Annotated in this window: 49 protein-coding genes and 2 pseudogenes (1 of these 51 only partly in view); 41 read left to right on the forward strand and 10 right to left on the reverse strand. The window is 68.2% G+C overall.

The annotated features are described in order from the left end of the window. Window positions 1–215: 215 nt before the first annotated feature. Window positions 216–719: a DUF4913 domain-containing protein gene (locus EV643_RS24280; protein ID WP_166665559.1), complete on the forward strand. Its 504-nt coding sequence runs from the start codon at window positions 216–218 to the stop codon at window positions 717–719. Beyond that, window positions 716–1,435: a hypothetical protein gene (locus EV643_RS24285; protein WP_133802432.1), complete on the forward strand. Its 720-nt coding sequence runs from the start codon at window positions 716–718 to the stop codon at window positions 1,433–1,435. The genes EV643_RS24280 and EV643_RS24285 overlap by 4 nt, the downstream gene beginning before the upstream one ends. A gap of 37 nt (window positions 1,436–1,472) precedes the next feature. On the opposite strand, the gene EV643_RS24290 is transcribed toward EV643_RS24285, so the two are convergent. Further along, window positions 1,473–2,270 carry an endonuclease/exonuclease/phosphatase family protein gene (locus EV643_RS24290; protein WP_133802433.1) on the reverse strand — a complete coding sequence of 266 codons (798 nt, stop codon included), beginning with the start codon at window positions 2,268–2,270 and terminating at the stop codon, window positions 1,473–1,475. Between the two features lie 105 nt (window positions 2,271–2,375). Here EV643_RS24290 and EV643_RS24295 point away from each other — a divergent pair, with 105 nt between their 5' ends. Beyond that, window positions 2,376–2,807, forward strand: a complete 432-nt coding sequence (locus EV643_RS24295) for a Fur family transcriptional regulator (protein WP_133802434.1) — start codon at window positions 2,376–2,378, stop codon at window positions 2,805–2,807. Window positions 2,808–2,843: 36 nt separating this feature from the next. Beyond that, the gene (gene katG, locus EV643_RS24300) at window positions 2,844–5,057 is read left to right on the forward strand and encodes a catalase/peroxidase HPI (RefSeq protein WP_133802435.1); all 2,214 of its coding nucleotides are present in this window, start codon (window positions 2,844–2,846) and stop codon (window positions 5,055–5,057) included. A gap of 54 nt (window positions 5,058–5,111) precedes the next feature. Here katG and EV643_RS24305 read toward each other — a convergent pair whose 3' ends face one another. After that, complete coding sequence (locus EV643_RS24305) at window positions 5,112–5,786, reverse strand: DUF4386 family protein (RefSeq protein WP_133802436.1); 675 nt, start codon at window positions 5,784–5,786, stop codon at window positions 5,112–5,114. A gap of 230 nt (window positions 5,787–6,016) precedes the next feature. Between EV643_RS24305 and EV643_RS24310 the strand changes: the two genes are divergently transcribed. The 4 genes from EV643_RS24310 to EV643_RS24325 all read left to right on the forward strand — a co-directional run bounded on the left by EV643_RS24310 (window position 6,017) and on the right by EV643_RS24325 (window position 12,221). After that, window positions 6,017–7,861, forward strand: coding sequence for a galactose oxidase early set domain-containing protein (locus EV643_RS24310; protein WP_133802437.1), 1,845 nt, complete (start codon window positions 6,017–6,019; stop codon window positions 7,859–7,861). An 85-nt stretch (window positions 7,862–7,946) separates the two neighbouring features. Beyond that, window positions 7,947–9,383 carry a GuaB1 family IMP dehydrogenase-related protein gene (locus EV643_RS24315; protein ID WP_133802438.1) on the forward strand — a complete coding sequence of 479 codons (1,437 nt, stop codon included), beginning with the start codon at window positions 7,947–7,949 and terminating at the stop codon, window positions 9,381–9,383. A 103-nt stretch (window positions 9,384–9,486) separates the two neighbouring features. Further along, complete coding sequence (locus tag EV643_RS45820; protein WP_133802439.1) at window positions 9,487–11,346, forward strand: DNA/RNA non-specific endonuclease; 1,860 nt, start codon at window positions 9,487–9,489, stop codon at window positions 11,344–11,346. A gap of 134 nt (window positions 11,347–11,480) precedes the next feature. Beyond that, window positions 11,481–12,221, forward strand: coding sequence for a hypothetical protein (locus EV643_RS24325; RefSeq protein WP_133802440.1), 741 nt, complete (start codon window positions 11,481–11,483; stop codon window positions 12,219–12,221). 22 nt (window positions 12,222–12,243) lie between these two features. On the opposite strand, the gene EV643_RS24330 is transcribed toward EV643_RS24325, so the two are convergent. Further along, window positions 12,244–12,936, reverse strand: coding sequence for a pentapeptide repeat-containing protein (locus EV643_RS24330; protein ID WP_133802441.1), 693 nt, complete (start codon window positions 12,934–12,936; stop codon window positions 12,244–12,246). 30 nt (window positions 12,937–12,966) lie between these two features. Continuing rightward, entirely contained in the window at window positions 12,967–13,830 is an 864-nt protein-coding gene (locus EV643_RS24335; protein WP_133802442.1) for an ROK family protein, read from the reverse strand. Window positions 13,831–13,958: 128 nt separating this feature from the next. Between EV643_RS24335 and EV643_RS45825 the strand changes: the two are divergent. From EV643_RS45825 to EV643_RS24410, 16 genes and pseudogenes are all read left to right on the forward strand, one after another. Next, window positions 13,959–14,177: pseudogene (locus EV643_RS45825) on the forward strand (zinc ribbon domain-containing protein); the annotation flags it as partial. A gap of 96 nt (window positions 14,178–14,273) precedes the next feature. Further along, the gene (locus tag EV643_RS44270; protein WP_238165779.1) at window positions 14,274–15,089 is read left to right on the forward strand and encodes a YcnI family copper-binding membrane protein; all 816 of its coding nucleotides are present in this window, start codon (window positions 14,274–14,276) and stop codon (window positions 15,087–15,089) included. A 2-nt stretch (window positions 15,090–15,091) separates the two neighbouring features. Continuing rightward, entirely contained in the window at window positions 15,092–15,601 is a 510-nt protein-coding gene (locus EV643_RS24345) for a copper resistance CopC family protein (protein ID WP_238165761.1), read from the forward strand. Further along, complete coding sequence (locus EV643_RS24350) at window positions 15,598–16,581, forward strand: CopD family protein (protein ID WP_133802444.1); 984 nt, start codon at window positions 15,598–15,600, stop codon at window positions 16,579–16,581. Before EV643_RS24345 ends, EV643_RS24350 begins: the two co-directional genes overlap by 4 nt. A 70-nt stretch (window positions 16,582–16,651) precedes the next feature. Then, entirely contained in the window at window positions 16,652–17,149 is a 498-nt protein-coding gene (locus tag EV643_RS24355; RefSeq protein WP_133802445.1) for a MarR family winged helix-turn-helix transcriptional regulator, read from the forward strand. A 31-nt stretch (window positions 17,150–17,180) separates the two neighbouring features. Next, entirely contained in the window at window positions 17,181–18,041 is an 861-nt protein-coding gene (locus EV643_RS24360; RefSeq protein ID WP_133802446.1) for a fructosamine kinase family protein, read from the forward strand. Window positions 18,042–18,206: 165 nt separating this feature from the next. After that, window positions 18,207–19,745 carry an ABC transporter substrate-binding protein gene (locus EV643_RS24365; protein ID WP_133802447.1) on the forward strand — a complete coding sequence of 513 codons (1,539 nt, stop codon included), beginning with the start codon at window positions 18,207–18,209 and terminating at the stop codon, window positions 19,743–19,745. After that, window positions 19,746–20,684, forward strand: coding sequence for an ABC transporter permease (locus EV643_RS24370; RefSeq protein WP_133802448.1), 939 nt, complete (start codon window positions 19,746–19,748; stop codon window positions 20,682–20,684). It begins immediately after the preceding gene. Then, window positions 20,681–21,484, forward strand: coding sequence for an ABC transporter permease (locus tag EV643_RS24375; protein WP_133802449.1), 804 nt, complete (start codon window positions 20,681–20,683; stop codon window positions 21,482–21,484). Before EV643_RS24370 ends, EV643_RS24375 begins: the two co-directional genes overlap by 4 nt. Then, a complete protein-coding gene (locus EV643_RS24380) occupies window positions 21,481–23,022 on the forward strand; it encodes an ABC transporter ATP-binding protein (protein ID WP_133802450.1) in 1,542 nt (513 codons plus the stop codon). The genes EV643_RS24375 and EV643_RS24380 overlap by 4 nt, the downstream gene beginning before the upstream one ends. After that, the gene (locus EV643_RS24385) at window positions 23,019–24,071 is read left to right on the forward strand and encodes a pyridoxal-phosphate dependent enzyme (RefSeq protein WP_238165762.1); all 1,053 of its coding nucleotides are present in this window, start codon (window positions 23,019–23,021) and stop codon (window positions 24,069–24,071) included. Before EV643_RS24380 ends, EV643_RS24385 begins: the two co-directional genes overlap by 4 nt. Window positions 24,072–24,119: 48 nt before the next feature. Beyond that, complete coding sequence (locus tag EV643_RS24390; protein ID WP_133802451.1) at window positions 24,120–24,944, forward strand: Rossmann-like domain-containing protein; 825 nt, start codon at window positions 24,120–24,122, stop codon at window positions 24,942–24,944. Next, the gene (locus EV643_RS24395) at window positions 24,941–26,170 is read left to right on the forward strand and encodes an MFS transporter (protein ID WP_238165763.1); all 1,230 of its coding nucleotides are present in this window, start codon (window positions 24,941–24,943) and stop codon (window positions 26,168–26,170) included. Before EV643_RS24390 ends, EV643_RS24395 begins: the two co-directional genes overlap by 4 nt. A 269-nt stretch (window positions 26,171–26,439) precedes the next feature. Continuing rightward, a pseudogene (locus EV643_RS24400) lies at window positions 26,440–26,598 on the forward strand (IS607 family transposase); the annotation flags it as partial. Continuing rightward, complete coding sequence (locus tag EV643_RS24405; protein WP_133802453.1) at window positions 26,595–27,806, forward strand: RNA-guided endonuclease InsQ/TnpB family protein; 1,212 nt, start codon at window positions 26,595–26,597, stop codon at window positions 27,804–27,806. The pseudogene EV643_RS24400 and the gene EV643_RS24405, both read left to right, overlap by 4 nt. A 154-nt stretch (window positions 27,807–27,960) precedes the next feature. Next, a complete protein-coding gene (locus EV643_RS24410) occupies window positions 27,961–28,644 on the forward strand; it encodes a DUF1707 SHOCT-like domain-containing protein (protein ID WP_133802454.1) in 684 nt (227 codons plus the stop codon). A gap of 9 nt (window positions 28,645–28,653) precedes the next feature. Here EV643_RS24410 and EV643_RS24415 read toward each other — a convergent pair whose 3' ends face one another. Beyond that, entirely contained in the window at window positions 28,654–30,330 is a 1,677-nt protein-coding gene (locus EV643_RS24415; RefSeq protein ID WP_133802455.1) for a dolichyl-phosphate-mannose--protein mannosyltransferase, read from the reverse strand. 96 nt (window positions 30,331–30,426) lie between these two features. Between EV643_RS24415 and EV643_RS24420 the strand changes: the two genes are divergently transcribed. The 5 genes from EV643_RS24420 to EV643_RS24440 all read left to right on the forward strand — a co-directional run bounded on the left by EV643_RS24420 (window position 30,427) and on the right by EV643_RS24440 (window position 35,021). Continuing rightward, entirely contained in the window at window positions 30,427–30,666 is a 240-nt protein-coding gene (locus tag EV643_RS24420; protein ID WP_133802456.1) for a hypothetical protein, read from the forward strand. Further along, a complete protein-coding gene (locus EV643_RS24425; RefSeq protein ID WP_133802457.1) occupies window positions 30,663–31,079 on the forward strand; it encodes a type II toxin-antitoxin system VapC family toxin in 417 nt (138 codons plus the stop codon). The genes EV643_RS24420 and EV643_RS24425 overlap by 4 nt, the downstream gene beginning before the upstream one ends. Further along, a complete protein-coding gene (gene rsmI / locus EV643_RS24430; protein ID WP_133802458.1) occupies window positions 31,076–31,918 on the forward strand; it encodes a 16S rRNA (cytidine(1402)-2'-O)-methyltransferase in 843 nt (280 codons plus the stop codon). The genes EV643_RS24425 and rsmI overlap by 4 nt, the downstream gene beginning before the upstream one ends. Before the next feature lie 56 nt (window positions 31,919–31,974). Next, complete coding sequence (gene metG, locus EV643_RS24435; RefSeq protein WP_133802459.1) at window positions 31,975–33,540, forward strand: methionine--tRNA ligase; 1,566 nt, start codon at window positions 31,975–31,977, stop codon at window positions 33,538–33,540. 62 nt (window positions 33,541–33,602) lie between these two features. Then, entirely contained in the window at window positions 33,603–35,021 is a 1,419-nt protein-coding gene (locus EV643_RS24440) for an ATP-binding protein (protein ID WP_133802460.1), read from the forward strand. On the opposite strand, the gene EV643_RS45830 is transcribed toward EV643_RS24440, so the two are convergent. Further along, window positions 35,018–36,313, reverse strand: a complete 1,296-nt coding sequence (locus tag EV643_RS45830; protein WP_238165764.1) for a LuxR C-terminal-related transcriptional regulator — start codon at window positions 36,311–36,313, stop codon at window positions 35,018–35,020. The two genes, EV643_RS24440 and EV643_RS45830, sit on opposite strands and share 4 nt — an antisense overlap. Window positions 36,314–36,464: 151 nt before the next feature. On the opposite strand from EV643_RS45830, the gene EV643_RS24450 reads away from it, so the two are divergent. From EV643_RS24450 to EV643_RS24490, 9 genes are all read left to right on the forward strand, one after another. After that, window positions 36,465–37,361 (forward strand): NADP-dependent oxidoreductase, encoded by an 897-nt coding sequence (locus tag EV643_RS24450; RefSeq protein WP_238165765.1) that lies wholly within the window; start codon window positions 36,465–36,467, stop codon window positions 37,359–37,361. Window positions 37,362–37,438: 77 nt separating this feature from the next. After that, window positions 37,439–39,211, forward strand: coding sequence for a methionine--tRNA ligase (metG, locus tag EV643_RS24455; protein WP_133802462.1), 1,773 nt, complete (start codon window positions 37,439–37,441; stop codon window positions 39,209–39,211). A 72-nt stretch (window positions 39,212–39,283) separates the two neighbouring features. Next, window positions 39,284–39,712, forward strand: a complete 429-nt coding sequence (locus EV643_RS24460) for an SRPBCC domain-containing protein (RefSeq protein WP_133802463.1) — start codon at window positions 39,284–39,286, stop codon at window positions 39,710–39,712. A gap of 29 nt (window positions 39,713–39,741) precedes the next feature. Continuing rightward, on the forward strand, window positions 39,742–41,985 hold the full coding sequence (locus EV643_RS24465) for a hypothetical protein (protein WP_238165766.1): 2,244 nt from the start codon (window positions 39,742–39,744) through the stop codon (window positions 41,983–41,985). A gap of 49 nt (window positions 41,986–42,034) precedes the next feature. Further along, window positions 42,035–42,949, forward strand: a complete 915-nt coding sequence (locus EV643_RS24470) for a TatD family hydrolase (RefSeq protein WP_133802464.1) — start codon at window positions 42,035–42,037, stop codon at window positions 42,947–42,949. After that, window positions 42,949–43,542, forward strand: a complete 594-nt coding sequence (locus tag EV643_RS24475; protein ID WP_133802465.1) for a nitroreductase family protein — start codon at window positions 42,949–42,951, stop codon at window positions 43,540–43,542. Before EV643_RS24470 ends, EV643_RS24475 begins: the two co-directional genes overlap by 1 nt. 217 nt (window positions 43,543–43,759) lie before the next feature. After that, window positions 43,760–44,872 (forward strand): resuscitation-promoting factor, encoded by a 1,113-nt coding sequence (locus EV643_RS45835; RefSeq protein ID WP_133802466.1) that lies wholly within the window; start codon window positions 43,760–43,762, stop codon window positions 44,870–44,872. 13 nt (window positions 44,873–44,885) lie between these two features. Further along, window positions 44,886–45,758, forward strand: a complete 873-nt coding sequence (gene rsmA / locus EV643_RS24485; RefSeq protein WP_133802467.1) for a 16S rRNA (adenine(1518)-N(6)/adenine(1519)-N(6))-dimethyltransferase RsmA — start codon at window positions 44,886–44,888, stop codon at window positions 45,756–45,758. A 3-nt stretch (window positions 45,759–45,761) separates the two neighbouring features. Continuing rightward, the gene (locus tag EV643_RS24490; RefSeq protein ID WP_133802468.1) at window positions 45,762–46,697 is read left to right on the forward strand and encodes a 4-(cytidine 5'-diphospho)-2-C-methyl-D-erythritol kinase; all 936 of its coding nucleotides are present in this window, start codon (window positions 45,762–45,764) and stop codon (window positions 46,695–46,697) included. 379 nt (window positions 46,698–47,076) lie between these two features. On the opposite strand, the gene EV643_RS24495 is transcribed toward EV643_RS24490, so the two are convergent. After that, window positions 47,077–48,978 (reverse strand): DUF222 domain-containing protein, encoded by a 1,902-nt coding sequence (locus tag EV643_RS24495; RefSeq protein WP_133802469.1) that lies wholly within the window; start codon window positions 48,976–48,978, stop codon window positions 47,077–47,079. A gap of 237 nt (window positions 48,979–49,215) precedes the next feature. Here EV643_RS24495 and EV643_RS24500 point away from each other — a divergent pair, with 237 nt between their 5' ends. After that, entirely contained in the window at window positions 49,216–50,040 is an 825-nt protein-coding gene (locus EV643_RS24500) for an NAD(P)H-binding protein (protein ID WP_133802470.1), read from the forward strand. 69 nt (window positions 50,041–50,109) lie between these two features. Here EV643_RS24500 and EV643_RS24505 read toward each other — a convergent pair whose 3' ends face one another. The 3 genes from EV643_RS24505 to EV643_RS24515 all read right to left on the reverse strand — a co-directional run bounded on the left by EV643_RS24505 (window position 50,110) and on the right by EV643_RS24515 (window position 55,207). Continuing rightward, window positions 50,110–50,514, reverse strand: a complete 405-nt coding sequence (locus tag EV643_RS24505; protein WP_133802471.1) for a (R)-mandelonitrile lyase — start codon at window positions 50,512–50,514, stop codon at window positions 50,110–50,112. Window positions 50,515–50,610: 96 nt separating this feature from the next. After that, complete coding sequence (locus EV643_RS24510; protein WP_166665560.1) at window positions 50,611–53,724, reverse strand: AfsR/SARP family transcriptional regulator; 3,114 nt, start codon at window positions 53,722–53,724, stop codon at window positions 50,611–50,613. Between the two features lie 160 nt (window positions 53,725–53,884). Further along, on the reverse strand, window positions 53,885–55,207 hold the full coding sequence (locus EV643_RS24515) for a hypothetical protein (protein ID WP_133802473.1): 1,323 nt from the start codon (window positions 55,205–55,207) through the stop codon (window positions 53,885–53,887). Window positions 55,208–55,480: 273 nt separating this feature from the next. On the opposite strand from EV643_RS24515, the gene EV643_RS24520 reads away from it, so the two are divergent. Both EV643_RS24520 and EV643_RS45845 read left to right on the forward strand, forming a co-directional pair. Next, window positions 55,481–57,487: a GTP-binding protein gene (locus EV643_RS24520; protein WP_370452351.1), complete on the forward strand. Its 2,007-nt coding sequence runs from the start codon at window positions 55,481–55,483 to the stop codon at window positions 57,485–57,487. 15 nt (window positions 57,488–57,502) lie between these two features. Further along, window positions 57,503–57,671, forward strand: partial view of a transporter substrate-binding domain-containing protein gene (locus EV643_RS45845; protein ID WP_238165767.1) — the 5' portion only. Its footprint extends 206 nt past the window's final position; the window shows 169 of its 375 coding nt (coding positions 1–169); its start codon is at window positions 57,503–57,505; its stop codon lies off the right edge, out of view.

Raw genomic sequence — 57,671 nt, forward strand, 5'->3', positions numbered from 1 at the left:
CGGTTCGCTCACCTGGGGGCCTTCGCTTCGCTCGGTTCTGTGGCTGGTCGCCGCGGTTGGGCTGATAGCCCGAGACGTGCTAGCTGCCTGGACAGGCTCCTCCACCCTGCAGCACCGGTAGTCGGCGGGGTTATCCACAGGAAGGCTGATGGTCAGCCCCCAGAGGCATCCGGGTCAGTAGTCTCGAGAGGCGCGGATGGGGGAGATGAATGTTGATGCGATCAGGAGACGGCATGAACGGTGGTGGCGAGCAGCCGGATCTCGATGAGGCGGATTTGGCAGCGCTGCGGAAAGCGATGGACGGGCTGCGGGACAAAGGGCGACGGGAGAGTGCGACGCCGGCATCGGGATTTCGGCCGCGGTTTCCTGATCTGGAGTCCTGGGTGCACGAGTTCTTTGTGCTCACCTTCGGGCGGCACACCGAGCAGGGGCGCTGGTGTGCGCAGTGGTGGGATCACCCAGAGGCAGTCCTCCGGCTGGACGCGTTGTGGCGTACCTGGGAGGTGGCGTCGCTGGAGCCGGTTCACGGTGTGGCCGACTGGATCCATAGTCACCTGGATCCCAACCTAACGCAGCTTTTCAGCGCTGGCGGCCCGTTCGCTCTGTGCGCAGAAGGGCGGCACGTACCGACTCCAGTGCTGCCCGTGAGCCCACCGCCGGATGACTTCGGGACGCCGCCTCGGCGTTGGTGGGAGGTTCTGGGTGAGGGCGACAGGTGAACGCGGACGAGCAGCGGCGGCAGGAGTTCCTGGACGCGCTGGCTCGGATGGATGCGTGGATGGACTCCGAAGGTATCGCCTACCGGGTGATCGGCAGCCTGGCCGTCACGGCGTACGTCGACGAGGGCCGATCTCTCGACTTCGACCGTGTTGGCGCGGCCGATCCGACCCAGCGGATGCCGGACGTGGACCTGCTGGTCCCGCGCGATCGGCTGGCTCTGGTCAAGTCGTACGCCGCATCAGCGAGGAACGCCGAACTGCCGATCAAGCTCGACACGGTCGCGGCCGAGGTCTACATCGACTTCCGACCGGGCAACGAGAAGTCCTACCTGACTCACCGCAAGTTGATGTTCCCGGTGCCGAGCACGCTCTTCCGACCGCGCGCCGCGCGTCTGCTCGGACGGCAGATCAAGACCATCGACCCGCGCACGTTGCTGCACACGTTCGGCACCATCGGCGGCGTCGTCCGGCCGAAGGACGTGCCGAAGATGATCAGGCTGGCCGAAGCGATCGGCAGCGGCCGGGCGGTCAGTCGGCACTCCGAGCAGGACTGCGAGGTATTCGACCGTTTCATGGTCGCGCGCAAGCGGCAGTCACCGATGTTCATCGCGGCGAAGACCAGCTGGGAAGGCGTTCTGGACGTCCTGCCTCCGAAGGCCGCGGGGACTCTCAAGCAGCGCCTCTCACCCACCGCGCAGCGGGTGATGGACAGATGAACAGAACCGGCGGTCGCGATGGCCGGGAGCTTGAGGGCTAGCTGGACGCGCCGGGGATCCGGAGCCGGGCCAGCAGCCCGATGTGGTCTGACAGGTAGGCCGGACCGGTGGGCAGGGGCCGCTTGTCGGTGAGCAATAGATCTGTGTCGTCCACCTCGATCGCCTCGGTGACGAGGATGAAGTCGATGCAGTGCGGTTTGGTGCCTGGTGCTAGGTACTCGGTGTGGAAGGTGGGTGGGCAGTTGCCGTTGAAGGCATCGCGCAGACCTGACCGCTGCTGGAGGTCGCGGTGCAGCGTACTCGCCTGGGCGACATTGAAGTCGCCGCACACCACCGCCGGTGAGCTATCGGCTGTGACCGCCTGCGCGAGCGCAATGAACTGGTCGCGCTGCAACTGACGGAAACGGTTGTGTTCCGACCAGTCGCCGTCGGTGTTGGCCGTCGGGTGGATGTTGAGCACGCGGACTCGGCTGTCGCCCAGCCGGACGGTGAGTATTCCGCTGTGGAGGGCGTTGAGCCGGGCTCGGGCGGGTATCTCGCGCGACGATCGCGGAAGGCGTGTGTACGCCGTCCCGGCCAATGGCAGCCGCGACAGAGTGACCAGGCCGCCCGCGGGGCCGGCCACTGACAGCCGATAGGCCACATACGGGAAGGACGGCATCCCTTTCCGGAGGCGTGCCAGGTGATGGTAGGCGAAGACTTCCTGCAGGCAGACCAGATCGATGTCGCCGGCGTCGAACTCGGCCGCAATCGCGGCGAATCGCTCGGCGATGCGGGTGTCCTTCAGAGGAAGCCCACGGGTGTTCAGGGTGGCGATGGCCAGCCGCGTGCTCATGGTGGGCACATCGTACCCATCGAGGGAGCCAGTACCCCGGTGGACCAGGCCACTTACCCGGAAGCTAATCTTGACTGATTCCAGAAAAGGGGGAAGACTCTGGGTGTGCCTACGGTTGACGAGCTCCAGGAGTTGTTGCGGGGGGCTGCTCTGCGGGTGACGCGCCCGCGGTTGGCGGTGCTGGGTGCTGTGCATGCTCATCCCCACGCGGATACGGACTCGCTAATTGGGGCCGTGCGCAACGAACTTCCTGAGGTGTCGCATCAGGCTGTGTACGACTCGCTGCACACGTTGACGGCGGCGGGTCTGGTGCGGCGGATTCAGCCGATCGGGTTGGTGGCGCGGTACGAGTCGCGGGTAGGGGACAACCATCACCACGTCGTCTGCCGGTCCTGCGGTGTGATCGCCGATGTCGACTGTGCGGTCGGGCATGCGCCTTGCCTGACCGCGTCCGACGACCATGGCTTCGTGATCGACGAGGCCGAGGTCATCTACTGGGGCCTGTGCTCCGACTGCTCCACAACTCGCAGTTCCTGACTTCCTCCGAATACGTCCAGTCCTGGAAGGAATCCGATGTCCGAGAACCAGCCACTCCCCGGCGAAGGCAGCGCGGAAAGCGAAGGTAAGTGCCCCGTCGCGCACGACACCCGCGCGCCGCACCCAACCGCAGGAGGCGGAAACCGAGGCTGGTGGCCGAACCAGCTCAACCTGAAGATCCTCGCCAAGAACCCCGCGGTCTCGAACCCGCTGGGTGAGGAGTTCGACTACGCCGAGGAGTTCAAGACCCTCGACCTGGCCGCCGTGAAGAAGGACATCGCGGAGGTGCTGACCAGCTCGCAGGACTGGTGGCCGGCCGACTTCGGCAACTACGGCCCGTTCATGATCCGGATGGCGTGGCACAGCGCCGGCACGTACCGGATCAGCGACGGCCGCGGTGGCGCCGGGGCCGGGCAGCAGCGGTTCGCGCCGCTGAACAGCTGGCCGGACAACGGGAACCTGGACAAGGCCCGGCGGCTGCTGTGGCCGGTCAAGAAGAAGTACGGGCAGAAGATCTCCTGGGCCGACCTGATGATCCTCACCGGCAACGTCGCGCTGGAGTCGATGGGCTTCAAGACCTTCGGGTTCGCCGGCGGCCGTCCGGACGTCTGGGAGCCGGACGAGGACGTCTACTGGGGTCCCGAGACGACCTGGCTCGCCGACGAGCGGTACACCGGTGACCGCGAGCTCGAGAACCCGTTGGGCGCAGTACAGATGGGCCTCATCTACGTCAACCCGGAAGGTCCGAACGGCAACCCGGACCCGATCGCCGCGGCCCGCGACATCCGCGAGACGTTCGGCCGGATGGCGATGAACGACGAGGAGACCGTCGCGCTGATCGCCGGCGGGCACACGTTCGGCAAGACCCACGGTGCCGGCCCGGCCGACCACGTCGGGGTGGAGCCCGAGGGCGCGCCGATCGAGGCGCAGGGCCTGGGCTGGAAGAGCACGTACGGCACCGGCAAGGGTAAGGACGCGATCACCAGTGGCCTCGAGGTCACCTGGACCACGTCGCCGACCCAGTGGAGCAACAGCTTCTTCGAGATCCTCTTCGGGTACGAGTGGGAGCTGACGAAGAGCCCGGCCGGCGCGCACCAGTGGGTGGCCAAGGACTCCGACGACATCATCCCGGACGCCTACGACTCGGCGAAGAAGCAGAAGCCGACGATGCTGACGACCGACCTGTCGCTGCGCGTCGACCCGATCTACGAGCCGATCTCGCGGCGCTTCAAGGACAACCCGGACGAGTTCGCGGACGCGTTCGCCCGGGCCTGGTTCAAGCTGACGCACCGTGACATGGGTCCGCTCGTTCGCTACCTCGGACCGGAGGTTCCGAGCGAGGTGCTGATCTGGCAGGACCCGCTCCCCGCCATCACCCACGAGCTCATCGGCGCCGACGACATCGCCGCACTGAAGGCGAAGGTCCTCGAGTCCGGGCTGTCCGTCTCGCAGCTGGTCTCCGCCGCGTGGGCGTCGGCCTCGTCGTTCCGCGGCAGTGACAAGCGTGGTGGCGCGAACGGTGCCCGTATCCGCCTCGAGCCGCAGAACGGCTGGGAGGTCAACAACCCGGACGAGCTGGCGACGGTACTACGGACGCTCGAGGGCATCCAGGAATCGTTCAATGCCGGGGGCAAGCAGATCTCCCTGGCCGACCTGATCGTGCTCGCGGGTTCGGCGGCTGTGGAGTCGGCCGCCAAGACCGCCGGGTACGACGTCGAGGTCCCGTTCACCCCGGGTCGGGTGGACGCGTCGCAGGAGCAGACGGACGTCGAGTCGTTCGCCGCACTCGAGCCGACCGCGGACGGGTTCCGCAACTACCTCGGGAAGGGCAACCGGCTGCCGGGCGAGTACCTGCTCCTCGACAAGGCGAACCTGCTGACCCTGAGCGCGCCCGAGCTGACCGTCTTGATCGGCGGTCTGCGCGTGCTGGGCGCCAACTACGACGGCTCGTCGTACGGCGTCCTCACCGACAACCCTGGCACGCTGACCAACGACTTCTTCGTGAACCTGCTCGATCTGGGCACGGAGTGGAAGTCGGTCGACGAGAGCCAGGAGACCTTCGAGGCTCACGACGCCGCCGGTGCGGTGAAGTGGACCGGCACTCGCGCCGACCTGGTCTTCGGCTCGAACTCCGAGCTCCGCGCGCTTGCCGAGGTCTACGCGAGCGACGACGCCAAGGAGAAGTTCGTCAAGGACTTCGCAGCCGCGTGGGTCAAGGTCATGGAACTCGACCGCTTCGACCTCGCCTGATCCGTACCTGACAGAAGGCCGGCTCCCCCTCCGGGAGCCGGCCTTTCCCATTAATCAGACCGCCCTGGCCTGTATCCGAGCCATCGCGGGCCGGCGAACCAGTACCACACAGGTCGTCAGGAGCCACAGCCAGAACGGGACGTACGGCAACAACCAGAACTCCCCGGCCCGCCAGACGAACTGCGCGAACGACAGGGCGATGCCGGCGATCACGCCCCACCACCCGAGCCAACGCGGCATGGCGTTCGTCGCGACTACGATCCAGCCGCACGCGAACGCGAAGCAGCCCATCGGCAGCCAGACGTTGGTGAACCCGACGGCCGTGAGGTCGTAGGCGTACGCCAGTTGCCCCTGATCAAGGTCGGCGCTCCGGTGGGCGCCCGCTTCCTGGGCGGAGTCGAGAACAACGAACGCCGCGACCAACGCTCCGGACACGATCGCCACGGTCGAGCGCACCGGAGTCGCACCCTCGTAGCGGCGCAGCAGCAGGGGCAGGCCGACCATGAACCAGAGCAGCACCATCATCCCGATGTCGGCGACGGCCTCCACGGGCGGCAGCCACGACCTGTCCAGACCCTTCACGAACTCCGCCGCCGCGGCGGTGCTCGCGTCGGTCGGGGGTTCACCCGGCGAGCCGATGATGAGCGCGGTGAAGAGCAGTACCGTGCCGGCGATCCCGGTCAGCCCGATGGTTCGCTCGAGCGGCATGCTGCGGGTGGTGGCTGACATCGTGAACCTCCTGATGCTGTAGCGGATACTCACGACGCTAGGAATCAAGGGCTCTCTCCACAACGGGGCACACGCCGGACGACTACTGGCTGCGGGCCACCCGCTGAGGTTCAAGCGTTTGGTCTCGGTTCGGTAAACGATGTAACGCAGGGGTGGGTTGCGGCGATAGCCGGGTGAGGTAGGCGCGTGGGGGAACTCGCGCCACCGCTTGGGGCCTGGGGGAAAGACCGATGGTTGCTGCGCGCAAAAAGGCGTGGGCGGTTGTGCTTGTCGTTGTCGTCGCGGTGGTGGTTTCGCTGCTCAATGCGTCGACGGCCAATTCGATTGCCGGTCCTGGGAAGTCGCCGGGGGCGGTGACGCAGAAGGGCGTTACCTGCAACACGGTGCCGGCTGAGGAGCTCGGTGCGTGTGTGAGCCGGATGCTGACCGATCCGAACGGGGCGTATTCGCCGGATCACGTGTACACCGAGGCGGAGAAGCAGCCGGTGCGCGCGGGGCGGCAGGCCGTGGGGGTGAACGCCGGCTCGTGGTCGGTGGTCGCCGACTGTACGGTCAACGACTTCAAGCTCAACCCGGTGCACGCCAGTGTGATGAAGTCCGGCAAGGTGCTGCTGACGGCCGGGTCGGGGAACTTCAAGTCGCTCAACGAGCAGAAGGTCTTCAAGACCTGGATCTGGGATCCGGCCACACCACAGGCCTGTCCCCGGGAGATCCCGATGCCCGCGGACGTCGATCTGTTCTGCTCCGGGCACTCGCACCTCACCGACGGACGCATCCTCTTCTTCGGCGGTACGGGTCACTACGCGTCGGCGGAGCTGTACTACACCGGCGTACGGGAGACCTACGCGTTCGACGAGGTCACGGAGAAGTTCACCTTCACCGGGCTGATGAGCGTGGCCCGCTGGTATCCGAACGGACCGGTCAACGCCGCGGGCAACCCGGTCGTCACCAGTGGACTGGATGCCACCGGCAAGGTGACGAACATCAACGAGACCTACAACCCCTACACGGGCAAGTGGACGACGCTTCCCGGTACCCGGATCTTCCCGATGTACGCCGGCCTCGTGCTCAGGAAGAACGGCACGTTCTGCTACTCCGGCGCCAACATGGGCGGCAAGGCCGGTGCGAAACCCGGCTGCTGGAACTGGACGAACAACGCCTTCTATCCGATTCCCGGGCTGCCGTACCCCGACTGCCGGGACCAGGCGAGCACGTTGCTCTTGTACCCGGCCCAGGCCCAGAAGTTCATGATCATCGGCGGTGGATGCCCGACCGGCGTCACCGGGACGACGGCGACGGTGGACATGAACGCGGCGGCGCACAAGTTCACCGCAGGTCCGTCGCTGGGCTTCTCGGCGATGCACAGCTGCGCGACCGTGTTGCCGGACAAGTCCGCTTTCGTTGCCGGCGGCGCCGATCACAACACCAATCCGCGGCTGCAGGCGGTTCGCTTGCCCGCCGGCGCCAACGCCTGGGAACAGGTGGCCAGTCCGACGGTGGGACGCATGTATCACAGCACGTGTGTGCTGTTGTCCAACGGCTCCGTCGTCACGATGGGCACGACTGCTCCCGGGAACGTGGTGGAGTCGCGATTCGAGGTCTACCAGCCCTGGTACATGCAGGCGGGGGTCACTCGGCCGACTTTCACAGGTGTGTCCCCGACGCTGAAGCTCGGTGGTACGCATCAGGCGACCTTCACCGGACCGGCATCGGTGACGAGCGCCTCGCTCCACCGGCTCACGTCGGTGACCCACTCGTCGGATCCGAACCAGAGAGCCGTCGATGTGCCGGTCACCGCGTCGGGCACCTGGGGACGGGTCAACCTGAAGATCGAGGCGAACCCGGGGATACTGCCGCCGGGCGTCTACCAGCTGTTCCTCCGCGACTGGCGCGGCATCCCGTCGGAAGCCAAGATCGTGCGCGTCGTCCCGGCAACCGCGACCACAGCCGCAGGAGCCGGCGCACCCGCTTCGGTCGGCGTACCGGCGGCCGGCGCGCCTGCAGCCGCGGTACCAGCTGTCGGCCCCGCTTCGACCGGTACGCCGTCGCCGGCAGCCGCCTGCTGTTGTTGCTAGTTGTGGCAAATGAGAACGCCGTAGTGGGGGCCGCAGTCTGACGTAGTCTGCAAGAGTCCTTGCTGGTCCGCCTAAGGGGTTCGACATGCGCTTCCATCACGACCGAGTCCCGGGGCAGGATCTGACTTTCAGTGACGTGTTCCTCGTGCCGAACCGATCGGCGGTCAACTCTCGGCTGGACGTGGATCTGTCGACCGGGGACGGGACCGGGGCCTCGATCCCGATCGTCGCGGCGAACATGACCGCGGTGTCCGGCCGGCGGATGGCGGAGACGATTGCCAGGTGTGGTGGGCTGGCGGTGATTCCGCAGGACATCCCGGTCGAGGTGGTCGGCGAGGTGGTGTCGTGGATCAAGGAGCGGCACCCGGTGTACGACACACCGCTGGTGATGCCGCCGAACGGGATCGTCGGCGAGGCGCTGAATCTGTTGCCCAAGCGCGGGCACGGGGCCGTGATCGTGGTCGAGGACGGCCGGGCCGTGGGCGTGGTGACCGATGCCGACTGCGAGGGCGTGGATCGGTACACCCAGCTCGAATCGATCATGTCGCGCGAGTTGCTGACGTTGCCGGCCGGGATCGCTGCCGAGGAGGCGTTCGACCAGTTGCACGACGGGCGGCATCGGCTGGCGCCGGTGGTCGACGAGGCGGGCCGGATCGTCGGGATCCTCACCCGCCAGCGCGCGCTCCGGGCCACGTTGTACCAGCCCGCTGTCGACGCGGCCGGGAAGCTGCGAGTCGCGGCCGCCATCGGGATCAACGGTGACGCCGAGCAGAAGGCGAAATCGTTGCTGGACGCAGGCATCGACGTACTGGTGATCGACACTGCGCACGGTCACCAGGAGCGGATGATCGAAGTACTCCGGCTCGTCCGCGCCCTTCAGCCCGACGTACCGATCGTGGCCGGCAACGTGGTCACCGCCGAAGGAGTCACCGATCTCGTCGAGGCCGGGGCCGACATCGTGAAGGTCGGGGTCGGACCGGGTGCCATGTGCACCACCCGGATGCAGACGGCAGTCGGCCGGCCGCAGTTCTCGGCGGTGCTCGAGTGCGCGACCAGGGCGCGTGAGCTCGGCAAGCACGTCTGGGCCGACGGCGGTGTCCGGCACCCACGGGACGTGGCGCTCGCGTTGGCGGCGGGCGCGTCCAGCGTGATGATCGGCTCGTGGTTCGCCGGTACGTACGAGTCGCCTGGTGATCCGCATCGCGACAACGACGGCCGCATCTACAAGGAGAGCTTCGGTATGGCGTCGGCGCGAGCGGTCGCGCTCCGGACGGCCGACGACAGCCCGTTCCAGCGGGCCCGCAAGAGCTTCTTCGGCGAGGGGATCTCGACGGCGCGGATGTATCTGGACCCGGAGCGGCCGAGCGTCGAGGATCTGCTCGACTCGATCGTGTCCGGCATTCGCAGCTCCTGCACGTACGCCGGCGCGACGACCCTCGCCGAGTTCCACGAGCGCGCCATCGTCGGCATCCAGACCGCCGCCGGCTACACCGAAGGCCGCCCGGTCGACACCAGTTGGTGAGCCCGGCGGCGTGCTGTTGACAGGCGGTCACGGCCGGGGGACGCTCGGATAACGCGGCACGAGGGGGCTTGATGCCGCAGCGTCCATTTGGGGGAAAACCGTTATGCCTGCCAAGAAAAAAGCTGCCGAGAACAATCCTGCCCAGCCTGATGAGCAGATGTCCGCCGCGTTGCGCGAGTTCATCCGCACCGAGGGCTCGAAGTACTTGAAGGACCCGAACGTCTCGTCGATCGGGATCGGGTACAAGATCCGCAAGGGCAAGCCGACCAAGGAACTGTCGATCCAGTTCACGGTGAGCCAGAAGGTCGTTCCGGAACAGTTCGGCGAGCTGGCGACCGAAGAACTACCCGCATCCATCACGGTCGCCGGGGTCGAGATCCCGACCGATGTGGTCGAGCGGACGTACCATCCTGACTTCAGAGTCGTCCCCGAGGCGGCCGTGGACAAGCGCAAGGTCCGCATCGATCCGGTCCGGCCCGGCGTCAGCGTCGGCCATCAGACGATCACCGCCGGGACGATCGGCGCGATCGTGTACGACATCGAGACCGGCCGGCCGTGTGTGTTGTCCAACTGGCACGTGCTGCACGGCGAGGACGGCGAGCTCGGCGATGTCGTCGTTCAGCCTGGTCCGCACGACGACAACCGGACCGAGCGCAACCTTCTCGGCCCATTGCTGCGATCCCATCTCGGCATCGCCGGTGACGGTGCGATTGCCGGGGTCGAGGGACGGGACCTCGATCCGTCGATCTTCGAGCTCGACGTCGTGCCGGATGAACTCGGTGATCCGCAGCTCGGCGACAAGGTGGTCAAGAGCGGCCGGACCACCGGAGTCACCCACGGCATCGTCCGACGGGTCGACACCATCGTGAAGCTCGACTACGGCCCGGAAGCGGGCGTCGTCGAGATCGGCGGCTTCGAGATCGGCATCGACCCCGGCAAACGCCCCCGGGACGACGAGATCAGCAAGGGCGGCGATTCGGGCGCGGCCTGGATGTTCAAGGCGCCGAACGGCCGGCCGACCAAGATTCTGGCCGGTATCCATTTCGCCGGTGAAGGGCCGAACGATCCGGATGAACACGCGCTGGCCTGCCTGCCGCGGTCCTTGTTCCAGAAGCTCGGCATCACCCTGGTCCAACCCGAACAGGCCCTCGTGGTCAGCGGCTTCGACCCGAATTTCCTCAGCGTCCCGGTCGGCGTACCGGTGCTGGACCCGGCCGCCGCTGACGACGCAGTACAGCTCGACGGCTCGGTCAAGATCGACTACACGCATTTCTCGCTGACGATGAGCCGCGACCGCAAGTTCGCGCACTGGGTCGCGTGGAACGTCGACGGCGGCGGGCTGAAGAAGATCACCCGCACCGGTATCCCGTTCATCAAGGATCCGAGGCTGTCGGCCGACGTCCAGATCGGTGACGAGCTGTACCGCGACAACCGCCTCGACCGCGGTCACCTGGCCCGGCGGGCCGATCTGCTCTGGGGATCGCTGGACGAGGCGAAGCAGGCCAACCGCGACTCGTTCTTCTTCACCAACATCACCCCGCAGATGGACGACTTCAACCAGCGCACCAAGGACGGACTCTGGGGCCGGCTGGAGGACGCGGTCTTCGCCGACGTCGATGTCGAGGACCTCCGCGTCAGCGTCTACGGCGGCCCGGTCTTCAAAGAGGACGACCGGGTTTTCCGCGGCGAGAAGATCCCGCGGGAGTTCTGGAAGGTGATCACCTTCGTCGAAGCCGGCGCGCTGAAGGCCAGCGCGTTCCTGCTGACCCAGAACCTGAACCAGCTGGAAGCGCTCGAACTCGACGAGTTCCGGGTCTTCCAGGTCTCGATTGCCGAGCTGGAGAACCGAACGAAGGTACGCCTCCCCGAAGCGGTCCACGCCGCCGACACCGCGCCACCCGTGGTCGAGGCACTCGGACCGCCACAACCTCTGGGGGACCTGTCCCAAATCGTCTGGACCTGAATCCGAAGATCCCCGGCCCCCGCCACCGCAGCCGCTTTGAAGCGGTCTGCAGGGCGGGGGCTGCTTAGCGCGAGCCCATGACTGTGCCAGGGTGGGTTGCGTGAGGCGCGGGTCGGGTGGTCGCGGAGGTTGGGATGAGGAATCGGGTGGCGGCCGGATTGCTGGTGGTCGCGTTTGCGATGGCGGGGGTGGCGGCGGGTCATGGGAATGCGGCCGGGCCGAAGGCGGACGGGATCCGGTGTGAGCTGAGTCTGGAAGGGGTCGCGCCGGAGGAGCGGCGTACGGACGTCGAGGAACCGGTGCTCGCGGTGACGAAGGAATCGTCGGGGCTGGTCAAGGGGTATCTGTTCAGCCAGTCCGCCGTACTGATGGCGCAGAACGTCTGCAGCGAGCCGGTTCAGGTGATGTGGGAGAGCCGCAGGGAAGGACTGCGCATCGACGGAGTCCCCTTCACTGGGAGCGCGGTCTCAGAGGTGCCCGTGTACGACGGGGATCCGCTGGGCGCGCGTAGTTGGCAGGGGAGTTCCGACAACCGCAAGGTCGAGTTCAACAAGGTCGAGTTGGACATCAGGCTCGGTACCGATCTCCAGCAGGTGTCCGCGGTCCCGCAGGATGACGGCTCGATCGACGTGATCTACATGGCCCTCAAATACACCCCCGACGCGAAGGGTCTTGCGCCGTATCCCGACATCGGTGTGACCGTGCAGAAGCGGTGCGACGGCGGCGACTGGACCGAACTGGCCAAGACGGTCAGCTCTCCCGACGGCGAGTTCAACGTCACGATCGCCCCGGACGAGTGCGCCGACCTCGAGCTCCGGGGCTTCGTCGACGACGCCCCGGATGCGTGGGGGCTGCCCGTGGCGCTGAGCCTATAGATGACCGAGCTGCTCCAGCCCTTTACGGCCCAAGGTCGTCTGGGTCGGCGAGGGTGATGTCGAGGGCTGAGGCCATGGCGGCGGTGACGGCGAGGGTGTCGATGGGGGAGGCGTTGGCGATGGTGGCGCCGCTGAGGCTGGCGATGCCGCGGGTGCCCTCCCAGGTGCAGTCGGCGAAGATCGCGCCGCGGGCCTTCGCCTGGGAGAACTCGGCCGTGGTCAGGTCGCAGCGGCGGAACACCGTGCCGCTGAGGTCGGCGGAGACGAAGTCGGCGTTCTGCAGGCGGCAGTCGGTGAACTCCACCCTGACGAACTTCGCGAACCGGAACGAGCTGAAGTCGAGCACTGAGTCCCGGACGGTCACGTGCAGCAGGCTGAGGCCGGGCCCGGCGAATCCGGTCAGCCGGGACGACGTCACCCGCATCCGGGTCACAGCGGCGTCGGACCAGCGTGCGTTGGCGAGGTCGCAGTGGTCGAGGACGACGTCGACCAGGATCGGCTTGTCCAGGTCGGAGCCGCCCAGCCTGCATCGGGTCAGCCGGCTGCCGCTGAGCTCGAGGTGCTCGGCGACGAGATCGCTGAGGTCGAGATCGGTCAACTCGAGCTCGAGCAGGCGGTCCTCGTCGTCGATCTCGTCCGGGGTGAGCGTCGCCGTGGTCAGATCGGCGCGCAGCCTTGGCTCGGCGATCTTCGAGGCGGGTTTCGTTGCAGCCATGCGGACACCGTAACGACGGCTGCCGACAAGTCAGTCGGTGACGAACCGGGCGGCGGCCCCGATCAGCCCCGAGTGCTCCGTGTCGTCGGTGACCACCACGTCGTACGGAAACACCTGATGGACCAGGTCGAAAGCGCCCGAGATCGCCCCGCCGAACACCACCCGGGTCGCGTCGAACCGTTGCAACCAAGGCGTCAGCGCCTCCGACAGCACCGAGAACGCGTCCACCAGCACCTCATGCGCCACCTTGGACCCGGCCCGCGCGGACTCGGCGATCTCCTTGACCCCGATCCCCTCCCGATCGGCGCCGCGATCGGAGCCGACGCGATCGAAGTACGAGGCCAGGATCGCCCGCGACGAGATCCAGTCCTCGATCGGCTTCCCCTGGTACGACGTCCGGTACAGCTCACCACCCGGCGGCACCGTGTCACCGCTGCGGACCACGCGTCCGCCGGACAGGAACGCCGTCCCGATCCCGGTGCCGATGGTGACGCCGACGCACCGTTCCAGCCCACGAAGGGTGCCCGCCGACCACTCGCCGATCGAGAACGCCTCCGCGTCGTTCACGAACACAATCCGGTCCAGTTTCAGCAGGTCCCGCAGGCTCTTGCCCAGGTCGTGCCCGTAGAGCGAGTCGAACTTCTGTACGCCGCGGTGCCAGGAGACCCCGGTCTCGTAGTCGAACGGACCGGGTATCGCCATCGCCAGCCCATTTGCCAGCGGCAACTGATCCGCTGCCCGGCCGAGTTGCGCGACGATCTCCTCGGCCGTGGTCCGCGAGTCCAGCTTCGCCCGTTCGACCAGTTCGACCGCCCAGTCGTCCGGCGACACCACCGCGGCGGTCACATGACTGCCGCCGACCTCCAGCACCGACACCCCAGAACTGTTGCCCATACCCCACATCATCGCGTAGGTCGCGGCGAAACCCCGTCCTTCAAGGCGGGGAACGGCGACTGCCTTCCTTCGGGGATTGGGGATTGTCGGTCCCGGCTGATTGGATGGATTCCATGTCCCGGTTCCGGATGTACCCGACTCCCGCGCAGCAGGCTGCGTTGCGGGTGCAGTGCGGGCACGCCCGGTACGTGTGGAACCTGGCGTTTGAGCAGTGGTCGAGAGTGAATCCTGCGTACACGTCGCAGACCTGTAGCGTCTGTGGGCACTGCGCACCGGAGAACCGCGATAGCCAAGCGGTGTTCAGGTGCGTGGCCTGCGGGCATCGGGCGAATGCGGATGTGAATGCGGCTGTGAACATCGCGGCCGGACGGGCCGTCAGCGCACGCCGAGAGACGCCGCCACGGGCCTCGTTGAAGCGTGAACCTCAACGCTACCTCCGCGTAGTGGTTGGAATCCCCGTCCTTCAGGGCGGGGAGGACGTCAAGTCCAACAAGCTCGTACTACGTGCTGCCGCGATCGCCGCGGCCTCCGCGTTCGTCATGCTCGGCGCGGCCAACTCCGCCTCGGCCCACGTCACGGTGTCGTCGCCGGACGCCAAGCCGGGCGGTTACGCCAAGCTGGTGTTCCGGGTGCCGACCGAGTCCGACACCGCCGCCACCACCAAGCTGGTCGTGTCGCTGCCGAAGGATCACCCGTTCGCGCATGTCGGCGCGCAGGTGAAGGACGGCTGGAAGGTGGTCAAGACCACCGAGAAGCTGCCCGCGGCGGTCAAGGTCGGCGACGTCACGCTGACCGAGGCGATCACCACAGTCACCTGGACGGCGACCGCCGGCGGCGTACCGGCGAACGAATTCGACGAGTTCGCGCTGTCGGTCGGGCGGTTGCCGGAAGGCGTTGACTCGCTCAGCTTCCCGGCCGAGCAGACCTACAGCGACGGGGAGGTGGTCAAGTGGGCCGAGGTCTCCAAGAGGGACACCGACAAGCCCGAGCACCCCGCGCCGGCGCTGAAGCTGGCCGCCGCGATCACCCCGGTCGCCGCCACCACGGACGCGGCGGAGGACGGCGGGGCCGACCCGCTCGCCCGTGCCCTGGGTGGGGCCGGCCTGCTACTGGGCCTGATCGGCCTCGGGCTCGGCCTGCGCGCTCGTCGGCCGACGAGCGCCGCGGTCGCCGCCGACCCGGCCGACGGTTCCGGCGCCGGACCGGACAGCGGCGCGGGGCCGGTGTCGGGCGGCGGGTCATCTCAGGCGAAGCTGTAGTCGTGCGTCGACTCGTTGCTCTGCTGGTGGCGTCGCTGCTGGTCCTGGTGGTCTCCACCGGGCCGGCGGCGGCGCACGCCAAGCTGGAATCGATCACGCCGGCCGACGGTTCGACGATGGCCGCGCCGCCGACCGAGGTGGTGCTCACCTTCAACGAACCGGTCGGCAGCACCGGCGCCCAGGTCGTGGTCAGGACGCCCAGCGGTACGGACGTGTCCACCGGTGAGCTCAAGGTGGTCGACAACACGGTGACCCAGCCGGTCGGGGCGATGATCGAGGCCGGGAAGTACCGGGTCGACGCGCGGATCACCTCGGCCGACGGACACCCGATCACGGTCTCGGCGAGCTTCACCGTCACGCACGCCGGGCATCCGCCGGTCCAGCCGACTTCGGGCAGCACGCCGGCTGAGGGTGGCACGAACGTGGTGGCGATCGTCGGGGCGTTCCTGGTGATGCTGGTCGTCGTGGCGCTCGCGATCGTAATCGTCCGGCGCCGGCCGACAGCCTCATGAAGAAGGCGCTCAGCGCCGGATTTGTTGCCGCAGGCACCGTAGTACTGATGGTGGCGCTGCTCGCCGCGGGTGGTGCGCCGGAGTCGTTGCCGGCCAGTCTGTCCGGTCCTGGGCAGCCCGTGTCGTGGGCTGTTCCCGTACTGCGGCTGGTGGCTGATGTGGCTGCCATCGCGTGTGGTGGTGCCGTGCTCGCGGCCGTCGTACTGATGCGGGCCGATGAGGGTGGGAACCTCGGAAAACAAGGGCTTCGGGCTTGTCAGGATGCTGCGATCCTGGCTGCGGTGTGGGCGGTTGCGAGCATTGGCGGCCTGGTCGCGACCGCGTCGGTGATCCTCGGCGTACCGCTGTCGCACCTTCCCGAACACGCTGAGCTCGCCGGATCCGTGAGTCAGGTCAGGGCGCTGGCGGCGGCCGTCGTACTGACTGCTGTTCTCGCTGTCGTGTTGAGTGGTTGCCGAACGGTGGCGACGGCTCGTGTTGCGCTCGGGCTGACGGCCGCGGCTCTGGTCGGTCCGTTGCTGACCGGACACGGCGCGATCGAGCGGACCGGGTTCTGGTCGGTGCTAGCGACCTCCTCGCTCGTACTGCACGTGTTCGCTGCAGTTGCGTGGATTGGTGGGCTCGGCGCGTTGCTGCGGTACACCCGGGAGCGGGCCGCGATCGAGCGGTTCAGCCGGCTCGCGCTGAGCTGCGCCATCACGATCGGGGTGACCGGGCTGCTCACCGCCGAGATCCACCTGGGCGGTCGCGACGACGGTTGGGGCCTGATCAGCCAGTGGGTGACCACCGGGTACGGCGCGCTCGTCTTCGCCAAGGCGGTCGCGTTCGCCATCCTGGTCTGCATCGGCTGGTGGCACCGCCAGTCCACCCTGCCCGCCCTGGCCGACCGCCCGACAGCCTTCTGGCGCCTGGCCGCAGTCGAGCTCCTCGTCATGGCCGGCACCGTAGGCCTGGCTGTTGCCCTCTCCCGAACCCCGTAACCCTTTGCCCGATCGTGCACCGCTAATCCTCAGGTCGGTGATATGTCAACAGCGCCGGTATCCTGGCTGGATGACGGAGACGCGGTGGCTTGATGCGCGGGAGGCGCATCTGTGGCAGTCCTACCGGGCCAGCTATCGCGAGCTGCTGGCCGCGCTGGAGACCCGGCTGACCAGCAATTCCGGCCTGTCCGGCGCGGACTACGCGCTGCTGCACCCGCTGTCGACCTCCGACTGCGGAGTACTGCGGACGCGGGACCTCGGCAAGTCGGTCGGCTGGGAGCGCAGCCGGTTGTCGCATCAGGTCAGCCGGATGGAGAAGCGCGGTCTGGTGACCCGCGAGGAGTGCGAGTCCGACGCGCGCGGCTCGATGGTCCGGATCACCGAGCTCGGCCGCAAGGCGATCGAGGCGGCCGCCCCCGATCACGTCGAAGCCGTCCGCTCGTACCTGCTCGACCGGCTCACCCGCGAGGAGCAGGACGTCCTCACCGCGCTGCTCGACCGCGTCCTCGACGGCCTGCCCGCCCGCGACCTCTGCCGCGGCGACGGCAGCATCCCGTCCGACTGCTGATCGCCGCTGCCCGAGCGGGTTTAATGGCCGCATGCTTGATCCGGACGATGTATGGAGTGACGACCTCGGGCCATCCGGGGTCGTCGTTCGTTCTGCCGAGAAGCTGGACGGCGGAGTCGCGAACAGCACCTGGCGGGTCACCCTTGCCGATGGTGAAGTGGTGGTCGTCAAGACCTCCAGTACTGCGCCCGACGGCTTGTTCGCAGCGGAGGCCGCCGGCCTGGAGATCCTTCGTGAGCATGGCTTGCGTACTCCGGAAATGCTCGCGGTCAGCCAGAGATCGTTGACGCTGGAGGCGTTGGAACCCGCCAAGCCTGAGACGGACAGGTTCTGGGAGGCGGCCGGCCGCGCGATCGCCGGGCTGCACGGCACAACCTCGCCGAAGTTCGGCTGGGATCACGACGGCTGGCTCGGCCGGCTTCCCCAGGAGAACGACTGGGACGACGACGGGCACCGGTTCTTCGCGACCCGCCGGATCCTCCGCTACTTCCGCGAGCCGAAGCTCCAGCAAGCACTGGACACCGCCGACCTTGCCGCGTTGGAGCGCCTGTGTGATCGGCTCGGGGACCTGCTTCCAGCGGCTCCCGCGGTGCTTACCCATGGGGATCTGTGGCACGCCAACATCATCGCGACCGCCGACGGCGAGCCGGTCTTCATTGACCCGGCAGTGAGCTGGACCTGGGCCGAGGTCGACATCAGCATGGCCTACTGCACCGGCAGTGTGCCTGAGCGTTTCTTCGCCGCCTACCACGAGCTCAGGCCGCCCGAACCCGGCTGGCGGGAGCGGATGGAACTCCTCAACCTGCGCGAGCGCCTCTGCGTGCTCGCCCACTTCGGCCCGACCGGGGATTGCGTCGCCCGGATCCGCGAAACCCTCGACCGCTTCGCGTAACCGGGCGATGACACGCCGTCGCGCGGGGCGGCGGATCGAGCGGGCGGAAAGAATGAGTGAGTCTGTTCGGTATGCGCGCTGAATTTGACAACTATTTTCATTAACGGCAGGATTCGAGCCGGCGGGGGGACCTCGCTGGATCCATCGCACCCGTGAGGAAACTGGATGTCCGAAGCGCTGAACAGACGAGGATTCCTGGGCCTGGCCGGTGGTTTGGGGCTGGCCGCGATGACCGGTTGCGGTGCCGATGGAGGCGCCGACGCCGCATCGCAGCCCAAGTCGGGCGGGCGACTCCGCGCGGTCTACGCCGGTGGCGGCGCCAAGGAAGTGCTCGACCCGCATGTTCAGAGCCTGTTCGTAGACATCGCCAGGCACAAGGCGATGTACGAGAAGCTGGTCGAGCTCGGGCCGGACCTCAAGCCGTTGCCGCGGCTCGCCGAGAAGTGGGAGCCGGACGCGCAGGCCGCGACCTGGCGGTTCACCCTGCGGGACGCGACCTTCCACGACGGGCAGAAGCTGACCGCCGAGGACGTGCTCTACAGCCTGTCCCGGATGGCCGACCCGACCTCGCCCGAGCGGGTCGCCCAGTCGTCGCTCGCCACGCTCGACCTGCGCCGCTGCCGCGCGGTCGACCAGCGCACGGTCGAGCTGACCCTGACCGCGCCGAACGCCGAGTTCCCCGCGCTGCTGGCCGGGATCGGCACCCAGATCGTGCGCAACGGCTTCAAGGATCCGACCAAGCCGATCGGGACCGGACCGTTCACGTTCGTGTCGTTCGAGGCCGGCCGTTCGATGGTGGCCCGCCGGTACGACGACTACTGGGACGGCGCGGCCCGGATCGAGGAGCTGCACGTGCTCTCGGCCGACGCGGAGGCTCGCGCGAACGCGTTGCAGGGCGGCCAAGCGGAGTACGCCAACGAGATGACCGCAACCTTCGCCCGGACCGCCGAGGCCGGGAAGACGGTGAAGATCGTCGCTGCGAAGGCGTCGACCACGCAGGCGTTCGTGATGAAGGTGGACCAAGCGCCGTTCGACAACCCGGACGTGCGGATGGCGTTCAAGCTGCTCGCCGACCGGCAGCGGCTCGTCGATGTCGTCCTCGCCGGTCGTGGTCAGGTGGCGAACGACCTGTTCGGCAAGGGATTCCAGTACTACCCGGCCGATCTGCCGCAGCGCGAGCGGAACGTCGAAGAGGCGAAAGCCTTGCTGAAAAAGGCGGGAGCGCTGAACAAGGAGTTCGAGATCTACACCTCGGACGCGTCGGCCGGTTTCGTCGAGGCGGCCACCCTGTTCGCCGAGCAGGTGGCCGAGGCGGGGGTCAAGCTCAAGGTGACCACCGGCGGCTCCCAGACGTACGCGAAGGACCTGCTGACCAAGGGCATGATGGGCAGCCACCGGTCCGGGGCGATGCCGATCCCGCAGTACATCACCGATCGGCTGCTGTCGAAGTCGCCGTTCAACGTGACGCACTGGCGGCGGCCCGCGTTCGACGCCGGTTTCGCCGCGGCCCAGGTGCTGACCGACGAGGTCGCGCGGTCCTCGAAGTACTCCGAACTGCAGAAGTCGTTGCGGGACGAGGGCGGCATCCTGGCCTGGGGTCATCCGGACTACCTGGTCGCGGTGTCGTCGAAGGTCGAGGGGGTCCAGGCGGTGCCGCCGAACACGCTGGACTCGAGCCGGTTCGACAAGGTGTGGCTGGCCTGAATGCGGTGGTACGCGGCCCAGCGGGCTGCCCTGGCCATGCTCCAGCTCGCTGTGCTGTCGGTGCTTGTCTTCGTACTGACCGCGTTGCTTCCTGGTGATGCCGCGGACCTGCGGTTCACCGAGACGCTGACACCTGACCAGGTCGTGCGGTTGCGGGAGCAGCTCGGGCTGGACCGGCCCGCGGTCGAGCGGTTCACGCACTGGCTGGGCAATGTGGTGACGGGTGATCTCGGTACCTCGCTGATCAGTGGCGGGCCGGTCGTCGACATCGTGAAGGCGTCCGTCGGGGCGACGCTGGTGCTCACGCTGACGACGCTGGCCGTGGTGGTTCCGCTGGCCGTTGCCCTGGGCATCTTGATGGGGACGCGCGAGAACGGGCGGCTGGATCGGGCGATCACGTCGGTCACGCTGGGGCTGAGCGCGATCCCGGACTTCGTCATCGCGGTGGTTCTGGTGGCGGTCTTCTCGCTCAAACTCGGCTGGTTGCCGGCCACCTGGGTCGGTGGTGAGTTGCTGGCGAGTCCGGCGCTGCTGGTGTTGCCGGTGGCGGTGTTGTTCGGGCGCACGGTCTGCCTGCTCTCGCGACAAGTGCGGGCGGGGACGATCACGGCGCTGCAGGCGGAGTACGTCGTACAGGCTCGTCGGTTGGGTGTACCTCGTCGGCGGTTGCTGCTGCGACACGTGTTGCCGAATGCCGCGGTCCCCGGCGTCCAGGAGCTCGCGCGAACCGGGGACACGTTGCTCGGTGGAGTGCTCGTGGTCGAGGCGATCTTCGCGATCCCGGGGTTCGCGACCGCGCTGGTCGACGGAGTGGAGACGCGCGACGTCCCGGTCGTGCAGGGGCTGACGCTGGTCCTGGCGGTCGCGGCGTTGCTGATCAACCTCGGCGCCGACCTGGTCTGCAACCGACTCGTACCGCGGACGGAGCTGCTCCGATGAGAGCCCGTACGCCGCTGGCCGTGTCGGCCGCATTGGTCCTGATCCCCTTGCTGGTGGCGGTTTTCGGGCCGCTGATCCCGTTGGACCCGGCGGCTGGACTTCCGTATGAACGGGGTCCGGGGCATCCGCTCGGCACCGACGGGCTCGGGAGGGATGTGCTCGAACTGCTCCTCGTCGGCGGCCGGACCGCATTGGGTATGGCGGTTGGCGCAGTCGTGATCGCGTATCTCGTTGGCGGCGTGATCGGGCTGGTGGCGGCGTCGACTCGGCATCGGTGGATTGATGAGGCGCTGATCCGGCCGCTGGACGTTCTGCTGCCGCTGCCGTCGTTGCTGGTGATCAGCGTGGTCGCCGTCGGCTGGCGGGCGTCGGCGCTGGCGATCACGCTGGCCGTTGCCATGGTCAACGTTCCCACGGTGGCCCGGCTGGTACGGGCCGCGGCGCTGGATGCGGCGAGCGGGCCGGTGGTCGAGGCGTTGCGGATGCAGCGGGAGAGCTGGGCCGGGATCCACCTGGGCTTCATCGGACGCGCGGTACTGGGGCCGGTCGCCGCGGATGTCGGGACCCGGATCACCCTGGCCGTGTTCCTCGTTGCCTCGGTCAACTTCCTGGGCCTCGGGTTGAGCCCGACCGCACCGGACTGGGCCGTGAGCGTTTCGCGGAATCGGGAGGGCTTGCTGCTCCAGCCTTGGGCGGTGATCGCGCCGGCGTTGATTCTGGTCGCGTTCACGCTCGGCTTCAACCTGCTCGCGGACCGGCTGGTGCACCGGACCCGGCGGATGGTCGAGGCGAAGCGATGAAACCGATCGTCACCGTCAGCGGATTGGCCGCACGGGCCGGGGACTCGATCCTGGTGGACGGCGTGGACTTCGAGGTCTTCCCTGGTCAGGTCACCGCGTTGGTCGGGGCGTCGGGCTCGGGGAAGACGACATCGGCGCTGGCCTTGCTGGGTGAGCACGGCGACCGGGTGACGTTGTCCGGGCTGGTGGAGGTCGACGGGACGGTTGTTGTCGACAGCAACGGTCCAACGAGTGCAGATGTGCGTGGACGAGTCGTCGCGTATATGCCGCAGCACCCGGGGTCAGCGCTGAACCCGGCCCGTCGGATCGGGGTCGGATTGCGTGAGTTGGCCCGTCTTCATCATCCGTCGGTGGCTGAGGTCGTCCTGGAGGCTTTGCGGGCGGCGCAGTTGCCGGATGATCGGGCCACGTTGCGTCGATTTCCCCATCAGTTCTCCGGGGGTCAGCGGCAGCGGATCGCTCTGGCGCAGGCGTTGACCTGCCGGCCGCGGGTGCTGATCCTGGACGAACCCAGCACCGGGCTCGACTCGATCACCAGATTGCAGTTGGTTGCCGATCTGGAGGACCTTACGGCGCGCGGACTGGGGATCTTGTTGCTCAGTCACGATCTCGAGTTGGTCCGCGCGCTCGCGCAGTACGTCGTAGTGCTGGACGCCGGCCGGGTGATCTCATCGACGCTCCCAGCCGTGCTTGATCTGCCGCCTGCGCAGGGAACTCGGCCGGGCGGTGATCCGTTGCTCCAGGCAATGAACGTGTCGGCCTCGCTGCGTCCCCGCGGTCGTGACACGATCCTGCACGAAGTCGACCTCAGTGTCCGACCGGGTGAATGCGTCGGCGTTGTCGGCCGGTCCGGGAGCGGCAAGACGACGCTGGCCCGCTGTCTCGCCGGGTTGCACGAGCGCCATACCGGCCGTCTGACCCTGGCCGGTGCGGACCTACCGGTACTGCGGAAGCGGTCGCTCGAGCAGAACCGTCGGGTCCAGTACGTCTGGCAAGAGGTCCGCGGATCCTTCGACGAACGCCGTCCGGTCGACGATCAGGTCGCCCGTACGGCGCAACGCCTGCGGGGGCTGACGTTGTCGGACGCCCGGGCCGAGGCGGTCGCGACGCTGTCCCGGCTCGGTGTGTCCGCGATGATCGCGGCGCGACCGCCGAGCCGGTTGTCCGGCGGAGAGCTCCAGCGCGCGGCCCTGGCGAGAGCGTTGCTCGCCAAGCCCGACGTGCTGGTCTGCGACGAGATCACCACCGCACTCGACGAACATGGCACAGGTCTCGTGGTCGAGCTGCTGCTGGAACTGAAGGCGCAGGGGACCGCCCTGGTGTGGATCAGCCACGACCTGGGCCTGGTCTCCGCCGTGGCCGACCACGTGCTGGTGATCGACGCCGGCCGGGTGGTCGAACAAGGGCCGCCGAGCACCGTGATGAGCGACCCGAGGACTGAGGTGACCCGTCGGCTGGTGAGGGCCGCCCGGGTCGGACACGAACCGCCACCGCCCGTGCTGACCAGTAGTTCCGACCTGAGGAGCAACCTGCGGTGACGACAGCTAGATTGCATGATCATCTGGCGGAGGCGATCAAGGATCCCGATCCGATCCGGGTCGGTGACAACCTGATCTGCCTGCGGTTCGAGACGATGAAGGTGTACTCCGCGCTCGGCGCCGTACGCCATCTGCTGGAGACCGGGGCGGTCCGGCCGGGCGACACGTTGATCGACAGCTCCAGCGGGATCTACGCGCACGCGCTCGCGCTGGCCTGTCACCGGTACGGGATGAAGTGTCACATCGTCGGCTCGACCACGGTGGACAAGACGCTGAAGATCCAGCTGGAGATCCTCGGTGCGACGGTCGAGCAGGTGCCGTCGTCGAACAACCTGCAGCTGGACCAGAACCTCCGAGTCCGCCGGATCAGCGAGATCCTGCGCGACAACCCGACGTACCACTGGATGCAGCAGTACCACGACGACATCCACTACCTCGGGTACGGCGCGGTCGCGGATCTCCTCGACAACCTGGTGCCGACCGGTCCGTTGTGCCTGGTCGGCGGAGTCGGTACGGGGGCGTCGACCGGCGCGATCGCGGAGTACCTGCGGGATCGGGGGCGGGACGTGAACCTGGTCGGCGTACAGCCGTTCGGGAGCATCACCTTCGGCGCCGGGCACACCAAGGACCCGGAGATGATCATCGCGGGGATCGGCAGCTCGATCGAGTTCCGTAATGTGCGGCACGAGTTGTACGACCGGTTGCACTGGGTCTCGTTCGACTATGCGATGTCGGCGGCTGTTGACCTGCTCCGGACGTCCGGGGTGTTCGCCGGGCTGTCGGCGGGTGCGGCGTACCTGTCGGCGCTGTGGGAACACAACTGCGACAGCTCCCGGCGGCACGTGTTCCTCGCCGCCGACACGGGTACGCGGTACGTCGAGTCGGCTTTTGCCCGTCATGCCGAGGCACAGCCGATGGCGGCGATGCGGCCGCGCGAGATCGACTCGCTGAACCAGCTCGCGGTGCCGTGGTCGGCGATGTCGTGGAACCGGCGGGAGTCGGTCGTGGCCGAGCGGCACGAGTTCCCATCTGCGACCCCGTCGCATTAGTCTGTGAGTCGCGCTGACCTCTGACGCCGAAAGGCTGGCTGATCTGCCATGACCGCTTCCGTGGCTGCCCTGACCTCGTCCGTTCTCGCCGGCGAGCTCGGGCCGGCGCCGTCTTCGGTGCCGGTGACCAGCGCCTTCTGGTTGCATCACACGACCCGGCTGCCGGGCGCGGACGTGACCTATCGCAACTGCTACGTGCTGTTGCGGGTCGGGGAGGTGTTCGGCGCCTGCTCCTTCGAGGAGGGTGAGGTCGACGCTTCCTTCTGTGCGGACGCTTCCGGGGCTTCGCTGGATTCGCTGCTTTCGGGCTCGGTGCCTTTGCCAGTGAGGATCGCGGCGTTGGATGCCTACCTCGCGTCGGTCCAGCCGCATCATGCGGATTCGCGTGCCGAGGAGGTTTTCCTGCCCGCCGGTACGCCGGAGGTGCGGGCGCGGGCCCGGGACGCGGCGGTGGCCGGGCTGCTCGAAGTCGGAGAGGGGACGAAGGTCGCGCTGATCGGGGTGGTGAACCCGCTGGTGGACGCGATCACGGCTCGCGGCGGAATTTGTCTGCCCTGTGACTTCAACCTGCGCGAGACCGCTTCGGGGTTGCCGGTTTCCCGCGAAATGACGGAGGTTATCGATGCCGCCGACGCGGTGGTGGCGACCGGAATGACCTTGAGCAATGGGAGTTTCGACGTCCTGCTTGGTCGTTGCCGTGAGCAAGAGAAGGCGTTGGCGGTCTATGCTCAGACCGGCAGTGCCGTGGTGAGGTCCTTTCTTGGTTCGGGTGTCACTGCCTTGTCAGCCGAGCCGTTTCCCTTTTCCCAGTTCAGCTCCCGCCCGACGAGCTTGTATCGCTATCACTCTCAGGACGGAGATTCCCGGACGTGAGCAACCCAGCTGTTCGTACACCGGTCGCTGCGACCCAGGTGCCCGGCGACCTGCGGATGGTGCGGCGATTGTGGCCGTTCCTGCTGGCGTCGACGGTCAGCCTGATCCCGTTCACCGTGTTCGGCATGTACTTGGTGCCGATCGCGGCGGCGGCCGACGGCACGGTGGCGGAGATCGGCGGGCTGCGGGGGCTCGGCGGACTCGCGGCGCTGATCGTCGGATTCGCGCTCGCCCCGCTGATCGACCGGCTCGCCCGTGAACTGGTCGCGGCGTGTGGCCTCGCCCTGCTGGGGGTTTCGGCCGCACTCGGTGCTGTCGGCAACATCTTCGCGCTGGCCGCGTTCTGCTTGCTGATCGGGGCGTCGACGTCGATCCTCGCGCCGTCGATCGGGGCCGCCGCGGCAGACCGGTTCCGATCGCCGGCTGCGGCCGGTCGCGCGGCGACACTGGTCTCGGCGACCACGTCGATGATGGCGATGCTGGCCGCGCCCGTCCTCGCAGTACCGGGGCTGTTGTGGGGTTGGCGGGGGAATCTGCTGGCCGCGTCGGTGATTTCGCTGGCGTTGTCGGCCGCGTTCTTCTGGCGTGGGCGGGGGCGGAAGGCGCCGATGCGGGCTGAGGGTGCGGAGCGGATGAGTTACCTGGCGACGTACCGGGTGCTGGCCCGGATTCCGGGGGCTGTGCCGTTGCTGGTGGTGGCGATGCTGCGGACGGCGGCGTTCATGGGGTACTTGGCGTACCTGGCCGCTTTCTATGACGACAAGTTCGACCTGCAGCCGGGGTGGTTCGCGCTGGTGTGGTCGCTGAGCGGGGCGTCGTTCTTCCTGGGCAACCTGTTCGCGGGGCGGTACATCGCACTCGAGCGCCCCTGGATCAGTCCCGAGCGCATGCTGGTCGTCGGCGCAGGGGTGGCGCTGGTGAGTGTGGCGGGCTTCTACTTCGCGCCGACGCTTCCGCTGACGCTGTTGCTGACCGCACTGATGGGTGCGAGCCACGCGACCATCGCGGCCTGCGTGACCACGCTGTTGGTCCGTCGTAGCGGGGATCTCCGTGGGTCCGCGCTCAGCGTCAACGCGGCGGGGATGAGCCTCGGGACGTTCCTCGGCGCCGCCCTCGGAGGTCTCGGCCTCGGCCTGGGCGGCTACCCCGGCACGGCGCTCACCTTCACCGTCATCACCCTGCTCGCCGTTCTGCTGTCTCTGCGCGTACGCCGCTCACCGGGATGATCCCCTTCATGCAAACGCGACGCCGGGGTCGAGCCCTGCTGTGGCCGATAGCGCCAAGGCGCACGTCAACGGCCATCGCCACGGCCGACACTGGAGCCTGTAACCGGCCGCGCCTGGCGAGGTCACAACCGGCAGGTGTCGATGGCGGGCCTTCTTCCTGCAAATAAGGCGAGGTCAGCGACGCCGATTTGATAACTCGAACATATGTTCGATAAGATCGGTGCATGTTCGAAGGAGACTTGTCAGGGCTCACCGCGGCCGAGGTACTCCGTACCGTGCGGGTCGTGGACGAAGGTGAAGTCGAAGACGATCTGGTGCGCGACATGACCGACGTGCTCACCTTGTTCTGCGCCCGCATGTACGGCAAGCGCGCCGCCGGGAAGCGGTCGAAGAAGGCGCTCGCCGCTGTGGCGGGTGAGGGCGCGTGAGTCACAAGCAAGGCATCAGGTTTGAACTCGCTCCCGACCCCGGGCAGGCCGTCGTCATGGGCCGGCACTGCGGACTGTCGCGGGTGGTGGAGAACTTCTGCCTGGAGACGGTCCGCAAGAAGTGGTCGCAGCGCAAGGCGGAGGAGTCCTACGGCGTCACCGGAGATGACCTGACCAAGGTGCCGTGGTCGGCCCCCGCGCTGGAGAAGGAGTGGCGCGCGGCCCACCCCAAGCGGTTCCCGTGGTTCGCCGAGAACAAGCTGTCCTCCCGTGTCCCGAAGGAGGCGTGCCGGGTTCGTGCCGCCGGGTTCTCCAACTATCTCAAGTCGAAGCAGGGCGTACGCCGGGGCGCGAGGATGGGCTTTCCCTCGTGGCGGAAGCGCAAGCACGGCTCCCGGTTCCGCTACGACGCCGACCGGGCCAAGCCGCGGGATGCCCGCACCGTGCGCCTGCCCGCCGTCGGCGATGTCGCAACGCGTGAGGACATGTCCTGGCTCACCGGCCGGATCGCAACAGGCCAGGCACGGATCCTGGGTGCCACTGTCCGGGAGCAGGCCGGGCGCTGGTGGATTTCGTTCCAGATCGAGGTGGACCGGGACGACATCAACAAGGATCGTCAGGCCGATGCCGAGGCTCCCGCGTGTGGTATCGACCTGGGCCTGAAGACGTTCGCCGTTATCAAGAACAGTGACAGCACTACCGAGGAGATCCATGCCCCCAAACCACTCAAGGCCGCACAGCGCGCGTTGAAGCGCGCCAACCGCAAGCTCGCCCGCACCGCGGAGGACTCCAAGAACCGGGCCAGGGCCCGCACCCGTGTCGGCCGACTCCATCTGAAGGTGGCCGACCGGCGGCGGGATTTTCTGCACAAGACCACTACGAGGCTGACGAGAACCAAGTCCGCCATCGCGGTGGAGACCCTGCACGTCAAGGGCATGGTGAAGAACCGCCGGCTCGCCCGTGCCGTCAGTGATGCCGGGTTCGGCGAGTTCGTTCGCCAACTGGACTACAAGGCCGAATGGTACGGCTCGACCGTATGGAAAGCCGACCGCTGGTTCCCGTCGTCCAAAACGTGCGGGGACTGTGGAGGCATCAACCGCGCCCTGGTCCTCGCGGACCGCACCTGGGGGTGTCCCGGCTGCGGCGTCCTGCACGACCGGGACGAGAACGCGGCGGGCAACCTGCTCGCCGCGATGCTCACGGACTGAACAAGAACGACCTCGCCGGGAAGTTGCCCGGAGAACCGAAACGCCCGTGGAGACCACATAAGACCTCTCTCCGGAGTTGGCAGCGGTCAGCGAAGCAGGAAGAGCCGAAGCGAGAACATCGCTGAGACTCACTCAACGGTTATCGTTCCGTCTTATGGACAACCTGCCCGAGCCTTCCAATCCGCATGCGCACCTGCGCGCGTCCGACGAGGACCGCGACCAGGTGGTCGAGGTTCTGCGGGACGCGTTGATGGCCGGGCGGCTGACCCAGGACGAACACGCCGACCGGCTCGAGCAGACGTTGAGCGCGCGCACCCTCGGCGAACTGGAGCCGATCACCCAGGACCTCGTCGTACCGGGTCAGCAGTTCCGCCGGGCGGCGGCCGCGCCCGTACCCACGCCCGGGACGGGCGTCGTACCGATCGAGGAGCTGGCCAATCCGGCGGACAGCTTCGACACGGTGGTCAGCATCTTCGGCGGCGGTGAGCGGAAGGGCCGCTGGCGGGTGAAGCGGCGGACGAACGCGCTCGCCCTGTTCGGCGGGTACGACCTGGACATGACGGATGCGGTGTTCGAGGGGCGTGAGGTCACCGTCTACGCGTTCGCGATCTTCGGTGGGATCGACATCACGGTGCCGGAAGGTGTCGAGGTCCGCACCCATGGCGCCGGGATCTTCGGCGGCTTCGGCGGTCGCGGGGCCAAGGAGATCGATCCGACGGCGCCGGTGGTCGTCCTCAAGGGACTGGCGCTCTTCGGCGGGGTCGGCGCCCAGGTCAGTAAGCCGAAGAAGCGCAAGGGACCGCATAACCCACACGGACACGGTCAGTTGGGCCACTGACCGTACGGCTCAGATCCAGGACTTGAACCACATTCTGTTCAGCCAGTCGGGGTGCGGGAGGACCTGGTCGGTGAGGATCGGCCAGATGTAGGCGAAGTTCACCACCACCAACACGACGAAGGCGCCGACGACCGCGCTGCCGATCAGCCGCCGTGAGGTCGAACTCTGCCGGCCGAGGCGGGCCGGCCCGAGGATCTTGCCGAGGACGAGAGACAACGCCATCACGGTGAACGGGATCATCGTCACCGCGTAGAAGAAGAAGATCGGCCGGTCGTCGAAGAAGAACCACGGCGCCCAGCAGGTGGCGAAACCGATGATCGGTATGCCGAAGCGCCAGTCCCGTTGGCCGATCCACAGCACTGCGGCGGCGAGCAGGGCGAGCGCGCCGCCCCACCACAGCAGCGGCGTACCGAGGGCGGAGATCACCGAGAGACAGTTCGTCCCGGCCGGTGCTTCGCAGCCGCCGGTGCCGGGCTTGATGTCGTTGACCGCGTCGAAGCCGATCGGGCGGGCGATGATCGGCCAGCCGGCCGGGTGCGACGAGTACGGGTGGGTGGCGTTCTTGATGTAGTCGCCGGTGTGGAAGGCGAGCACTTCCTCGTGATAGTGGATCAGCGATCGGAAGTCGTCCGGGACGATCTTCATCACGCCGGTCGCCGGGTTCTTCGAGGCGTAGTCGTGGTCGTAGGCGTTGTCATGCAGCAGCCAGCCGGTCCAGGTCGCGGTGTACGTGACGATCGCGACCAGCACGATGCTGAGGAACGCCGGGAAGCCGTCCACCGCCGCCGACTTCCAGAACGCGTGCCGTACGCCGAGTGCCCGGCGCGCGCCCAGATCCCAGGCGAACACGAGCAGGCCGAACCCGGCCATCACCCAGACCGCGCTCCACTTGGTGCCGAGCGCGAGCCCGAAGCACACGCCGGCCGCGAGCCGCCACGGCCGCAGCAGCATCCAGCGGCCGAGCTTGCCGCCGAGATCCGGGGACTCGGCCAGCCGGCGGCGGGTCCAGTCCCGGTCGGCGACCAGGCAGGAGACCGCGGCGACCAGCCAGAAGGCCAGGAAGATGTCGAGCAGCGCGACCCGGGACATCACGAAGTGCAGGCCGTCCACCGCGAGCAGCAGGCCGGCGATGCAGCCGATCAGGGTGGACCGGGACATCCGCCGGACCGTCCGGATCAGCAGCAGTACGGTCAGCGAGCCGAACAGGGCCGGCATGAACCGCCAGCCGAAAGTGTTCATCCCGAACAGTTGCTCGCCGGCCGCGATCATCCACTTGCCGACCTCGGGGTGCACGGTCAGGCTCGGGGTGTCCTTGAACACGTCCAGGTTGCCGGCCAGGATCGCCTTGTCCGCGGCGCCCTCCGGCTTGTCGATGAACTGCCGCGCGTAGCCGAACTTGAGCAGCGAGAACGCGTCCTTGGCGTAGTACGTCTCGTCGAAGACGAACTTCACCGGGTTGCCGACGTTCCAGAACCGCAGGATCGCGGCGAACGCCGTGATCGCCAGAGTGGCGATCCAGCCGCTGTCGAAATCGCGCGGCATCGGCGGATACAGCCGCTCCTTCAACGGTGGCAACCGGCGCCCGAACGCGTCCCGCCCGAGCCGCTCCCGCTCCCCGGCGTCCACGCTCCGCGCCGCATCTAACCCCGCGGCCTCATCCTCGATCACAGCAGTCACGCCCGCCATGGTACGGAGCCAGGTGTACCACCGCCTCCCGGCATGACTGCAGCGGTATCTGTGGACAACCGAAAATCGCCGGCCAGACCTTCTACACTGAGTGACATGAGCACGCCACGAGAAGAGCTGCACGCCATGATCGACGAGCTCCCGGACGACGCCGCCGCGGAGCTGGTTTCGGACATGCGCGCGATCTTGCGGCATCGGCTGGCGATGCGTCGACGCAGTGCGGCTGAAGCCCGGCCGTGGCCCCCGTCGTGGTTTGGTGCAGCGGCGGGGAGCAGCCCCGACATCGCGAGGCGAAGCGAGGAGATTCTGCGAGACGAGCTCGGCCGCCGCCAGTGATCGTCGTCGATACCGGACCGCTGGTAGCCGCTGCCCTCTCTACGGACGAAGACCACCGTGCATGCGTTGATATGTTCACCTCGGCTCATCTGAACGGTGAACGGCTGGTCGTGCCGAGCTTCGTTATTCCGGAGGCGTGCTACCTGATTCAGCGTGAGGCAGGAGCCAAGGTCGAGGCCGACTTCGTGAGGTCTCTTGCCGCAGGCGACTTCACAGTCGCCGAATGTGACTTGGCACTGGAGCGGATCGCCGAGCTGATGGACAAGTATGCCGACCTTCCTCTCGGTCTGGCCGACGCCTCGGTGGTGGCAATCGCGGAAGAGCTTGGCGCGCGGGAGATCGCGACGCTGGACCGGCGTGACTTCAGCGTTGTCCGCCCACGTCACACTTCGTCGTTCGTCCTCCTGCCATGAGCGGGCGATTGATCTTGGCGGGGACGCCGATCGGGGATGTGGGGGATGCGTCGCCTCGGTTGGGGGAGGTGTTGGGGGAGGCGGATGTTGTCGCGGCGGAGGATACGCGGCGGTTGCGGCGGTTGACGGGGGAGCTGGGGATCACGGTCAAGGGCCGGGTGACCAGCTTCTTCGAGGGGAATGAGAGGGAGCGGACCGCGGAGCTTGTGGATGCGCTGCTGCAAGGGCTGACCGTGGTGGTGGTGACGGACGCGGGGATGCCGAGTGTTTCGGACCCGGGGTATCGCTTGGTGGCCGCGGCGATCGAGGCCGGAGTCGACGTGACCGCGGTGCCGGGGCCGTCGGCGGTGTTGACGGCATTGGCGCTGTCCGGGCTGCCGGTGGATCGGTTCACGTTCGAGGGGTTCCTGCCGCGCAAGCCGGGCGAGCGGACGACGTACCTGAAGGAGCTGGCCGACGAGCGCCGGACGATGGTGTTCTTCGAGGCGCCGCACCGGCTCGCCGCGTCGCTCCAGGCGATGGCCGACGCGTTCGGCGCGGATCGTCGTACGGCGGTCTGCCGGGAGCTGACCAAGACGTACGAGGAGGTCAAGCGCGGCCCGGTCGCCGAGCTGGCCGAGTGGGCCGCCGACGGAGTGCGGGGCGAGATCACCGTGGTCGTGGCCGGCGCCGAGCGGACCCGGATCCTCACCCCCGAGGAGCTCGCCATCGAGGTCGCCACCGACGAGGAGGCCGGTACGCCGAGGAAGCAGGCGATCGCGGACGTGGCCAAGCGGTTCGGCGTCCCGAAGCGAACGGTGTACGACGCCGTCCTGGCCGCCCGCGCCCCGGGGAAATAGCCCAGACCGGGGTGGGGAAGTAATTTGCACTAGCCCCGGCCCACTACCCTTTCCGTATGTCCGAGAAGGCCTTTTACGCCACCACCCCGATCTATTACGTCACGGCCGCGCCGCACATCGGCAGCGCGTACACGACGGTGGCCGGGGACGTCCTGACCCGTTGGCACGCCCAGCGCGGCGAGCGCAAGTGGTATCTGACCGGTACCGACGAGCACGGCGAAAAGGTGATGCGCAGCGCGCAGGCCCAGGGCATGTCGCCGCAGGAGTGGACCGACAAGCTGGTCGAGGAGGCCTGGAAGCCGGCCTGGGTCGACGTCGACATCGCGTACGACGACTTCATCCGGACCACCGAGAAGCGGCACACCGAGCGGGTCCGGGAGTTCTGGCAGACGCTGTACGACAAGGGTGACGTCTACAAGGGCGAGTACGAGGGGCTGTACTGCGTCGGTTGCGAGGAGTTCAAGCTGCCGGCCGACATCCGGACCGACGACGACGGCACCCAGCGGTGCATGATCCACGGCACCGAACTGGAGACGGTCTCGGAGACGAACTACTTCTTCCGGCTCTCGGCGTACGCCGACCGGCTGCTGGACCTCTACGAGACGCAACCGGACTTCGTGGCGCCCGCGAGTGCTCGCAATGAGGTGATCTCGTTCGTCAAGCAGGGCCTGCAGGACCTGTCGATCACGAGGTCCACCTTCGACTGGGGTATCCCGGTGCCGTGGGACGAGGAGCACGTGCTCTACGTCTGGATCGACGCGCTGCTCAACTACGTCACCGCGGCCGGGTACGGGACGGATCCGGAGCGGTTCGAGCAGCTCTGGCCGGTCGACGTCCACCTGGTCGGCAAGGACATCCTCCGGTTCCACGCGGTGATCTGGCCGGCCATGCTGATGGCCGCGGGTCTCGCCGTACCGCGGCAGGTGTTCGCGCACGGCTGGCTGCTGGTCGGCGGCGAGAAGATGAGCAAGTCCAAGCTGACCGCGATCGCGCCGAAGGAGATCACCGACCACTTCGGCTCCGACGCGTTCCGGTACTACTTCCTCCGCACCATCCAGTTCGGCTCCGACGGCTCCTTCTCCTGGGAGCACCTGAACGCGGTCTACACCTCCGAACTCGCCAACGGCCTCGGCAACCTGGCCAGCCGGATCGCGGCGATGGTCGGCAAGTACTTCGACGGCGTGCTGCCCGAGCCGGTCGATCACGGCCCGGCCGAGCAGGCGCTCGCCGACAAGCTGGCCGAGACGGTGGCGGCCGCGGACACCGCGATCGACTCGCTCGCCTTCCACGACGCGCTGGCCGCGATCAACGAGCTGGTCGGCGCGGTGAACGGCTACGTCTCCGAGCAGGAGCCGTGGAAGGTGGCGAAGGACGAAGCTCAGCGCGACCGCCTCGCGACCATCCTCTACACGGCAGCCGAGGTACTGCGCGCTGTCGCGGTCCTGCACAACCCGACGATGCCGAAGACCGCCGCCAAACTCTGGACCCTGCTAGGCGCCGAACCCAAACTCGGCCCCCTATCCGACCAGCCCATCCAATCCACCGGCACCTGGGCCCAACTCCCCCCAGGCACCACCCTCACCAAGGGCGAAGCCCTCTTCCCCCGCCTAACCGAAGAATAGTATCTATCAGGATAGTATCATCGGTGATACTATCCTGATTGGGAGTTTCTCGGGGAGGCGTTTTGCGCCGTTTCATCGGGCGTGACCGCGAGCTGCGGGTGCTGACGGAGGCGCTCGACCGGATTGGGGCTGCTTCGGACTCCGCCCAGCCTGGCGAATGCGTGCTGATCCGCGGCCGTCGGCGGGTCGGCAAGTCCAGCCTGGTCGAAGAGTTCCTCCGGACGGCCGACGTACCGGCTGTGTTCTTCACCGCGGCCGGTCGGTCCGCCGAGGACGAACTGGTCGAACTGGCGGAGGTGGTGGCTACCTCGACCCTGCCGGATCGCGAGGTGTACGCCGAGGAGTCGCCCACTCAGTGGAGTGCGGCGTTCCGGCTGCTCACGGATCTGCTCCCGGAGGATCGGCCGAGCGTGCTCGTGCTGGACGAGGTCCCCTATCTGATGGATCGGGTGGACGCGTTCGAAGGCGTGCTGCAGCGTGCGTGGGATCGGCTGCTCAGCCGTAAGCCGGTGCTGCTGCTTCTTGTCGGCTCCGACCTGTCGATGATGGAGGCGCTGAACAGCTACGACCGGCCGTTCCATCAGCGTGGCCGGGAGATGGTGGTCGGGCCGCTGACCCCGGCCGACCTGGCCACGATGCTCGACCTGCAGCCGCCTGCCGCGTTCGACGCCGCCCTGGTCACCGGTGGTCTGCCGCTGGTCTGCCGGGACTGGAAACCGGGCGCCTCGCTCCGGGAGTTCCTGAGTTCTTCGCTGGCGGATCCGACCTCGGCGCTGCTGGTGTCCGCCGAACGCTCACTGGCGGCCGAGTTTCCGGCTCATGCGCTTGGCGGTGACGTACTCCGTGCGATCGGCACCGGCGAGCGGACCTTTAGCAACATCGCGCGGGCGGCCGGCGGACTCGCTCACACCAGCCTGACCAGGGCGGTCCAGGTACTGATCGACAAGCGGGTGGTGGTCTCCGAGCTGCCCGTCTCGCTGCGGCCCTCCAAGGAACGCCGTTATCGGGTGGCCGATCCGTATCTCCGCTTCTGGCTGACCTTCATCGACCCGCACATGGCGGAGATCGAGCGTCTTCGTGGGGATCTGACGCTGGCCCGGATCGAGGAGCACTGGACCAGCTGGCGTGGCCGGGCGGTGGAACCACTGGTCCGCGAGTCCCTGCTCCGGCTGCTGCCCGATGACGAGTTGCCCGCGGCGCCGGTCGTCGGTGGCTACTGGACGCGGAGCAACGACGTCGAGATCGATCTGGTCGGTGCCGACCGGGCGCCGGTGGCCAAGGAGCTGCTGTTCCTCGGTTCGATCAAGTGGTTGGAGAAGAGCCGCTTCGACAAGCATGACCTGGCAGCCCTCCAGAAGCATCGAGCGGCGCTGACCGACGATCCTGTTCCGCTTGTCGCGGTCTCCCGGAGCGGCGTCAGTTGCAGTGGTCTCCAGGCGGCGTACGGCCCAGCCGATCTGTTGAAAGCCTGGCGCGTCTAGGCGGTGGCCGTTGCGTGGTAGAGGGCGGCGGCTTCGGTTCGGGTGGTTACGGAGAGCTTGGTGAGGATGTTGGCGACGTGGAACTTCACCGTGGACTCGCTGATGTGCAGGTGGTCGGCGATGGTGCGGTTGCGGTGACCTTGGGCGAGGCGCTCCAGGACCTCCAGTTCGCGGCTGCCTAGCGCGGCGAACGGCTCGGCGGTGGTGGTGGTTCTGCCGAGGGTGGGCGGGGTGGTGGTCTTGAAGGTGATCCGGATCGTCAGGCCCCAGCCGGGGACGGCGTCGACGTCGACGCGGCCGCCCTGGGCGCGGAGGCGTTCGGCGATCTGGCCGAGATCGAGGTCGTCGGTGAGAATGCCGGGGCCGTCGTCGCGTAAGGACACCTGCAGGCCGCCGGCGTCGTCTCGCCAGCCGACCCGGATCCGGCGTACACCGTCCTGCCTGAGCATGGCCAGGACGACGGCCCGGCCGGCCGCGCGGGCGGAGTGGGCGACTTCGGCGGGCAGCAGTCGGTCGTTGCCCGGGGCATCCAGTTCCAGTTCGATCGAGGTATGACGCAACAGCGTGCGGAGCGAGTCGGCGAGCCGTTGGAAGGCCCGGCGCGCCGGTTCCTCACCGGCATCCGAGCGGTCCCGCTGGGATTCGGTGCGCAGCTCGACCAACGCGTTGAGGGCCAGTTCGACCGCCATCGCCCGGGCCGGCACGTCCTCCAGTTGGCGGTTGCGCAGTACGCCGAGAAGCGACGCGAGCGTGGCGGTGTGGGCCTCGCTGAGTTCGGCCGCGATCCCGGCCTTGGCGATCGCGACCGCCCGGGACTGCTGCAGGGCGCTGGGCTCGATCTCCATCGTGAGCCGGTAGAAGTGCGCGGTCACGACGTCCCACAGCGCCTGCACGAGTTCGATCAGCTCGGCCGACACGGTTGAGCCCGGAGTGAGCACGAAGACCAGGACCGATCCGCGTGGCGTGTGATCACTGGCGATGGCCAGCACCGGGTGGTCCGAACCGCCGATCGGCGCGTCACCGACCCATGGCTGACCAGCCACCACCGACCCGAGGAACGGGGCCAGTTCGGCACCGGTGATCACCTTCGCGATGGCCGGATCGCCGGCCGCGCCCACCGGCGACATCGCGCACTGGGTGGACAGCTGGGCGACCGCGCGGTGCGGGATCAGCTTGCCAAGCGCCTCGGAGAGCTCATTGATCATCTCGGGCGGCTTCACCGGCAGCAGGCGAGCCGCGATCGACAGCAGGGCGGCGGGCTGCGAGGACGGCATGACACCCGATGACGGCATGCCACCCAATGTACGTCGGTTGACACATCCACCCGACCCGGTCTTTCGGCCGGTGGACAACTACCCGAAAGGCCAGCCGGGAACAGCTGAGCCCACCGCATGATTCAAGCCTCAATCAATCGTCCTTCTGGAGGCAGCGGTGCAAGCGGTCGTGTTCGATGAATTCGGTGGTCCCGAGGTGCTCCGGACGCGTGAGCTCGACGTACCCCGGCCAGGGCCCGGCCAGGTCCGGATCGCGGTCCGGGCGGCCGGCGTGAACCCGATGGACTACAAGATCCGGCGCGGCTGGATGGAGGGCATGCTGGCGACCTCCTTCCCAGCCGTCCCCGGCCTCGAGTTGGCCGGCGTCGTCGACGAGGTGGGCGAGGGTGCGGAGTTCGCGGTCGGCGACGAGGTGGTCGGCTGGGCCGCGACCGGCTCGTACGCCGAGTACGCGCTGGCCGGCAACGTCGTCCGCAAGCCGGCCGAGGTCGACTGGCAGCAGGCCGCCGGTCTGCCTGCCGTCGGCGAGACCGCCCAGCGGGTCCTGCGCGAGCTCGGCCTCAAGTCCGGCGAGACCCTCCTGCTGCACGGTGCCGCCGGTGGGGTCGGCGCGGTCGCGACCCAGCTCGCCGTCGCCCTCGGTGCCACCGTCATCGGTACTGCGTCGCCCGCGAACCACGACTACCTCCGCTCACTCGGCGCGACCCCGGTCGAGTACGGCGACGGCCTGGTCGACCGAGTCCGCAAGGTGGCCCCGCAGGGCATCGACGCCGTCTACGACACGGCCGGACAGGGCGCCCTGCCCGACTCGATCGAACTCCGCGGCGGCACCGACCGGATCGTCACGATCGCCGACATGGCCGGCGGCGAGCTCGGCGTCGCGGTCTCGTACGGCGGCACCCCGCCCGAGGTCAGCGCGGCCGGCCTGACCGAGCAGCTCCAGCTCATCGCCGACGGCAAACTCAGCGTCCGCATCGCCGACACCTTCGCCCTCGCCGACGCCGCAAAGGCCCAGGAACTCAGCGAATCCGGCCACGCCAAGGGCAAACTGATCATCGTTCCCTGACCCGAGCGCGGCATCCCCGGCGACCGCGGCAACAAAGCGGTCGCCGGGCAGGACCCAGCGGTTCTACAGTCGAGCGCATGGTGCACGTTCTTGCTGCCGTTGCCTGGCCGTATGCGAACGGGCCTCGGCATATCGGGCATGTCTCGGGGTTCGGGGTTCCGGCGGATGTCTACGCGCGGTACCAGCGGATGGCCGGGAACGACGTGCTGATGGTGTCGGGGACGGACGAGCACGGTACGCCGATTCTGGTGCAGGCCGAGCGTGACGGGGTCAGCCCGCAGGAGCTCGCGGATCGGTACAACCGGGTGATCGTCGAGGACCTGCAAGGACTCGGGTTGTCCTACGACCTGTTCACCCGGACGACCACCCGCAACCATTACGCGGTGGCGCAGGAGTTGTTCAAAACCGTTCACCGCAACGGATATCTCGTCACGAAGACCGCGATGGGGGCGATCTCGCCGTCCACTGGGCGCACCCTGCCGGACCGCTACATCGAGGGCACGTGCCCGATCTGCGGGTACGACGCGGCGCGGGGTGACCAGTGCGACAACTGCGGCAACCAGCTGGACGCGATCGAGCTGCGGAACCCGCGCAGCCGGATCAACGGTGAGACGCCGGTCTTCGTCGAGACCGAGCATTTCTTCCTCGACCTACCGGCCCTCGCGGACACCCTCGGCTCCTGGTTGCAGACCCGGACCGGCTGGCGGCCGAACGTGCTCAAGTTCGCGCTCAACCTGCTCGACGACGTCCGGCCGCGGGCGATGACCCGGGACATCGACTGGGGTATCCCGGTCCCGCTGCCGGGTTGGGAGGACAACCCGAACAAGCGCTTGTACGTCTGGTTCGACGCCGTCATCGGTTACCTGTCGGCGTCGATCGAGTGGGCCCGGCGCAGCGGCGATCCAGACGCGTGGCGCGCCTGGTGGTGCGACCCGGCCGCGCGCTCGTCGTACTTCATGGGCAAGGACAACATCACCTTCCACGCGCAGATCTGGCCCGCCGAGCTGCTCGGGTACGCCGGTCGCGGGGCGCGCGGTGGGACGCCCGGCCCGTACGGCGTACTGAATCTGCCGACCGAAGTGGTGAGCAGTGAGTTCCTCACGATGGAAGGGCGGAAGTTCTCCTCGTCCCGGTCGGTGGTGATCTACGTCCGCGACGTGCTGGAGCGGTACGGCGCGGACGCGTTGCGCTATTTCATCTCGGTCGCCGGGCCCGAGACGCAGGACACCGACTTCACCTGGTCCGAGTTCGTCCGCCGGAACAACGACGAACTGGTCGGCACCTGGGGCAATCTGGTGAACCGGACCGCCTCGATGATCGCGAAGAACTTCGGCGCGATCCCGGCCGCTCACGAGCTGACCGACGCCGATCACGAGTTGCTCAGGCGCAGTCGGGAGTCGTTCGGTCCGGTCGGGGAGCACCTCGGGAACCACCGGCTCAAGCAGGCGATCTCGGAGGGTCTGCGAGTCGCAGCCGACGCGAACCAGTACCTGTCGCAGCAGGCGCCGTGGAAGGAGTCAGACATTCAGCGGAAGGGCACGATCCTGCATGTCGCCGCCCAAGTGGTTGCCGACTGCAACCGTCTGCTCGCGCCGTTCTTGCCGCACTCGGCCCAGCGGATCCACGAGACTCTTGGCGGGACGGGTTCCTTCACCGACCAGCCAGAGATCCGTGAGGTCGCCGACCTCGACGGCGGGCCCGGTTACCCGGTGATCACGGGCGACTACTCCGCCGAGACCACGTGGGCCTCGCGTCCCGTCGTACCGGGGACGCCGGTACGGACTCCGTCACCGGTGTTCGCCAAGCTCGCCCCCTCCGTGGTCGACGAGGAGCTCGCCCGCCTGGCGTGACGCCTTTCTACAAGACAGCCAGCGGAACGCGGTCGTACGGTCGAAGCATCGACTGACAGGAGTTGAGACCAAATGACCGGATACGTCGCAACGGCGGTTACGGAGATCAGTGCGTCGCCGAAGCACGTGTGGGACGTACTGACCGATCCGGAGCAGATCCGGAAGTTCATGTTCGGGGCCGACGTACAGACCGATTGGCAGCCGGGCAGCCCGATCACCTGGACGGGTGAGTACGAGGGCAAGCCGTACGAGGACAAGGGCGAGATCCTCGAGGTCGAACCAGGCCGGTTGCTCAAGGTGACGCACTACAGCCCACTCGGCGGTCAGCCCGACACGCCCGAGAACTACCACACCCTCACCTACGAGCTGGAAGACAGAGGCGAGAAGACGCGTCTGTCGCTCAGCCAGGACAACAACGCCAGCGAGGAGGAGGCCGAGCACTCCCGCGGTATGTGGGAGATGCTTGTCAATGGCGTCAAGGAGGCCGCCGAGCGCGGTTGACACGTTCGGGGGTTCGTTAAGCTGCCTCGGTGCAGGCGATCCGGGCCGGAGTCTGGCTGACCGTCCCGCTCGCGGTGGTGCTGATGCTGGCCGGAGTCGGGGATCCGGTCACGGAGTCCATCCGTTACTTGATCACCTGGTTCCTGTCCGTGCTCGTGCCGGGGGTGTTGCTCTGGCGGGCGCTGGTCGGGAGCCGATCGGTGCCTCAGGACCTGGGGTTCGGAGCGGTTCTCGGACTCTGCTGGCAGCTGGCCGTGTGGGCTGTCTTCACCGCACTCGGCGTACCGCGGCTGCAGTGGCTTGGGGTGCTGTTCTTCCTGCTGACGTTCCTCGCGGTGCCGCGGCTCAGGCGGCATCTGGCGCGTGGCCCGGAACGGCCGGCACCAGGCTGGTGGCACCTGGTGATGGTGGCCTGCCTGCTGCTGGCGACTCTGCGGACCACGGTTGGGCTGTTGCGCGCCTGGCCGCTGCCGCCGACCGCCTTCGACCGGCACCAGGACTTCTGGTACCAGCTCGGCCTGGTGCAGGTCCTGCGGCACGACGTTACGCCGCCGGATCCGTCGGTCCTCGGCGAACCATTGATCTACCACTGGTTCCCCAACGCCTCGATCGCCGCCCAGTCGGTGATGGCGAACGCGGATCCGTCGCACGTGCTGATGCACCACTGGCAGCTCACGTTCGTGATCAGCCTGGTGGTGGCCGGCTGGGCGGCAGGGGAGGCGTTGACCGGGAAGACCTGGGTCGGCGCCGTCGCGGGCACGCTGACCGGAGTACTGCCGGGCACGTTGCAGCTCGCGGGGTACGCGGACGCCTCGCCCGCGCAGGTTGTGCAAGGGCCGACTGGTGCGCTGGCCGCCCTGGTGATGCTCGGGCTGGTCGGGCCGACCGTGTTGATCCTGCGGAAACAGGCCACGCCCGGGGTGTGGATCGCGATGGCGCTGATGATCGGGCTTGCCACCGGGACCAAACCGACGGTGCTGCCGATCATGCTGGCCGGGGCCGCCGTCGTCGGTCTGTTCGCCTGGATCCGCGAGCGGCGGTTGCCGTGGCGGATCGTCGTCATCGGTGCGCTGGCGGGTGGCGGGTTCTTCCTCGCCACGACGTTCGCTTTGACCGGCAGTACGGGTGGCAGCCGGATCCAGTTGCTGGCGTCGCTGCGGGCGCTGCCGTTCTACCAGACGGTGACTGGCGACAAGTCATTCCCGGCGACCGGCGGCTGGGTGCTGCCGACGGTGGCGACGGGTGAGGAGCGATTGCTGTGGTTCGCGGCGATCCTGGTCGGGTACTACCTGCTGCTCAACTCGGCGCGACTGCTCTCGCTGCTCGGTACGGCGACGAGCCCGGCGCGGCGCGATCCGGCGTACTGGTGGGTGGCCGGTTGTGTCGCGGCGGGGACCACGATCACGTTGGTGTTCTCGCACACGGGTTACTCGGAGTTCCACTTCCTCCGGACCGTGACGGCGCTCGGCGTGGTCGGCGCGGTCGCGGTCGCGTCGACGCTGATCGACGAGACGACGCGCTGGCGACCGATCCTGGCGGCGGCCGGCGCGGCGTTCGGGGTGGCGATGTTGACGCGGCTGTTCTGGTTCGAGGTGACGGATGTGGTGACGCCGGTGGTCCGGGCGTACGTCGCGCTGCTGCTGCCGGCTCAGCTGGTCGCGGTGGCAGCGGTGATCATCATCGTGCTGACCAAGAACCGGTCCAGGTCGCTGGTTCTGCTACAGGTGATCGCGGTGGTGATCGCGGCCGCGCTGCCCAACCAGGTGGTTGTCTTCGGCCGCAACCTGTACCACGCGGTCACGCACCAGCCCGTGGTCGCGGACAAGAACGACCGCACCTATCTGACCGCCGCCGAGCAGGAGGCGATGATCTGGTTGCGGCAGAACGCCCAACGCGGTGATGTGGCGGTGAGCAACGTGTTCTGCATGCCGGCGCCGTACCGGCGTGGGTGTCCCGACGACGCGTTCTGGGTCTCCGGGTTGAGCGGAGTCCAGCAGTACCTCGGGGGCTGGGCGTATGCCCCGGCGAACCTGGAGGCGACGCAGAACCAGTTCAGCTTCCTGACCCAGCCGTCGCCCTGGCCGGATCGGTTGCAGCAGAGCCTCGATGCCGTTCGGCGGCCGAACCCGAGGCTGTTCGCGATGCTGAAGAACGACGCCGGCGTGGACTGGGTGATCGCGGACCTGCGAGCCGGGCCGGTCTCGCCGCGACTGGACCAATTGCTCGAACTCGCCTACTCGAACAGCGATATCCGGATCTACCGGTTGCGCTGAGGCACAGTGGTTGAGGGCGCTGTCGGTTGCGGTCAGTAGGCTTGGGCGCATGTCTACCGACGGTGTGGAGGTCGAGCGCCCGACCCGGGAACGTGCTGCCATCGGTGAGGACGGGCGGTCCCGGGACCGCAGCCGTCCAGCCGTGCCGGACCCGTTGCCGATGAGTGTGGTCGACGCGCACTGCCACCTGGACATCGCCGACGGCGAGGACGGCGCGTGGCTGAGCCCGGCGCAGGCGATCAAGCTGGCCGCGTCGGTCGGGGTGACCCGGATCGTCCAGGTCGGTTGCGATCTGCCGGGTGCGGTCTGGGCGGTGGAGGCCGCCGAGCAGCACCCGAACCTGATCGCGGGCGTCGCCCTGCACCCGAACGAGGCGCCCAAGCTCGCGGCGACCGGTGAGCTGGAGAGTGCGCTGGCCGAGATCGAGCGGCTCGCCACGTCGACGGAGAAGGTCCGGGTGATCGGCGAGACAGGGCTGGACTACTTCCGCACCGGCGAGGACGGCCGGGCCGCGCAGCACAAGTCGTTCGCCGCCCACATCGAGCTGGCGAAGCGGCTGGACAAGACGTTGATGATCCACGACCGGGACGCGCACGACGACATCCTGGCGGTCCTGGATCGCGAGGGGGTGCCGGACCGGGTGGTGATGCACTGCTTCTCCGGCGACACCGAGTTCGCCCGCAAGTGCGTGGATCGTGGGGCCTACCTGAGCTTCGCGGGTGTGGTGACGTTCAAGAACGCCCAGTCGTTGCGGGACGCGCTGGCCGTGACTCCGCTGGACCGGGTGCTGGTCGAGACCGATGCGCCGTACCTGACGCCCTCTCCGCACCGCGGCCAGCCGAACGCGTCGTACCTGATCCCACACACCGTCCGGAAGATGGCCGGCGTGCTGAACATCTCGGTCGCCGAGCTCTGCGAAGCCCTGTCGAACAACGCGGACCGGGCCTTCGGCGGCACCTGGTAGTGGAGTTCATCGAGGTCGTTCGGCGGCGGCGGATGGTGCGGAACTTCGATCCGGATCGGCCGGTGCCGGGTGATGTGCGTGAGCGGATCCTGTCGAACGCGTTGCACGCGCCGTCGGCCGGGTTCAGCCAGGGGTGGGCGTTCCTCGTGCTCGAAGGTGCTGACAAGGAGCGGTACTGGGAGGTCGCGGGGGCTCAGCCGGGGCGGGAGGACTGGGTCGGGCGGTTGCGGCGGGCGCCGTTGCTGGTGCTGCCGTTCGCGCACGAGCAGGCCTACCGGGACCGGTACGGCGAACCCGACAAGAACCGGTCGGCCTGGACCGCGCCGTACTGGTTCATCGACACGGGGATGGCGTCGTTGCTGATGTTGTTGACCGTGGTCGACGAAGGACTCGGCGCCTGTTTCGTCGGATTGCCGGTGCCGCGGATCGACGCGATCAAGGCCGAGTTCGGCGTACCGGACGAGTTCGCGCCGATCGGCGCCATACCGATCGGGTATCGCGCACCGGATCCGCGGTCGCCGTCTCTTCGCCGAGGCAGGCGTCCGACCTCGGAAGTCGTCCATCGGGGGCAGTGGGGCCAGCACACCGGGTAGTCGGCCCGTTACACCCTTTTGCGGCACGCCGACGAGAGGATTGGCACTCTTGGCACATCTTCGTTACTGTCTCGTGACGTTGGCCGGGATCGGGGAAGGTTCCGGACGGCACGCCCCTCGGCGGGCACCGTGGTTTCCGGGCCTGCAACCCGGCGTTCGCGGCGTGCGCCTTCGTGCTGTCTCCCCCGTGCCCGGGTAGCCCTACCTGGGAGCATGTGTGCGTAAGTCCATCATCGCGGCGGTCGGCGTGACAGCCGCGATCGCCGTCGTGGGCGGCAGTATGGCCTATGCGAGCAAGAGCAAGACCGTGTCCGTGTCGATCGACGGCAAGGTGCAGAAGGTGCACACCTTCGGTTCCACCGTCGCTGACGCCCTGAAGGCGGAGAAGATCCAGGTCGGCGACCGCGATGTGGTCGCCCCCGCTCTGGACGCCAAGCTGCAGGACGGTCAGGAGATCGCGGTGCAGTACGGCCGCCAGCTCGTCGTCACCGCCGACGGGACCAAGAAGACCTTCTGGACCACGGAAGACAGCGTGAACGAGGCGCTGACCGACCTGGGGCTGCGCTACGACGGCGCGTTCCTGTCCACCAGCCGGAGCGCCCCGATCGGGCGTGAGGGGCTGGAGCTCGTGGTCCGCACCCCGAAGACCGTCCAGTTCGTCCGGCAGGGCAAGGTCGTGTCGGTGAAGTCCATGGCGACGACCGTCGGCGAGGCGCTGACCGGTGCCAAGGTCGGCTTCGACAAGGACGACCGGATCACCCCCGCGGTGGCCACCGCGCTGAAGCCGGGCGTGAACCGGATCACCGTGGTCAAGGTCGACGTCAAGAAGGTGACCAAGACCGAGGCGATCGCGTTCAAGACGGTGGAGACCAAGTCCGCGACGCTGGCCAAGGGCGATACCAAGACCACCGCCGAGGGCACCGCGGGCAAGAAGACCGCCGACTACCTGCTCACCTACGTGGACGGCAAGCTGACCAGCACCAAGCTGCTCACCAGCAAGGTCCTGACGCAGCCGGTGGACGAGAAGGTCACCGTCGGCACCAAGGAGCCCGAGACGCCGACCGGCGAGGCGGATCCGCCTGTCGGTGACACCAGCGCCTGGGACCGGATCGCCGAGTGCGAGTCCGGCGGCAACTGGTCGATCAACACGGGCAACGGGTACTACGGCGGCCTGCAGTTCAACCACAGCACCTGGGTTGCCTACGGCGGCGACGCGTACGCGAGCAACGCGCACCTCGCCAGCAAGGCGCAGCAGATCGCCATCGCCGAGAAGGTGAGAGCCGACCGGGGTGGCTACGGCGCCTGGCCGGTGTGCGGTCAGAGGGCCTGACACACTGACCTGTGTGACCAGCGCTGATTCCAACACGTCCGCCGGACCGAGGCTTCTCGGTCCGGCGGAAGTGCGTTCACTGGCCGCTTCGCTCGGGCTCCGTCCGACCAAGCAGCGCGGCCAGAACTTCGTCATCGACCCGAACACCGTCCGCCGGATCGTCCGCGCCGCCGGGTTGTCGCCCGCCGAACACGTACTCGAGGTCGGCCCAGGGTTGGGGTCGCTGACGCTTGCCCTGCTGGCCGAAGGGCATCGGGTCACCGCCGTCGAGATCGATCCGGTGCTGGCTGCTGCCCTTCCTTCGACCATCGCCTCGTACGCGCCCGGTCAGGCTGCTTCGTTCGAGGTCGTGCTCGCCGACGCTCTCGTTGTCGGGCCGGCCGAGATCGGTACGCCGTCCGCATGCGTCGCGAACCTGCCGTACAACGTGGCCGTGCCGGTCCTGTTGCACCTGCTCGAGGTGTCACCGACGTTGCGGCACGGACTGGTGATGGTCCAGTCCGAGGTGGCCGACCGGTTGGCGGCTCCACCCGGCTCCCGGACGTACGGCGTACCGTCCGCGAAGGCCGCCTGGTACGCCGAGGTACGCCGGGCCGGCCCGATCGGGCGGAACGTTTTCTGGCCGGCCCCCAACGTGGACTCCGGCCTGGTCGCCTTCACCCGCCGCGAACCGCCCGCGACGCCGGCCTCGCGCGAAGAGGTGTTCGCGGTGATCGACGCCGCGTTCTCACAGCGCCGCAAGACGATCCGGTCTGCCCTGGCCCGCTGGATCCCGGACCGTTCGGTCCTCGACGAGGTACTGGCCAAGGCCGGCATCGACCCCGGCCTCCGCGGCGAGATGCTCGGCATCGAAGAGTTCGCGGCATTGGCCGGAGCCAGGCACTAGCCTGTGCGGGTGCCACCACTCGCATCGGTCACGGTCCGGTCGCCGGCCAAGATCAATCTGGGTCTGTCCGTCGGCGCGCCGCGCTCGGACGGGTTCCACCCGCTGGCGACCGTCTACCAGGCCGTCGCGCTCTACGACGACGTGACCGCGACCGTCCGCGACGACACCGACATCACCGTCGAGGTGGTCGGCGACTTCGCGGTCGACGTACCCACCGACGACTCGAACCTCGCGATCCGGGCGGCCAAGCTGCTGCAGACGGAGTACGACGTCGAGGAGGGCGTCGACCTGAGCATCCGCAAGACCATCCCGGTCGCGGGCGGCATGGCCGGCGGTTCGACTGACGCGGCAGCGACCTTGGTGGCGTGCAACCGGCTTTGGGGGCTGCAGCTGGCCCAGTCGGAACTGCAACATGTCGCCGCGGAACTCGGCAGCGACGTCCCCTTCTGCCTGGTCGGCCACACCGCCCTCGGCCGCGGTCGCGGCGAACAGGTCACCGAGGTGATGTCGCGCGGCACCTTTCACTGGGTCTTCGCCATCGCCGACGGCGGCCTGTCCACTCCCGCGGTCTACGCCGAACTGGACCGCCTCCGCCCCCTCCGCCGCGTCGAACCGCCGGAAGTCAGCCCCGCTCTGCTCTCGGCCCTGCTCTCCGGCCAGCCCGCGGCCCTGGCCGTTGCCCTCAACAACGACCTCCAGGCGGCGGCGTTGTCGTTGCGCCCCGAGCTCGCCGCCACCCTCCAGTTCGGCCTCGACCAAGGTGCTTTGGCCGCCCTGGTTTCCGGCTCCGGCCCCACCTGCCTGTTTCTGGCCGCCGACAGCCGCCAGGCCGTAGACCTAGCTGTAGAACTAGCCGAATCCAGCCTCTGCCGAATGGTCCGCCAAGCCGAAGGCCCAGTCCCCGGCGCCCGAATCCTCCCGGCCCCCATCAGCCGCTAGTACCTAAGTACTCCGTCACGCCGCTCGCTGCCTTGGCCCGCCGCCGAGGCTATGTCCGCTGACGGGCTGCCTCACCACTCACTACAGCCTCCTGCGCCGATAGCCCGTTACAACCCGCCATCGGTCCCACGACCCGGCAGTGGTCCAACAACCCTCCACCGGCGCCCCCCGCCACCCGGGCCATTCAGCCGGACAGGGCAAGTCCCGTGGCGTGGTGTACGACTTCTTGTGATTCGTCGTTGCCTGGTTAGGCGTTGATCGCCTCGGGTGGGGTACTGGTGATTGCGAGCATGAGGGGGCTCTTGGCTAGGATCTCGAGGCCGAGGCAGCGGCGTCCGTCGGCCCATTCGTCTTGTTGGCTCATCAACCGCGACTGGTTCTAAGGACCGTCAGCCCAGGGGTCCGGATAGCCCGTGAGGTTGCGGTGGAACTCGTCGGCAGCGGGGTTGCGGTATGGGCGTGCGGTGTTGCCGAGTGGGTGAGCGAATCCGCCGAGTGGGCGAGTCGCCCGGCCGGGTGGGTCCGCGTATCCGCGCTTTGGTTGAGCGGCGTCGTCGATCGGCCCGTCGCCAGAGGGAACTGGCCCGGTGTGGCAGGCAGCAGCTGGTATGGGGCTGGTGTCCGGTGTGGTGGGCGCGATCGGCCCCGGCGCGGGTTTGGTTGGCCCGGGCTCGGTTGTGGTTGGCCTGACACCTGGTGGGGTTTCGGGTGCAGGCGCGGGTGAGCCGCCGCCTGGCCCCGGGGCGGGTGGGCTGCCGGGCGGCACGTCGGATGGGCTGGTGTTCCAGGGATCCGGTGGCGCGTCGGATGGGCTTGTGGTCCTGGGATCCGGGGGCGCGGCAGGAGTTCGGCTGCGGGTTGGGGTGGCCCAGTCGGGGCGGGACAGCACCGGGCGACCGTTGACCATCTCGATGGTCCAGTGGCCGTGATGGATTTCGATGTGGTGGGCCTTGCAGAGCAGGACCAGGTTGTCGACCCGGGTCGGGCCGCCGTTGGCCCAGTGCACGAGGTGGTGGGCCTCGCACATCGCCGGTGGAGCGCCACAGACCACGCAGCCCTTGTCTCGGGCGTTCAACGCACGCCGCATGGCCCGGTTGACGAAGCGTTCTTCGGTGCCGACATCGAGGGGCTCGGAGTTGGCGCCGAGGACGAGGGGGATGATGCCGGCGTCGCAGGCCAGCCGGCGGATCGCGGCCGCGGACAGGGTGCCGCCGTGGGCCAGGTCGCCGGTGCCGGTGCCGGCGAGCAGGTCGGCCAGCGAGATGGTGACGGTGATGTGGGGTTTGATGCCGCCGTGGGCCGGGGCGGCACCGGTGGCGGCGGCGGTGTGCAGGATGTCGGTGAGGCCGTCGGCCTGGAGTTTCCCGCGGCTGCGCGGGTCCCGCTGCCCGTCGGGGGTCTTGTGGGGCTTGGAGTTGGCGAACACCATCGTCTGCAGCAGCTCCGCGTTGTCACCGGCCAGGAACCCGCCGAACTTGATGCCGTCGTCGGTCCGCTTCAACCAGAGCCGTTCGTTCGCGGCGGCGCGTTTCTCGGCCGGTTCGGGGCCGTCGGTGTCGAGCCGGTTGCGGACCTCCCGGCCGAGCTTGCGCAGCTCGCCGGGCGGCAGGACCTGGGCGGCCTTGACCATCTGTTCCTCGGCGAACCGCAGGGACTCGGCCGAGACCCGCGCCGACGACGGGATCTTGTCCAGCGCATCGACGATCACGGCCGCCTGCCCAGGGTGCAGCACCAGCGGACCGGCCGCCGGCTCCCCATCCAGCTCCGCCCCGTCCGCGTGCTCGGTCTGCTCCGCCGCGTCCGCGTGCTCGGTCTGCTCCGCCGCGTCCGCGCCCGCCGCTGTGTTCGCCCCCGCATCGGTTGCCGCCGTCTGTCCGTCCCGGTCGGCGTCGGCGGTCGCCTCCGCATGCGCAGACGTCTCGCCGCTCGTCGCGTTCGCCGTCACGTCGGCCGCGGTTTCCTCTGCTGGCGCTGGGGTTTCGGCGTCGGGTGGTGTGGGGTCGGTGTGGAGGGCGGCGGAGACCGCTGTGTACTTGGGAAGGGCGTGGGCGAGTTTGAGGTCTCGGCGGACCTCGGTCGGATCGAGGCGGTGGCGGATCGCGATCAGGGTGACCGTGTCGCGGGCGCCGAGTTCGGTGGCGTAGCCGTCGGTGTCCAACGCGGCCAGCAACTCCAAGCGGCGGGTGGACAGGCGGGTGAGGTCGGCCTGCAACTCGTCGAGGGCCGTCAGCTTGTCGCTGCCGGTCATCGACCACGCGGGCCGCTCATCCAACCTGTCCATACCGAAGAGCCTAGAGGGTGCCGCCGACAGTTTCTGAGCTCGGAAGGCCTTATCTATAAGGGATCTGGGGATTGGCAAGTTCCTGCCACTATCCACAGGACGGCGCGCCAAGGAGGCCGCCGGGGAGCACGGCACTGAGGTAAGGGGTGCATGGAATGGCAAGCTCCTGCCACTGTCCACAGGCTTTCGAGGTGAGCTCGTGGTCTGACAAGCTCGGAGCTGTTGAAAGGGGTGGTGATGACGGTTCTGGTCACAGGCGCCAGTGGGAACGCCGGCGGCGCGGTTGTGGAGGCGTTGACGGAGGCTGGGGTACCCGGGCGGGCGTTGGTGCGGAAGGACATCCCGCTGCCGGGCGGGATCGAGGCGGTGCATGGCGACCTGAATCGGCCGGAGACATTCAAAGAGGCACTCGATGGCGTGTCCGGGATCTTCTTGCTGAGTGGGTACGAGCGGGTCGAGGAGCTGCTGGCGAACGCGGTCGAGGCCGGCGTGCGGAAGGTCGTGCTGTTGTCGAGCAGCTCCGTGGTTGGTACCGATACGGCGAACGCGGTCGCGGAGTACCACCAAGCCGCTGAGGATGCGGTGAAGGCGTCTGGGCTGGAGTGGACCTTCCTGCGGCCGAACGCGTTCATGACGAACACCCTTCGCTGGCTCGATCAAATCCGCGCGGGCGACGTGATCCGCGTGCAGTGGCCGGACATAGCGATCAGTACGATCCACCCGCGCGACATCGCCGACGTCGCGGTGAAGGCGTTCACGGGGGATCACGGAGGTACCGCGTACCGGCTGACCGGGCCGGTCGCGCTGACTCCGGGCGAGCAGGTGGAGATCGTCGGCGAGGCGATCGGGCGGCCGTTGCGCGCGCAGGGGCTGAGCCGGGCTGAGACCCATGACGAGTTGTACGCCGCGATGCCGGCGAAGTACGCGAGCGCGATGGAGAGCTTCTACGGCGACGGTGTCATCGACGAGACCACCGTCAACGACACCGTCGGGACCGTCACCGGACACGCCCCGAGGACCCTGCAGCAGTGGGCCCACGAGAACGCCGCCCTCTTCAGCTGACCACCGAGCCGACGCGCCGACCACCGACGCGCCGCGCCGCGCCGCCGACGCGCACAACACCAAAGCTGATCAGAGCTTGTTGTACTCCGCGTCCGTAACCAGGTCGCCCCACTCGGTCTCCGGTACGCCGGAGTCGGGCGCCGGCACTTCCCACATGGCGATGTGGGTCATGAAATGGTCTGGGGCGGCGCCGTGCCAGTGCCATTCGCCGGGCGGTGTGTAGATGGTGTCCCCGGGCCGGATCTCCAACACGTCGCCTCCGCGGGCCTGGATGCGGCCGACGCCCTCGGTCACGTGCAGGGTCTGACCGACGGCATGCCGGTGCCAGCCGGTGCGGGCGCATGGGGTGAAGCGGACGACGTTGACGCGGATGCGGGACGGTTCCTCGCCTCGCGTGATGACGTCGAAGTACACGTCGCCGGTGAACCACTCGGCCGGCCCCTTGGCAGACGGCCGTTTGGGCAGGATCTCCATTGCTTTCCTAACAGGAGGCAGCTGGTACATCCACAACCGTAAGAACGCCGCACCAGACCTGGGAGACCCTGCCGTTACCCCTCTCAGCAGGACACGTCAGCCGATCCGATCCAGGATCTCCTGCGACTTGGCCAACAGCAGTGGTGCTTCGGATTCGGTGTGCAGGGCAACGGCTTGTACGGCGTACGGGCGGGCCGCGGCCGGGTCGCCGGCGGCCACGTGGACGGCGGCCAGCTGGGTGAGCGCGGAGCCGTGCAGCATCGGCATTTCGAGATGGTTGAAGAAGGCAACGGCCTGCTCCGCGAGCCGGCAGGCCTCGACGGGGTTGTCGAGGCTGAGCTCCAATGCGGACAGCCCGATGTTGGCGCGGACTTCGACCTCGATCGCCTTCGTCGACCGGGCGAGCGCGAGGGCGGCGTGATAGCTGTCGGCGGCTTCGGCGTAGCGGTCCAGGCCGGTGAGCGCGTCACCGATGGTGCAGCGGAGGTGGGCCTCGGTCAGCTGGTCCTGCACGTCCAGGACGATCTTCAAGCCACGGAGGGCGGCCGACTCGGCCTCGGCGTACTCGCCCCGGCTGCAGCGGATCCCCGCGAGCGTCTCCAGCGACTGGGCCAGGTCGCGCGGTCGGCCCAGCCGTTCGACGGCATCGAGTTCGGTGCTGATCACCGCGAAGGCCTCGTCCAGGTCGCCGAGAGTGTGGTGGATGTTGGCCATGGTGTGCAGCGTCGAACTCAGACCAGGACCCATCCCGAGCTCGTCGTGCAACGCCTTGGCCTCCAGCGTCGCGGCCATCGCCTCGCGAGGCCGGCCCAGTTGGTGCAGGATGGCGGCCAGGTTGCCGCTGGTCATGGCCATCTGGTTGCGGTTCGAGCCGGCCCAGGCGGCGTCGCGGGCGCGCTGGAAGTAGTCGTACGACTCGCGGACCCGGCCGAGGAACGACGTCGAGATGCCGACCGCGTTGAGCGCGCTGACCTCGCCGCTCGCGTCCCCGGCCCGATGGCTCCAGTCGGCGGCCGCGAGCAGATCCGGCAGGCTGTCCTCCATCCGGCCGAGGCTGGACAGCAGCCCGCCACGTGACCGGTGCATCGCCCCGATCGCCTGCGCGTCGTCCGCCTCCTGCGCAGCCTCGAGCCCGGCGGCGACCGCGGCCTCCCAGTCGGCGACCAGCCCCTTCAGCTCGAACAGCACCCGCAGCAGATCGGCCAGCAGCCAGGTGTACTCCGGTACGCCGGCGCGCGCCGTCACCGCGGTCACCAGGTTCGGCCGCTCGGCCGCCAGCCAAGATATCGCTTCATCCGGACCGGGTAGCTCGTCGACGGTGACGTAGGAAGGCGAGGGCAGCCGCAACTTGCGCCGCCCGACGACCTGGACGGCCGCGGTGGTCCGCTGCAGATAGTCGCGCATCAGCCGATCAAGTGCGGCCTCCCGGCCCGGATCGCCAGTACTACGCTCCTGCGCGTAAAGCCGGAGCAGATCGTGGAACTGGTACCGCCCCGGCCGATGCTGCTGCACCAAGTTGGCCGCGGCAAGCAATTCCAGCACCGCCTCGGCCTCGTCCACAGGGACATCCATGAACGCAGCGGCAGCCGACGCGGTGAAGTCCGGGCCAGGTACGACCCCAAGCAACCTGAACAACCGCGAAGCATCAGGGCCGAGACTCTGGTACGACTGCTCGAACGCATTCCGCACCGCGGCCTGCGGATCACCAGCGACCGACAACTTCGTCAACCGATTACCCGACCGCAGCTCGGCCAGATACCTCGACGGATCGGTTCCCGGCCGCGCGGCCAGGTTCGACGCCGCGATCCGCAACGCCAACGGCAGATGCCCGCACAACCGCGCAAGCTCCTCCGCCTCACCCCGATCGAGCAACCGCGACCCCAGCAACCTCGCCACCAGAGCAGCCGAATCATCAGCCGCCAACTCATCCAGGAGGACGCTCTGCCCACCCTCCAACGCGATCAGCCCGGCCAGTGAATTCCGGCTCGTGATCAGCACCGCGCACCCCGCGGTCCCCGGCAGCAACGGCCGGACCTGCGCCGCCTGACCGGCGTCGTCGAGCACGATCAACACCTGCCGATCGGCCAGCCGCGACCGCAGCAACGCGGCCCGCGCATCCTGACCTTCCGGAATCGCCGACGTCATCACACCGGTGTTCGCCAGCAGCTCAGCCAGTACGGCGTACGCGTCGCGCGGGTGATCGCCGGCGCCCGCCAACCCGACGTACCACTGCCCGTCCGGGAAAGCCGACCCCAACCGATGCCCGACCCGGATCGCCAGCGCCGACTTCCCGACCCCGGGCGGTCCGGACAACGCGACGATCGGTACGCCGGTCGCCGGGTCGGTCAGCAGCTTCTCGATCCGGCTGACGAGTTCCGCGCGGCCGGTGAAGTCCGCGACCTCGAGTGGGAGCTGGCGATGGACCGGCCAGCTCGGCTGCGGTTCGGGAGTGGCCGGCGCGGTCAGCGACTCCGAGCCGGTCAGGATCGCCTGCTGCAGATCGCGGAGTTCCTTGCCTGGTTCGATCCCGAGCTCGTCGACCATGATCCGCCGCGCGGCGTCGTACGCCGAGAGCGCCGCCGCCTGCCGGCCGCCACGGTAGAGCGCGAGCATCAGCTGGGCCCAGAGGCGTTCCCGCAGCGGGTGGTCGGCGGTGAGCGCGCGCAGTTCGGGGACGAGCTGGGCGTCCAGCCCGAGCCGCAGCCCGGCGTCGATCCGTCGCTCGACGATGCTGAGTCGCCGCTCGACCAGGGCCGGCAACTCCAGCCGCTCCAGCGCCTCGGAACCGGTGTCGCCAAGCGGGTTGTCGCCCCACAACGCCAGCGCCTGCTGCAACAACTCGGACTCGGCCTGCGGATCCTGTTCGGCGACCTTGTCGGCCTTCGCGACCAGCTCCTCGAAGTCGGCCAGGTCGAGCCGGCCGGCGCCGAGGTGGATCAGGTATCCGCCGGCCTGGTTCTGGATCAGGCCGCCGTCCTCGCCGAGCGCCGCACGCAGCCGGTTGACGTACGTCTGCAGGGCACCGCGGGCGTCGACGGGCAGGTCCTCGCCCCAGATCCGCTCCGCGAGCTGGCTGACCGCGACCGGCCGGCCCGCCCGCAGCAACAGCACGGCGAGCAGCGCCCGGGGCTTGCGAGCCAGCACGATCGGCTCGCCGTCACGCTCGATCCCGACCTGCCGCAGCAGCGAGAAACGCAACAAGCCCGTCAAAGAGTGGCCCTTCAATCAGCACTGATCCGATAGACCATCTTAGGTGAAACCCTTAGATCCTGGTCGAATCGTGGCGCGGGCCACGCATTGAGACCTTTCAGGGCCGGGGGCAAGCAGCGGGCCGCCCCTCGGACGGCCCGCCGGTCGATCAGTAGAGAACTCAGCGCTGATAGAAGCAACAGGTCGCGGTGGCGCCGGTCGCCATGTTGACCACTCCACCGTCGAGCTCCTGCGAACCACGGACCCAGAGCCCGCCCAGCCCGCCGGAGACCAGGAACGCGCCCCAGGTGAGCAACCACTGCTCACTGCCGTCATCGGTCAGGAAGACCTCGGGCACCGGCCGGATCCGGCGCTGCAACACCCACGGGTTGTCCATGGCCTCATCCAGCCGGTCCGCCCAGGTGTCCGAATCGGTCTGCCAGCCGAGCAGTACGCCGTCGCCGCCGTGCAACGCGGTCGGTTTGAGCACCAACTCCTCGCGGTTGGCAAGGGCGCGCTCGCGCAGATCCACCTGCTGCCCGTCGACCGTGACCGGACCGCTGCGCACCATCCGCGTCCAGGGCAGGATCCGGTCCAGGGCAGCGAGCTCGTCGGCCGGGTAGCGGTCCCGGTAGGCCTCGTCCGACAACAGTGCGAGGGCTCCCTTGCTTCCGTAGAGCTCCGCGTCGAGCGGCGTGAAGATCGAGACGTGGCCACGCTCGGACGCCTGCAGCACGGGTTCGAGCAGTTCCACCGCACCCGGTTTGAGCACGTCCTCGATCATGAACAGCCGGAACACCACATCGATCGCTTGATCGCCCAGCCAGATCCGGTCGTCGCGGTACTCCAGCGCGTCCACCGGGCAGGCCAACGCGTCGATCCCGAGTGGCGCGAGCATCGCGGCGCTCTTGTGCAGTTGACGTTCCAGCTCGGGATAGCTGTCCGGGAAGTCGGCGATCGCCATTACCGGCCGGACTCCGGTCGGCACCTTCGCCTCGGTCAGGATGGTCCGGACGACCTCTTCCATCGTCTCCGCGTAGGTCAGCTCGTTCGCCGCCACGAAATCGGCGATGAACGGATGCTCGAGCATCGCCGCGTTCAGCACCGGGTTGTCCACCCCGCCGACGGTGCTGCCGAGGTTGAGCTCCAGCAGGTGGAATCCGTTCTCGTCGCGGTACATGTCGGCGCGGCCCATCCGGCTCGGCGCCGGGCCCCGGCCGCGGCAGATCGCCTGCACCTGGCTCTCGGCCATCCCGACCGTGCGGGCGAACTCGGCCAGGTCGCCGCCGAAGACGCGCTCGGGCAGCCGGGTCAGCGCCGAGTGCAGCAGATCGAGGTCGGCGGCGAGCTGCCGGTAGGCGTTCGCCTCCAGGAACGCGGGCCGGCTGAGGCAGCGGCCCATGTAGCCCGTCGCATCCAGCCTGGGTGCGGCTGCCGACAGGATCGCGCTGGCTTGTGGCCCTCGATCCGCGGCGGCGGCGAGGTAGTCGTCGGTCAATGACATGAAAGCTCCTTGTCCTCCCCTGGTGGCGGCCCGGAATCCCTTGCTCCGTGAAGGTTTCGACCAAGAGCTGGGCAGCCGTGGGCGGCAGGTTACGTGGCTTGACGAGGCTTGGGAAAGGGCTGAACCGACGTCGCCGAAAACAACCTGCGGATTGCCTGGGACGGCGTTACGATCAACAAACGTTTGTCCCCTGGGAGCCATTGGAGATCCGAATGCGCCGTGCGTCGATCCACCCCGAGTCCACTGATCGGATCGACGCACCCATGAGGACCTTTGAGCACACTGACGATGGGGATCCTGGCGCATGTTGACGCCGGCAAGACCAGCCTGACCGAGCGGCTGCTGTACGCGGCCGGCGTGATCGATCGCGTCGGCAGGGTGGACGACGGCAGCACGCAGACCGACTCGATGGACCTCGAACGCCGCCGCGGCATCACCATCCGCTCGGCAGTCGTCTCCTTCGAACTGCCCGCCCCCGACCAGCCCAACCTCGCCGCGCCTGTACGACCCAGCCTCGCCGCACCTGATCAGCGCGGCCTCACGGTCAACCTGATCGACACGCCCGGGCACTCGGACTTCATCGCCGAGGTCGAGCGCGCGCTGTCCGTGCTGGATGGCGCCGTGCTGGTGATCTCCGCGGTCGAGGGCGTCCAGGTGCAGACCCGGCTGCTGATGCGGACGCTGACCCGGCTGCGCATCCCGACGCTGCTGTTCGTGAACAAGATCGACCGGATGGGCGCCCGGTACGACGACCTGCTGGCCGACATCCGCCGCCTGCTCACCCCGGCGGTGATTCCGCTCGGATCCGTCGAAGACCTGGGTGTACGTAACGCTCGTTATGTACCGTTCGCCGCGCAGGACAAGCGGATTGCCGAGGTCCTTGCTGAGCGCAACGACACGTTCCTGGCTCGCTATCTGGACGACGATCTCAGGCCTGGCGACTATGCGGCGGAGTTGGCCCGTCAGGTGGCCGAGTCGCTGGTCCGGCCGGTGTACTTCGGCTCGGCGATGACCGGTGTCGGTGTACCGGACCTGATCGAGGGCATCCGAACGTTGTTGCCGCGAGCAAGTGATTCGGCCGATGAACCGTTGCAGGCTTCGGTGTTCAAGGTGGAACGCGGCCCGGCCGGGGAGAAGATCGCATCCGCCCGGGTCTTCGCCGGACTACTCCACTCCCGCCAAACGATCGACGTGTACCGCAGCGGCCCGTCGTACGGCGGCCCGCACGGCGACCCGTCGTACCGGGCGAAGCCAACTGGGATCCGGATCTTCGAACGGGGTGGGACTCGGCCGGTGGATCAGGTCGAAGCGGGCCGGATCGTCGCGCTCCGCGGGGTGAAGGAGATCCGGATCGGCGACCAGCTCGGCCGGCCGGGGGAGCGCGGCGGCCAGTTGTTCGCGCCACCGAGCCTGGAGACGGTCGTGCGCTCGGCCGACCGGGTGAAGCTCTACCAGGCTCTCCAGCAGCTGGCCGAACAAGATCCCCTGATCCGGGTCCGCAAGGACGACGAGATCTCGGTCAGCCTGTACGGCGAGGTGCAGAAGGAAGTGATCGCCTCGCTGCTGGAGTCGGAGTACGGCCTGGCCGTGACCTTCAGCGAGACCCAGCCGATCCATGTCGAACGCCCGAACGCCGTCGGCTCGGCGTACCGGGAGATCGGCGACCCCCGCAACCTCTGGGCCGCCGACGTCGGCTTCCGGATCTCACCGGCCCCGGTCGGCGCCGGGATCGACTACCGGCTCGAGGTCGAGCTCGGCGGACTGCCCCGCGCCTTCCACACCGCGATCGAGGAAACGGCACGGCAGACCTTGCTCCAGGGCCTGTACGGCTGGGAGGTGACCGACCTGCGGCTCGACCTCACCCACACCGGGTACAGCGCGCCGGTGACGGTCGCGGCCGACTTCCGCCGACTCGTCCCGCTCGTCCTGATGGAAGCGCTGCAGGAAGCCGGTACGACGGTCCACGAGCCCGTCCATCGCTTCGAACTCGACCTGCCGCCGGACTCGGTCGCGACGGTGATCGGCAAGCTCGCCGAGTCCGCCGCGACGGTCGAGCACAGCGAGGTGCTGCCCGAACACGCCCGCCTGACGGGGCTGATCCCGGCCGGCCGGATCAACGGCTTCGAGATCCAGCTCCCCGGTCTGACCCATGGCGAAGGCGTTCTGCTGACCACGTTCGAGGCGTACCTCCCGGTGACCGGTACGCCGCCGTACCGGGCGCGGACGGACGGGAATCCGCTGAACCAGAAGGAGTACGTCCTGCACCTCAACCAGGCGTGATCTACGCTCGCGGCCATGACGACTGACGCGATCGCCAAGGACCTGGCGCCGGAAGGCGTGCTGCGGGTATCGATCAACCTGGGCAATCCGGTGCTGGCCCAGGGCACCCCGGACGCGCCGGCCGGGGTGACGGTCGACATCGCGCGCGAGGTCGCGGCCCGGCTGGACCTGCCGGTCGAGTTCC

Source organism: Kribbella caucasensis, from assembly GCF_004361855.1.
Taxonomy (GTDB): Bacteria; Actinomycetota; Actinomycetes; order Propionibacteriales; family Kribbellaceae; genus Kribbella; species Kribbella caucasensis.

Excerpts from the sequence above, each read along its gene's own strand:
- EV643_RS24280 (WP_166665559.1), top strand. The coding sequence starts at position 216 with ATGCGATCAGGAGACGGCATGAACGGTGGTGGCGAGCAGCCGGATCTC.
- EV643_RS24290 (WP_133802433.1), bottom strand. The coding sequence starts at position 2,270 with ATGAGCACGCGGCTGGCCATCGCCACCCTGAACACCCGTGGGCTTCCT.
- katG (WP_133802435.1), top strand. The coding sequence starts at position 2,844 with ATGTCCGAGAACCAGCCACTCCCCGGCGAAGGCAGCGCGGAAAGCGAA.
- EV643_RS24305 (WP_133802436.1), bottom strand. The coding sequence starts at position 5,786 with ATGTCAGCCACCACCCGCAGCATGCCGCTCGAGCGAACCATCGGGCTG.
- EV643_RS24310 (WP_133802437.1), top strand. The coding sequence starts at position 6,017 with ATGGTTGCTGCGCGCAAAAAGGCGTGGGCGGTTGTGCTTGTCGTTGTC.
- EV643_RS24315 (WP_133802438.1), top strand. The coding sequence starts at position 7,947 with ATGCGCTTCCATCACGACCGAGTCCCGGGGCAGGATCTGACTTTCAGT.
- EV643_RS45820 (WP_133802439.1), top strand. The coding sequence starts at position 9,487 with ATGCCTGCCAAGAAAAAAGCTGCCGAGAACAATCCTGCCCAGCCTGAT.
- EV643_RS24325 (WP_133802440.1), top strand. The coding sequence starts at position 11,481 with ATGAGGAATCGGGTGGCGGCCGGATTGCTGGTGGTCGCGTTTGCGATG.
- EV643_RS24330 (WP_133802441.1), bottom strand. The coding sequence starts at position 12,936 with ATGGCTGCAACGAAACCCGCCTCGAAGATCGCCGAGCCAAGGCTGCGC.
- EV643_RS24335 (WP_133802442.1), bottom strand. The coding sequence starts at position 13,830 with ATGGGCAACAGTTCTGGGGTGTCGGTGCTGGAGGTCGGCGGCAGTCAT.
- EV643_RS24350 (WP_133802444.1), top strand. The coding sequence starts at position 15,598 with ATGAAGAAGGCGCTCAGCGCCGGATTTGTTGCCGCAGGCACCGTAGTA.
- EV643_RS24355 (WP_133802445.1), top strand. The coding sequence starts at position 16,652 with ATGACGGAGACGCGGTGGCTTGATGCGCGGGAGGCGCATCTGTGGCAG.
- EV643_RS24360 (WP_133802446.1), top strand. The coding sequence starts at position 17,181 with ATGCTTGATCCGGACGATGTATGGAGTGACGACCTCGGGCCATCCGGG.
- EV643_RS24365 (WP_133802447.1), top strand. The coding sequence starts at position 18,207 with ATGTCCGAAGCGCTGAACAGACGAGGATTCCTGGGCCTGGCCGGTGGT.
- EV643_RS24370 (WP_133802448.1), top strand. The coding sequence starts at position 19,746 with ATGCGGTGGTACGCGGCCCAGCGGGCTGCCCTGGCCATGCTCCAGCTC.
- EV643_RS24375 (WP_133802449.1), top strand. The coding sequence starts at position 20,681 with ATGAGAGCCCGTACGCCGCTGGCCGTGTCGGCCGCATTGGTCCTGATC.
- EV643_RS24380 (WP_133802450.1), top strand. The coding sequence starts at position 21,481 with ATGAAACCGATCGTCACCGTCAGCGGATTGGCCGCACGGGCCGGGGAC.
- EV643_RS24390 (WP_133802451.1), top strand. The coding sequence starts at position 24,120 with ATGACCGCTTCCGTGGCTGCCCTGACCTCGTCCGTTCTCGCCGGCGAG.
- EV643_RS24410 (WP_133802454.1), top strand. The coding sequence starts at position 27,961 with ATGGACAACCTGCCCGAGCCTTCCAATCCGCATGCGCACCTGCGCGCG.
- EV643_RS24415 (WP_133802455.1), bottom strand. The coding sequence starts at position 30,330 with ATGGCGGGCGTGACTGCTGTGATCGAGGATGAGGCCGCGGGGTTAGAT.
- EV643_RS24420 (WP_133802456.1), top strand. The coding sequence starts at position 30,427 with ATGAGCACGCCACGAGAAGAGCTGCACGCCATGATCGACGAGCTCCCG.
- rsmI (WP_133802458.1), top strand. The coding sequence starts at position 31,076 with ATGAGCGGGCGATTGATCTTGGCGGGGACGCCGATCGGGGATGTGGGG.
- metG (WP_133802459.1), top strand. The coding sequence starts at position 31,975 with ATGTCCGAGAAGGCCTTTTACGCCACCACCCCGATCTATTACGTCACG.
- EV643_RS45830 (WP_238165764.1), bottom strand. The coding sequence starts at position 36,313 with ATGCCGTCATCGGGTGTCATGCCGTCCTCGCAGCCCGCCGCCCTGCTG.
- metG (WP_133802462.1), top strand. The coding sequence starts at position 37,439 with ATGGTGCACGTTCTTGCTGCCGTTGCCTGGCCGTATGCGAACGGGCCT.
- EV643_RS24460 (WP_133802463.1), top strand. The coding sequence starts at position 39,284 with ATGACCGGATACGTCGCAACGGCGGTTACGGAGATCAGTGCGTCGCCG.
- EV643_RS24470 (WP_133802464.1), top strand. The coding sequence starts at position 42,035 with ATGTCTACCGACGGTGTGGAGGTCGAGCGCCCGACCCGGGAACGTGCT.
- EV643_RS24495 (WP_133802469.1), bottom strand. The coding sequence starts at position 48,978 with ATGGACAGGTTGGATGAGCGGCCCGCGTGGTCGATGACCGGCAGCGAC.
- EV643_RS24500 (WP_133802470.1), top strand. The coding sequence starts at position 49,216 with ATGACGGTTCTGGTCACAGGCGCCAGTGGGAACGCCGGCGGCGCGGTT.
- EV643_RS24505 (WP_133802471.1), bottom strand. The coding sequence starts at position 50,514 with ATGGAGATCCTGCCCAAACGGCCGTCTGCCAAGGGGCCGGCCGAGTGG.
- EV643_RS24515 (WP_133802473.1), bottom strand. The coding sequence starts at position 55,207 with ATGTCATTGACCGACGACTACCTCGCCGCCGCCGCGGATCGAGGGCCA.